Annotated in this window: 50 protein-coding genes (2 of these 50 cut by a window edge); 20 read left to right on the top strand and 30 right to left on the bottom strand. The window is 63.7% G+C overall.

The window, feature by feature from the left end; all coding sequences use genetic code 11:
* Positions 1-881 carry the 3' portion of a LysR substrate-binding domain-containing protein gene (locus IB279_RS04160; protein ID WP_112770497.1) on the top strand. The gene continues 58 nt to the left of window position 1, outside the view, so the window shows 881 of its 939 coding nt (coding positions 59-939); its start codon lies off the left edge, out of view; its stop codon occupies positions 879-881.
* Positions 882-887: 6 nt separating this feature from the next.
* Here IB279_RS04160 and IB279_RS04155 read toward each other — a convergent pair whose 3' ends face one another.
* Both IB279_RS04155 and IB279_RS04150 read right to left on the bottom strand, forming a co-directional pair.
* On the bottom strand, positions 888-2,234 hold the full coding sequence (locus tag IB279_RS04155) for a bifunctional diguanylate cyclase/phosphodiesterase (RefSeq protein WP_051659581.1): 1,347 nt from the start codon (positions 2,232-2,234) through the stop codon (positions 888-890).
* A 263-nt stretch (positions 2,235-2,497) separates the two neighbouring features.
* On the bottom strand, positions 2,498-4,216 hold the full coding sequence (locus tag IB279_RS04150; protein WP_112975948.1) for a response regulator: 1,719 nt from the start codon (positions 4,214-4,216) through the stop codon (positions 2,498-2,500).
* Between the two features lie 381 nt (positions 4,217-4,597).
* Here IB279_RS04150 and mutL point away from each other — a divergent pair, with 381 nt between their 5' ends.
* Positions 4,598-6,415 (top strand): DNA mismatch repair endonuclease MutL, encoded by a 1,818-nt coding sequence (mutL, locus tag IB279_RS04145; RefSeq protein ID WP_113189054.1) that lies wholly within the window; start codon positions 4,598-4,600, stop codon positions 6,413-6,415.
* Positions 6,416-6,505: 90 nt separating this feature from the next.
* Positions 6,506-6,739, top strand: coding sequence for a DUF2093 domain-containing protein (locus IB279_RS04140; protein ID WP_034801006.1), 234 nt, complete (start codon positions 6,506-6,508; stop codon positions 6,737-6,739).
* A 53-nt stretch (positions 6,740-6,792) separates the two neighbouring features.
* Here the strand turns inward: IB279_RS04140 and lpxK are convergent, their stop codons facing one another.
* The 6 genes from lpxK to IB279_RS04110 form a co-directional block, all read right to left on the bottom strand.
* Positions 6,793-7,833 (bottom strand): tetraacyldisaccharide 4'-kinase, encoded by a 1,041-nt coding sequence (lpxK, locus tag IB279_RS04135; RefSeq protein ID WP_113189055.1) that lies wholly within the window; start codon positions 7,831-7,833, stop codon positions 6,793-6,795.
* A gap of 214 nt (positions 7,834-8,047) precedes the next feature.
* On the bottom strand, positions 8,048-8,752 hold the full coding sequence (locus IB279_RS04130; protein WP_112984035.1) for an HAD family hydrolase: 705 nt from the start codon (positions 8,750-8,752) through the stop codon (positions 8,048-8,050).
* 24 nt (positions 8,753-8,776) lie between these two features.
* The gene (gene waaA, locus IB279_RS04125; protein WP_110818509.1) at positions 8,777-10,090 is read right to left on the bottom strand and encodes a lipid IV(A) 3-deoxy-D-manno-octulosonic acid transferase; all 1,314 of its coding nucleotides are present in this window, start codon (positions 10,088-10,090) and stop codon (positions 8,777-8,779) included.
* A gap of 91 nt (positions 10,091-10,181) precedes the next feature.
* Positions 10,182-10,418 carry a DUF4170 domain-containing protein gene (locus tag IB279_RS04120; RefSeq protein WP_043620984.1) on the bottom strand — a complete coding sequence of 79 codons (237 nt, stop codon included), beginning with the start codon at positions 10,416-10,418 and terminating at the stop codon, positions 10,182-10,184.
* Between the two features lie 60 nt (positions 10,419-10,478).
* Positions 10,479-11,294, bottom strand: a complete 816-nt coding sequence (locus IB279_RS04115; protein WP_034800994.1) for a 3'(2'),5'-bisphosphate nucleotidase CysQ — start codon at positions 11,292-11,294, stop codon at positions 10,479-10,481.
* An 84-nt stretch (positions 11,295-11,378) separates the two neighbouring features.
* Positions 11,379-12,725 carry a TldD/PmbA family protein gene (locus IB279_RS04110; protein ID WP_113189057.1) on the bottom strand — a complete coding sequence of 449 codons (1,347 nt, stop codon included), beginning with the start codon at positions 12,723-12,725 and terminating at the stop codon, positions 11,379-11,381.
* 147 nt (positions 12,726-12,872) lie between these two features.
* Here IB279_RS04110 and IB279_RS04105 point away from each other — a divergent pair, with 147 nt between their 5' ends.
* On the top strand, positions 12,873-14,708 hold the full coding sequence (locus tag IB279_RS04105; protein ID WP_034800989.1) for a monovalent cation:proton antiporter-2 (CPA2) family protein: 1,836 nt from the start codon (positions 12,873-12,875) through the stop codon (positions 14,706-14,708).
* A gap of 71 nt (positions 14,709-14,779) precedes the next feature.
* Here IB279_RS04105 and IB279_RS04100 read toward each other — a convergent pair whose 3' ends face one another.
* The 3 genes from IB279_RS04100 to IB279_RS04090 form a co-directional block, all read right to left on the bottom strand.
* Positions 14,780-15,661, bottom strand: coding sequence for a patatin-like phospholipase family protein (locus IB279_RS04100; RefSeq protein ID WP_112770501.1), 882 nt, complete (start codon positions 15,659-15,661; stop codon positions 14,780-14,782).
* A gap of 83 nt (positions 15,662-15,744) precedes the next feature.
* Positions 15,745-16,305 (bottom strand): 16S rRNA (guanine(966)-N(2))-methyltransferase RsmD, encoded by a 561-nt coding sequence (gene rsmD / locus IB279_RS04095; protein ID WP_034800983.1) that lies wholly within the window; start codon positions 16,303-16,305, stop codon positions 15,745-15,747.
* Positions 16,306-16,311: 6 nt separating this feature from the next.
* On the bottom strand, positions 16,312-18,387 hold the full coding sequence (locus IB279_RS04090; protein WP_192339097.1) for a pseudouridine synthase: 2,076 nt from the start codon (positions 18,385-18,387) through the stop codon (positions 16,312-16,314).
* A gap of 73 nt (positions 18,388-18,460) precedes the next feature.
* Between IB279_RS04090 and IB279_RS04085 the strand changes: the two genes are divergently transcribed.
* Positions 18,461-18,910 carry a nucleoside deaminase gene (locus tag IB279_RS04085; protein ID WP_113188761.1) on the top strand — a complete coding sequence of 150 codons (450 nt, stop codon included), beginning with the start codon at positions 18,461-18,463 and terminating at the stop codon, positions 18,908-18,910.
* A gap of 15 nt (positions 18,911-18,925) precedes the next feature.
* Here IB279_RS04085 and IB279_RS04080 read toward each other — a convergent pair whose 3' ends face one another.
* The 5 genes from IB279_RS04080 to IB279_RS04060 form a co-directional block, all read right to left on the bottom strand.
* Positions 18,926-19,405: a GNAT family N-acetyltransferase gene (locus IB279_RS04080; RefSeq protein ID WP_192339095.1), complete on the bottom strand. Its 480-nt coding sequence runs from the start codon at positions 19,403-19,405 to the stop codon at positions 18,926-18,928.
* A gap of 114 nt (positions 19,406-19,519) precedes the next feature.
* Positions 19,520-20,140: a hypothetical protein gene (locus IB279_RS04075; RefSeq protein ID WP_034800975.1), complete on the bottom strand. Its 621-nt coding sequence runs from the start codon at positions 20,138-20,140 to the stop codon at positions 19,520-19,522.
* Positions 20,141-20,267: 127 nt separating this feature from the next.
* Complete coding sequence (gene ileS, locus IB279_RS04070; protein ID WP_113188771.1) at positions 20,268-23,177, bottom strand: isoleucine--tRNA ligase; 2,910 nt, start codon at positions 23,175-23,177, stop codon at positions 20,268-20,270.
* Between the two features lie 244 nt (positions 23,178-23,421).
* On the bottom strand, positions 23,422-24,408 hold the full coding sequence (locus IB279_RS04065) for a bifunctional riboflavin kinase/FAD synthetase (RefSeq protein ID WP_034800973.1): 987 nt from the start codon (positions 24,406-24,408) through the stop codon (positions 23,422-23,424).
* Between the two features lie 13 nt (positions 24,409-24,421).
* Positions 24,422-25,270, bottom strand: coding sequence for a TIGR01459 family HAD-type hydrolase (locus tag IB279_RS04060; protein WP_112975951.1), 849 nt, complete (start codon positions 25,268-25,270; stop codon positions 24,422-24,424).
* Between the two features lie 433 nt (positions 25,271-25,703).
* On the opposite strand from IB279_RS04060, the gene groES reads away from it, so the two are divergent.
* From groES to IB279_RS04045, 3 genes are all read left to right on the top strand, one after another.
* Positions 25,704-26,000, top strand: a complete 297-nt coding sequence (gene groES / locus IB279_RS04055; RefSeq protein ID WP_004675403.1) for a co-chaperone GroES — start codon at positions 25,704-25,706, stop codon at positions 25,998-26,000.
* Between the two features lie 62 nt (positions 26,001-26,062).
* Positions 26,063-27,703, top strand: a complete 1,641-nt coding sequence (gene groL / locus IB279_RS04050) for a chaperonin GroEL (protein WP_034800965.1) — start codon at positions 26,063-26,065, stop codon at positions 27,701-27,703.
* A 631-nt stretch (positions 27,704-28,334) separates the two neighbouring features.
* A complete protein-coding gene (locus IB279_RS04045) occupies positions 28,335-28,784 on the top strand; it encodes a hypothetical protein (RefSeq protein ID WP_034800963.1) in 450 nt (149 codons plus the stop codon).
* A 118-nt stretch (positions 28,785-28,902) separates the two neighbouring features.
* Here the strand turns inward: IB279_RS04045 and IB279_RS04040 are convergent, their stop codons facing one another.
* From IB279_RS04040 to hisS, 6 genes are all read right to left on the bottom strand, one after another.
* Positions 28,903-31,701 (bottom strand): EAL domain-containing protein, encoded by a 2,799-nt coding sequence (locus tag IB279_RS04040; RefSeq protein WP_113188763.1) that lies wholly within the window; start codon positions 31,699-31,701, stop codon positions 28,903-28,905.
* A gap of 216 nt (positions 31,702-31,917) precedes the next feature.
* Complete coding sequence (locus tag IB279_RS04035; RefSeq protein WP_113188764.1) at positions 31,918-33,141, bottom strand: FAD-dependent oxidoreductase; 1,224 nt, start codon at positions 33,139-33,141, stop codon at positions 31,918-31,920.
* 87 nt (positions 33,142-33,228) lie between these two features.
* On the bottom strand, positions 33,229-33,936 hold the full coding sequence (locus IB279_RS04030; protein ID WP_060584061.1) for a glutathione binding-like protein: 708 nt from the start codon (positions 33,934-33,936) through the stop codon (positions 33,229-33,231).
* Between the two features lie 146 nt (positions 33,937-34,082).
* Positions 34,083-34,778: an ATP phosphoribosyltransferase gene (hisG, locus tag IB279_RS04025; RefSeq protein WP_043618363.1), complete on the bottom strand. Its 696-nt coding sequence runs from the start codon at positions 34,776-34,778 to the stop codon at positions 34,083-34,085.
* Complete coding sequence (locus tag IB279_RS04020) at positions 34,775-35,917, bottom strand: ATP phosphoribosyltransferase regulatory subunit (RefSeq protein WP_113188765.1); 1,143 nt, start codon at positions 35,915-35,917, stop codon at positions 34,775-34,777. Before IB279_RS04020 ends, hisG begins: the two co-directional genes overlap by 4 nt.
* A gap of 5 nt (positions 35,918-35,922) precedes the next feature.
* The gene (gene hisS / locus IB279_RS04015) at positions 35,923-37,434 is read right to left on the bottom strand and encodes a histidine--tRNA ligase (protein ID WP_113188766.1); all 1,512 of its coding nucleotides are present in this window, start codon (positions 37,432-37,434) and stop codon (positions 35,923-35,925) included.
* A gap of 440 nt (positions 37,435-37,874) precedes the next feature.
* On the opposite strand from hisS, the gene IB279_RS04010 reads away from it, so the two are divergent.
* Together IB279_RS04010 and IB279_RS04005 are read left to right on the top strand one after the other, a co-directional pair.
* Positions 37,875-38,303, top strand: coding sequence for a hypothetical protein (locus IB279_RS04010; RefSeq protein WP_034801425.1), 429 nt, complete (start codon positions 37,875-37,877; stop codon positions 38,301-38,303).
* Positions 38,304-38,411: 108 nt separating this feature from the next.
* The gene (locus IB279_RS04005; protein WP_113188767.1) at positions 38,412-38,798 is read left to right on the top strand and encodes a DUF305 domain-containing protein; all 387 of its coding nucleotides are present in this window, start codon (positions 38,412-38,414) and stop codon (positions 38,796-38,798) included.
* 60 nt (positions 38,799-38,858) lie between these two features.
* Here IB279_RS04005 and IB279_RS04000 read toward each other — a convergent pair whose 3' ends face one another.
* Complete coding sequence (locus IB279_RS04000) at positions 38,859-39,503, bottom strand: DNA-3-methyladenine glycosylase I (protein ID WP_060602071.1); 645 nt, start codon at positions 39,501-39,503, stop codon at positions 38,859-38,861.
* 256 nt (positions 39,504-39,759) lie between these two features.
* On the opposite strand from IB279_RS04000, the gene IB279_RS03995 reads away from it, so the two are divergent.
* Positions 39,760-40,533 carry a L,D-transpeptidase gene (locus IB279_RS03995; RefSeq protein ID WP_034800946.1) on the top strand — a complete coding sequence of 258 codons (774 nt, stop codon included), beginning with the start codon at positions 39,760-39,762 and terminating at the stop codon, positions 40,531-40,533.
* Between the two features lie 191 nt (positions 40,534-40,724).
* Complete coding sequence (locus tag IB279_RS03990) at positions 40,725-41,420, top strand: L,D-transpeptidase (protein WP_034800943.1); 696 nt, start codon at positions 40,725-40,727, stop codon at positions 41,418-41,420.
* 66 nt (positions 41,421-41,486) lie between these two features.
* Here the strand turns inward: IB279_RS03990 and glcF are convergent, their stop codons facing one another.
* The 4 genes from glcF to IB279_RS03970 all read right to left on the bottom strand — a co-directional run bounded on the left by glcF (position 41,487) and on the right by IB279_RS03970 (position 45,953).
* The gene (gene glcF / locus IB279_RS03985; RefSeq protein WP_113188768.1) at positions 41,487-42,782 is read right to left on the bottom strand and encodes a glycolate oxidase subunit GlcF; all 1,296 of its coding nucleotides are present in this window, start codon (positions 42,780-42,782) and stop codon (positions 41,487-41,489) included.
* A 111-nt stretch (positions 42,783-42,893) separates the two neighbouring features.
* Positions 42,894-43,274 carry a hypothetical protein gene (locus tag IB279_RS03980; protein ID WP_113188769.1) on the bottom strand — a complete coding sequence of 127 codons (381 nt, stop codon included), beginning with the start codon at positions 43,272-43,274 and terminating at the stop codon, positions 42,894-42,896.
* Between the two features lie 31 nt (positions 43,275-43,305).
* Entirely contained in the window at positions 43,306-44,517 is a 1,212-nt protein-coding gene (glcE, locus tag IB279_RS03975) for a glycolate oxidase subunit GlcE (protein ID WP_113188770.1), read from the bottom strand.
* Positions 44,514-45,953, bottom strand: a complete 1,440-nt coding sequence (locus IB279_RS03970; RefSeq protein WP_113188773.1) for an FAD-linked oxidase C-terminal domain-containing protein — start codon at positions 45,951-45,953, stop codon at positions 44,514-44,516. The genes glcE and IB279_RS03970 overlap by 4 nt, the downstream gene beginning before the upstream one ends.
* Positions 45,954-46,059: 106 nt before the next feature.
* Here IB279_RS03970 and IB279_RS03965 point away from each other — a divergent pair, with 106 nt between their 5' ends.
* On the top strand, positions 46,060-46,956 hold the full coding sequence (locus IB279_RS03965; RefSeq protein WP_034800931.1) for a LysR family transcriptional regulator: 897 nt from the start codon (positions 46,060-46,062) through the stop codon (positions 46,954-46,956).
* 72 nt (positions 46,957-47,028) lie between these two features.
* Here IB279_RS03965 and IB279_RS03960 read toward each other — a convergent pair whose 3' ends face one another.
* The gene (locus IB279_RS03960; RefSeq protein ID WP_034800929.1) at positions 47,029-48,303 is read right to left on the bottom strand and encodes a DUF3422 family protein; all 1,275 of its coding nucleotides are present in this window, start codon (positions 48,301-48,303) and stop codon (positions 47,029-47,031) included.
* Positions 48,304-48,589: 286 nt separating this feature from the next.
* On the opposite strand from IB279_RS03960, the gene IB279_RS03955 reads away from it, so the two are divergent.
* The 6 genes from IB279_RS03955 (at position 48,590) to IB279_RS03930 (ending at position 55,165) form a co-directional block, all read left to right on the top strand.
* Entirely contained in the window at positions 48,590-49,378 is a 789-nt protein-coding gene (locus IB279_RS03955) for a FadR/GntR family transcriptional regulator (RefSeq protein ID WP_089044715.1), read from the top strand.
* A 313-nt stretch (positions 49,379-49,691) separates the two neighbouring features.
* On the top strand, positions 49,692-50,198 hold the full coding sequence (locus IB279_RS03950) for an NUDIX hydrolase (protein WP_060516578.1): 507 nt from the start codon (positions 49,692-49,694) through the stop codon (positions 50,196-50,198).
* 137 nt (positions 50,199-50,335) lie between these two features.
* Positions 50,336-51,841, top strand: a complete 1,506-nt coding sequence (locus tag IB279_RS03945; RefSeq protein WP_060584345.1) for an inorganic phosphate transporter — start codon at positions 50,336-50,338, stop codon at positions 51,839-51,841.
* 11 nt (positions 51,842-51,852) lie between these two features.
* Positions 51,853-52,590, top strand: a complete 738-nt coding sequence (locus tag IB279_RS03940; RefSeq protein WP_060516449.1) for a 16S rRNA (uracil(1498)-N(3))-methyltransferase — start codon at positions 51,853-51,855, stop codon at positions 52,588-52,590.
* Positions 52,591-52,834: 244 nt separating this feature from the next.
* Entirely contained in the window at positions 52,835-54,208 is a 1,374-nt protein-coding gene (locus IB279_RS03935) for a glutamate--cysteine ligase (RefSeq protein WP_060516451.1), read from the top strand.
* Between the two features lie 126 nt (positions 54,209-54,334).
* On the top strand, positions 54,335-55,165 hold the full coding sequence (locus tag IB279_RS03930; RefSeq protein WP_060516453.1) for a DUF937 domain-containing protein: 831 nt from the start codon (positions 54,335-54,337) through the stop codon (positions 55,163-55,165).
* A gap of 299 nt (positions 55,166-55,464) precedes the next feature.
* Here the strand turns inward: IB279_RS03930 and IB279_RS03925 are convergent, their stop codons facing one another.
* On the bottom strand, positions 55,465-55,761 hold the full coding sequence (locus IB279_RS03925) for a DUF1127 domain-containing protein (protein WP_113188758.1): 297 nt from the start codon (positions 55,759-55,761) through the stop codon (positions 55,465-55,467).
* Positions 55,762-55,968: 207 nt separating this feature from the next.
* Here IB279_RS03925 and IB279_RS03920 point away from each other — a divergent pair, with 207 nt between their 5' ends.
* Complete coding sequence (locus IB279_RS03920; protein ID WP_034800917.1) at positions 55,969-56,919, top strand: LysR substrate-binding domain-containing protein; 951 nt, start codon at positions 55,969-55,971, stop codon at positions 56,917-56,919.
* Between the two features lie 91 nt (positions 56,920-57,010).
* Here IB279_RS03920 and katA read toward each other — a convergent pair whose 3' ends face one another.
* Positions 57,011-57,315, bottom strand: partial view of a catalase KatA gene (gene katA / locus IB279_RS03915; protein WP_113188757.1) — the 3' portion only. 1,180 nt of this gene lie beyond the right edge of the window; 305 of the gene's 1,485 nt are visible here — the last part of the coding sequence; its start codon lies beyond the right edge, outside the window; it ends in the stop codon at positions 57,011-57,013.

The raw sequence follows: 57,315 nt of genomic DNA, 5'->3' as shown, positions 1-57,315 counted from the left end.
CCGGCCGCCACCAGAACTTCACCCGTGCTGCCAACGAGCTCGGCATGACCCAGGCTGCAGTCTCCTACGCCGTGCGCGGTCTTGAGGAACAGCTGGGCGTGCCGCTGTTTCATCGCGTGCACCGCGCGGTCGAGCTGACGGAAGCGGGCGAGAAGTTTCATGCCGACGTCTCCGTCGGCCTGTCGCGCATCCAGAAGTCGGCCGAAGACATTCGCGCCAAGGGCCGCGAGACCAACGTGACGCTCGCGGCCTCCACCGCCTTTGCCTCGATGTGGATGCTGCCGCGCCTCAACCGCATGCGCGAGGACCTGCCGGAAATCGATCTCCGGATCCAGACCAGCGTGCGCGACCTCGATCTGGAAGAAGAGCCGATCCCGCTCGGCATCCGCGGCGGCGACCCAAGCCATTGGCCGCGTTACCATGCCGCCCTGCTTGCCGACGAGGTGGTCAACGCGGTCGCCACACCCGCCTATATCGAGCGGCACGGCTTGCCGAAGACGGCCGCCGACCTGCCACGGCACAACCTCATCCATCTGGAAGAGCCGGTCCGACGCGCCTGCGACTGGACCGAGTGGTTTGCGAGCGCCGGCCTTGCCTATCCCAAACAGGCCCGTCGGCTTTCGATCAACGACTATGTCCTGGTGATCCAGGCGGTGCTATCCGGCGAAGGCGTGGCGCTCGGATGGGAACACTTGATCTATCCGCAGATCCGCTCGGGCGCGCTGGTTCCGGTCGCCGGACACGTGCTGAAGACGGGCCTTGCCTTCTACGTCGTCTGGCCGCGATCGCGCGAACTGAATGCGCAGGCCAAAAGGGTGCGTGACTGGCTGCTGGATGAGGGGCGGCGCGACCGTGCAGCGATGCCCGGCGCCGAGGACTAACCCGGATCAGGCCTGGGCGGGAAGATCGCGGTAGCGATCGGCGAGATAGCGCATCGTCGCCACCGCATCGGCGGGCTTTCCATAGAAGTAGCCCTGCCCCAGGCCGCAGCCGAGCGCCTTCAGCTTCAGGGCCTCGGAAAAGTCCTCGATGCCTTCGGCGACGACTTCGAGCTCAAGCCCCTCGCACATCGACACAATCGCCTTGATGATGTGCTCCGAGGCACGATCGGCAGAAATGCGCGAGACGAAGGCCCGGTCGATCTTGACCTTGTCGAAGGAGAAGTCGCGCAGCCGGCCAAGGCTCGACTGGCCGGTGCCGAAGTCGTCGAGCGAGACGCGGACGCCGGCGGCGCGCAGTTCCGCAACGATCTTCTGGGCGATATCCGCATCGGCCATGACGGCCGTTTCGGTGATCTCCAGCTCCAGGCGCCGCGGGTCGAGGCCGATCTGGCTGATGATCGACAGCAGGCGCCGGCTGGTGGTCGGATCCGTGAGCTGCGCCGAGGAGAGATTGAAGGAGAGGAAGAGCTCCTTCGGCCAGGAAAGCGCGGCATGGGCTGCCTTGCGCAGCAGGACCTCGGCGAGCGAATCGATGAAACCGCGCTCTTCGGCGAGCGGCACGAACACCGCCGGCGAGACATAGCCGAGATCGGCATCGCACCAGCGCGCCAAGGCCTCGAAGCCGACAACCGCGTCGTTGCGCAGATCGACGATCGGCTGGAAGTGCACGTCAACCTCGTTGGCGATGATGGCGTTGCGCAGCGCTTGCTCAAGCTGCGTCGCGCGCTTCATCTCCTGGGCGATCTCCTGCGAGTAGACGGTGATCTGCCCGCGGCCGCGGCGCTTCGAGCGATAAAGCGCGGTATCGGCGCTTTTCAGGAGGTCCTCGAATACCTCTCCGGCAAAGGGATAAACGGCGAAACCGAAGGAGGCGGAAAGACGAACGTGACGGTCGCCGAGATCGAAGGGGGCCGACAGCACCTCCTTCAGCATCTGTCCGATCTTCTCGGCGCCCTTGCGCTCGAAGATCAGCGGCAACACGAAGGCAAATTCATCGCTGTCGAAACGGATGATCGTGGCACCCTCGGGCGCGCAGGCCTTCAGGCGATAGGCCACCTGGCAGAGGATCTCGTCGCCCGCTTCCGGTCCGAACAGGTCATTGATCGGCTTGAAACCATCGATATTGGCAAGGCCGATGGTGAACGGAGCCGGGTCACTGGCACGCTCCTCGGCGAGATCAAGGACACACTGGCGCAGGCAACGGGCGTTGCCGAGCCCGGTCAGTTGATCGACATCACCCCGGGCCGCAGGCGCCTCGCGGCCAACACGGTGGTAAGGTGTTTCCGCTGTCATCATCGCCGTCCCCCACTCATCTGGCAGGGATGGCGTGCGATCGAGCCCGCCGCCAGCATGCGCCACGACGCAAACCGGCTGTGTCTTTCCGACACGACCGGGGCTTGGGCAACGAGGTGGATGCGAGGCATACGGATGGGGCTCTACACTTTAGCGGCAATTCGGGGCAGACGATCGCAATCGGCGGTTAACAATCCGATATCGTGCCGCTCCAAGATTTGCCATTGGCCTCCCCAATTCTAGCGAGTTGACACGCCTTTTACTCAACCTGCCGTTCGTACTGCCTTCACCGGCATGAATTTTCTCAACACCGCCTCGATCATATCGGGGCTCACCGGCTTCATGATGTGGTCGTCCATGCCGCATGCCTTGCATTGCTGCAGGTCGATATCCAAGGCCTGGGCGGTAACCCCGATGATCGGAGTTTTCTGTGCGCGTCCCTTTTCAGCCGACCGGATTGCGACGGTTGCGTCGAAGCCGTTCATGACCGGCATCGACACATCCATCAGCACAAGGGCCGGTTGCAGTTCGTGCCAGAGTTCGACGGCCTCGCGACCGTTGGCGGCGATCCGATGCGAAACGCCGAGCCCCTCGAGGATCTGGGTGAAGACGAACTGGTTGATCTGATTGTCCTCGGCAACGAGCACGTCGACCTGCGGAGCCGGCGGCGGCGGCGCGATCTCTTCGGCCTCGAACGACAGCGACCATTCCGGTTGCAGCGCGGCACCCGCGCGCTCGGAACAAACACGGAAGACTTCCGCAAGCACCGCCGCCCCGTCCTGATCGGCGGACACCGGAAGGATCGGGCTGTCGCGCCAGCCGGCAGCGATCTTCTGCCGCTCGGGGAAAGCCGCGTCGAGCAGCAGGATGTCGAGTTTCAGCCCCGCCTCGTCGACAGCAGCGCAGAAGGCGTGCAATTCGTCGACATCGCGAACGGCGCAGGCGTCGAGCCCGGAGCCGCGCAGCCGGGCGACAAGCCGCTCCTCCAGCGCTCGGTCGTCGGTCGCCAGAAGCACCCGCAGGCCGCGCGCCGGCAAGGTCTCGATCATCGACCCCGCCTCGACGAGCTGCTGGACATTCAGCGCCCGGAAAGGATCGTAGAAATTCTGCGCCGCGGCAAAAATGCTGTAGTCGCGGATCTGCAGGGCGACCTCGCCCGAGGGCTCCTCGCCGCCCTGATACCAGACGGCAATATCGGTCACGTCGTTCATGCAGGTGACGACGAAATGGCGGCCGGGCATGCCGACGCGGTACTTGCGGGTCAGCACCCAGAGGTCGCTGCCGTCGGCACGCACGATGTGCTCGGCCTGCGAAAACGGCTTGCCGGTTTCAAGCACCATGCGATCGGACTGTTCGAAGCGCTCCGCCAGGTCGCTCTCGACCAGGTCCCAGGCTGAGCGGCCGAGGATGGCGTCCTGCGCCAGGTCATGGATCAGGCAGAAGGCCTTGTTGACTGCGATGTAATTGAGATTGCGGTCCTTGACGCAGATGGGATTGGGCTGCGCGTCGAGGATCTGCTCGGTCAGCTCCACCCGCTCCAGGTCGGTCTGAAGCTGTTCGTCGCGCTTCTTCTGGTCAGAGACGTCGCTGATCGACAGGATGCCCATGCCGCTCGACAGGCGGCGCTTGCGCATCGAAACCCAGCGGGTGCGGCCGGCGCGCTCTACGCTCTCGTAGCGCTCGCGCCAATGCAGCGCCATGTGCTCGGCAATCCATTCCTCGCGGTTGGTGCGTCGGCGGCTGTTTTCCGGGACGGTGCCCGGACGGACACCGGTGTCATAGACGGCACCGAGGAAGTCCCTGAGCCGCGCGCCCGGCATCAGGGCTTCCGCCGGCACCGGGAAAAATTGCAGCATCGTGCGGCTGGCAAAGAGAATGGTATCGTCCCGGCTGCAGACAAGCACAGCGATGCCGAGTGCGTCGCAACTCGACTCAAGAATGACCCTGTTGATGTCCGCGCCGTTCGGCGCCCCATCGCTCATCGCACTGTCCTCACTCGCCTACCGCATGTGTCCCTGGATCGTCAGATCAGGGGGAACAGGCGGCCATCCAAAGTGCCACAACGGCCTGCCGCGTCTTCATAATGACGCGCGGCGCTGCAACGGCGGTTTCATTTCGGGACATGCTGGGGTGGCCTTGGCAGGCGTCTCTTCGAGCGGCGGGAGTGCGGCGTCCAGCTACGCCGCAAGGCTCAAAAGACAAAACCCGTGATCATTCAGGTTGTTGTGGAAAATCGCAGCAGAGTGTTAAGGGCCGATTAAACCCTCGATCATTTTTCAAGGGTGTCGGCACCAAGCGCTCGCGACCGGGGACGAGATACCGTCCCCTCTTCCGTTTCCGCGGCGAATCCCGGAAAATGGGCCATGGCCATCAAGCAGCTTTCAGAAACCCTCATCAACCAGATCGCCGCCGGCGAAGTGATCGAACGTCCGGCCAGCGCCGCCAAGGAGCTGATCGAGAATGCGCTCGACGCCGGCGCGACCCGCATCGAGATCGCGACCGCCGGCGGCGGCAAGACGCTGCTGCGGGTCACCGACAACGGCTCGGGCATGGCACCTGGCGACCTCGAACTTGCGGTCCGAAGGCACTGCACGTCGAAGCTCGACGACAGCCTCTTCGACATCCGCACCCTCGGCTTTCGCGGCGAGGCCCTGCCTTCGATCGGCTCGGTCGCCCGGCTGTCGATCACGACGCGCACGGCCGGCGCCAGCGAAGGCGCGGTCATTGCGGTTACCGGCGGCAAAACCGAGGCGGTCCGCCCGTCGCCCGCCAATACCGGCACCGTCGTCGAAGTGCGCGATCTGTTCTTCGCCACCCCGGCCCGACTGAAGTTCATGAAGACCGAGAAGGCGGAAGCGGCGGCCATTTCGGAAGTGGTGCGCCGCATGGCGATCGCGTTTCCGGCGGTCCGTTTCGTGCTCTCCGGCAGCGACCGCTCGACGCTCGAATTCCCGGCAACCGGCGACGACCGGCTGGCGCGCATGGCGCAAGTGCTCGGCAAGGATTTTCGCGACAATGCGATCGAGATCGATGCGGCACGGGAAGACGTCGAACTGACCGGTTTTGCCGGCGTGCCGACTTACAATCGCGGCAACTCGCTGCAGCAATATGTCTTCGTCAATGGCCGCCCGGTGCAGGACAAGTTGCTGCTGTCGGCGATCCGTGCCGCCTATTCCGAGACGATCCCGAGCGGCCGCTATCCGGTCGCCGTGCTGTCGATCACGCTCGACCCGGCGCTCGTCGACGTCAACGTGCATCCCGCAAAGTCCGACGTGCGCTTCCGCGACCCCGGCCTGATCCGCGGGTTGATCATCGGCGCGATCCGTCAGGCGCTGACGCGCGACGGCGACCGCGCCGCAACGACGGGCGCCCGCGGCATGATGCAGGCCTTCCGCTCCGGCGATTACCGCCCGCAGCCCTGGAGCGCCGAGACCTCACCGTCGCGGCCGACACAATTCGACGCCATGCTGCGCCATCTCGCTGAGCCGCCGCAGGCGAGCTTTGCAGCGTTTTCCGCCCCTTCGGCGCGTGTTGCCACCCCGTTCGATCGGGAGACGCCGGTGCCGGCACCGGAGGCACCGCAACCGGCAGCACCGCAATCCTTCCCGCTCGGCGCCGTGCGCGCGCAGCTGCACGAGAACTACATCGTCGCCCAGACCGATGATGGCCTTGTCATCGTCGACCAGCATGCCGCGCACGAGCGGCTGGTGTTCGAGGCGATGCGCACGGCACTGCATTCACGGCCGGTCGCCGCGCAGGCGCTGCTGATCCCGGAGATCGTCGATCTGCCCGAAGACGACTGCGACCGGTTGATAGCCCATGCGGAGGAGTTCTCCCGCCTGGGCCTTGCGATCGAGCGCTTCGGCCCGGGCGCGATTGCGGTGCGCGAAACGCCGGCCATGCTCGGCGAAATGGATGCCGTCGGTCTCGTGCGCCAGCTCGCCGACGAGCTTGCCGAATGGGATACGGCAAGCGGGCTGACGAGCCGGCTCGAATATCTCGCCGCGACCATGGCCTGCCACGGATCGGTGCGCTCGGGACGGCGCATGCGCATCGAGGAGATGAACGCGCTCTTGAGGCAAATGGAGGCGACACCCGGCTCGGGCCAGTGCAATCACGGCCGGCCGACCTATATCGAACTCAAGCTCTCCGATATCGAACGGCTGTTCGGTCGGAGCTGATCTTCACGCCTGGCGAAATGCGACTGGCATTTTTTCGGACGGCGAGCTAGACCAGAGAACCAATAACGAAGACGGAAACAGGCGCCGAGCATGATGAACCGGTTTGAAGGAAGCGCTTCGCGCGAAGCGAAGATCCGTTATCTCGACGGCGACTTTCAGATCGTGCTTGCGGGTTCGCACGTGGTCTGCGCGATGACCGGCAAGATCATCCCCGTCGACGAACTGCGTTACTGGAGCGTCGCCCGGCAGGAGCCCTATGTCGACGCGGAAGCCTCGCTCGAGGCGGAAAAGCGCGCAGGCGCGCTGCCCAACCAGCGCCGCTAATCAAGCCCGGACACCAACAACGGCACTCCGGCGCCACGACCTACACGGCGCCGTTACTTAGCCGCGCCTTCGCGCAGCTTGCGGGCACGCGCCGCGGCAAGCGCCGTCTCGATGATCTTCTTCGGCGCCATCGGGTCGTCGAAGCGCACATCGATCTCGATCACCCTGCTCGCTGCGGCGAGTTCGGCGGCGCGGCCGTGGCCGGGCTCCAGGCGCACCAGATCCTTGGCGGTGGTAACGAGCTGGCAGCCGAGCGCTGCAGCCTGGTCGAGCAGATCGGCGATTTCGTCCTCGGAGAAATGGTGGTGGTCGGGAAAACTGCGGGTTTCCTCGATGACGGCGCCCGTCTCCCGAACGGTGCGGTAAAACTTCTCCGGATCGGCAATGCCCGCCCAGGCAAGCACCTTGACGCCATTTAGCGATCCGTCGTCGTGCCTTATGACGTCGGCTTCGTAGATCTGCTTGCCGGCGCGGGCGGCGCGACGGATCAGGGCGTCGGCCTCGGTGCCGTCACCGATCTTGAGCAGGGCCGTGGCGTGGCGGAGCTGGTTCGACAGTGGCGCCCGCACCGGGCCCGCCGGCACCAGATAGCCGTTGCCGATGCCGCGGCGGGAATCGATCACCAAAAGCGCGAAGTCGAAGGCCAGCCGCGCGCTCTGGAAACCGTCGTCCATGATGATGATGTCGACGCCTTCCTTCACCAGCCGACGAGCCCCATCGACGCGGCGGCGGCAGACGACGGTCAAGGCCTCCTTCGCCAACAGCAACGGTTCGTCGCCGACGTCGCGGGCGCGATGATGTTCCAGATCGACGACGGTCGTCACGTCGAGCGAGCCGCCATAACCGCGGCTGAGGAATCCGGGCTTCAGCCCCTTTTCGCGGATGACGCGGGCAAGCGCGATGGAGGTCGGCGTCTTGCCGGCGCCGCCGACGGTGAAATTGCCGATGCAGATGACCGGGACCGGCACGGAGGCGCGCTGCGCGCGATCCATGCGCATGCCGGCAATCCGTCCGTAAACCCATGAGAACGGCCACAACGCGCGCGCACGCCAATCCGCCTTGGTCCACCAGAATGGCGGCGCTTCCGATACCATCTTTGTTCCGTGGCCTCCCGGCCGCTCAGGTCCTTCCGTTTCCGGGAGGGACGGTTTGTTCGCCGGTCGAAACCGGCGGATTGCGACAAAAAACGTCAGAACGGGAAAAAACGCAAGCTATGGAGACCGATACGGCCACGGCAGGGGCGCTGAACCGGGCCGATCACGATGCACAACTGAAGGCAATCGCGGCAAGCCGCTGCCGCAACTCGATCTAGAGGACAGCTTCGAGTTCGGTGATGTCCGAGAGGCAATGGTCGGAAGCCGCCGCAAGCGACTGGCGCGAGCCGGTGCCCGTCAAGACGGCGACCGTCATGCCGACGCCGGCGCTGCGGCCCATGTGCATGTCGTGATTGTTGTCACCGACGACAACGACCTGCTGCGGCTCAAGGCCGGTCGCGGCACAAAAACCGAGCACCATGCCCGGCTCCGGCTTGACGCCGTAGCCGCTGTCATAGCCCGCCACATAGTGCAGGTAATCCTCGAAGCCGAAGCGCTTTGCCGTTTCGCGGATCGAACGCTCGTTGTCGCTCGAGGCGACACCGAGGCGGTAGCCCTTGGCGTGCAGCCCGGCGAAGAAAGCGCCGAGATCGGTCACCGGCACGGCATATTCAGCCGAGCGCGCAAACAGGCCGTCAAGCAGGGTCGTCAGTTCGGCAATCGTGAAGGGCGCGCCCGCGCCGACGAAGCCGGTCGCGATCTCGACCGTGTTGCCTGCGGCAAGCAGGCTGTCGGGCAGCACGTGGCCGGTGTCGGCGTCCATGCCGCCGGCTGCAAGCAGCGTGCGGGCCAGGGCCTCATCACCCTTTGCCGCGATCCGCGCCAGTTCGTAGTTCACCGGCACCCAGCTCTTTGCGTAGTCGAGCAGGGTTCCATCCTTGTCGAACAGGATGCCGGCTATGGCTTTGGCTGCGGTCATGACGAGGCTTCGTCTCCTGCTGGATCAGTTGTCGGTCGGCGGGTTGAGACGCGCCTTGACGACGAGCGGATTGATATAGGGCTCAAGTCCCTTCATCGTCGCCGACAGGGCACCGCGCATCTCTTGCACGGTTTCGAGGCCGGCATCGATCATCGAGCGACGCATGTCGTCGTTGGCGAGCAGATAGTTGACGCCCTTGGCCAGCATCTCGACGTCGCGCACGATCTTGGCGCTGCCGTTCTTGGCCAGCGTCTGATAGGTCTCGCGAAAGTTCTGGACGTTGCCGCCGGAAAGGATGGCGCAGCCGAGCATCGCCGGCTCCAGCGGGTTCTGACCACCCTCGGCAAACAGCGACCGGCCGACGAAAGCGACCTCGGTCAGGCGAAGATAGAGGCCCATTTCGCCGATCGTGTCGCCGAGGAAGATATCGACGTCGGGCGTCAGCGGATCGCGGCGCGTGCGCCGGGCGACCTTCAGCCCTTTGGCCGTCAGCGCCGCCTCGATGGCGTCGCTGCGATCGGGATGACGCGGAACGATGATCGTCAGAAGGCCGGTTCGCTCCTTGAGCGCACGGTGCACGACACCGGCGGCCGCCTCCTCGCCGTCGAAGGTCGAGATCGCCGCCCAGGTCTTGCGGGCGCCGATCTGCTGGCGATACTCCTTCAGCGCCTGCGGATCGTGTGGCGGCGCGTCGGTGTCGACCTTGAGATTGCCCGACACCATGACCGGCAGCGCACCGAGCGTGCGGAAGCGCTCCGCATCGACATCGGACTGGGCAATGACGAGCGCGAGATTCTCGAACAGCGCATCGGCGAGCGCCGGCCGACGCTTCCAGCGCGCGAACGTCCGGTCGGACATGCGCCCATTGACCAGAACCTGCGGGATATGGCGGCGGCCGAGTTCCAGGATGGTCATCGGCCAGATCTCGGATTCGGCGATGATCGCCAGATCCGGCTCCCAGTAGTTGAGAAAACGGCTGACGGCCGGCTTGAAATCGAGCGGGACATACTGGTGGATCACCGTCGACCCCAGGCGCTCGGCCACGACACGCGCAGAGGTCATCGTCCCGGTCGTCAGCACGACGTGGATGCCGCGCCGCCTGATTTCCTTGATCATCGGGATGACGGCGTTGGTTTCGCCGACGCTTGCCGCGTGGAACCAGACGAGAGGGCCTTGCGGCCGCGGCTCGCTGGCATGGCCGTAGCGCTCACGGCGGCGCGTCGGATCCTCCTTGCCCTTCGCCGCGCGAATGGCAAGGTAGGACCAGACGAGAGGATAGATGGCCGAGCCGATCCAGCGGTAGCTGGACAGCGCCAGGCGCGCGCGAAAGCTGCTCATGACAGGCCACCTTCCCCGGCCGTTCCGGCCCGGAGAGACTTAAGGGCGACTGGCATGCGGGTAAACACCGCGCATCCCGACCTCATCGGCATCAGCCGTTTTCCGGGTCGAGCAGACGGTGCATGTGGACGATGAAGTAACGCATGTGAGCGTTGTCGACGGTCATCTGCGCCTTGGATTTCCAAGCAGTCAGGGCGCTGTCGTAGTCCGGGTAGATGCCGACGATATCGAGCTTGTCCAGGTCGCGGAAATGTACGTCAGTCAGCGTGGTGAGTTCGCCGCCGAAGACGAGGTGCAGACGTTGTTTTTTCTCGGTGTCGTGAGCCATCGGACTTCCATTTATTCTTGTTGGGTGTGGGCGTTGATTTGAGGCATTCAGCCTCAAAGGTCAATGGGGCTCCATGGACCGCGATGCGGCGATCAGGCCCGGCAAGAGCGGCTTTGCCGCCGCGCAGAGAACCCCGTGAACGACAGTGGATCGATTGTAAGAGAGCGGCTGCGCATCGAGATCGGCCAGCGCGCCGCCGGCGCTCGCTAGAATGAGATCTGCTGCAGCCAGGTCCCAGTCGTGGGAGTTCTTCTTCACCAGAGTGCCGTCGATCCGCCCGTCGGCAACCATGGCCAGCCGATAGGCAAGCGACGGCACATGCGGGATACGGGTAACGGCGCTGCGATAGGGCGCCGGAAGCTTGCCGATCGTGTCCTCGGCAGCCGCCAGATGCAGTGTTTCCCCGGGTTTTGCCTCGCGCACCGAGATTTGGGCACCGTTTTTCAGCGCACTGCCGCCTGCGACCGCCTCGAAGAGTTCATCGAGCGCCGGGGCATAGAGCACGCCGGCAACGGGCTGGCCGCGATGCACGACGGCGACGCTGACGCACCAGAGTTCCTTGCCGGCGATGAAAGCCCGCGTGCCGTCGATCGGATCGACGACGAAGACCGTTTCGCGCGACAGCCGGCTCAGATCGTCGTCCGTCTCCTCCGACAGCCAGCCGTAATCGGGCCGGGCCGCAAGCAAGCGCGTCTTCAGCACATCGTTTGCGGCAAGATCCGCCTCGCTTACCGGCGAGCGGCCTTCGTTCTTCCAGCGGACGTCGGGCGCCTTGCGGAAATAGCCGAGCGCGGTTTCGCCGGCGACAACCGCCGCGGCACGGATCACGTCGAGATCCGGCTTCCAGTCCGCGCCCGGTGGTGCTGTGTCAGACATTCAAAACCCCGTCAGCCCGCCTCTCCCTTGTCCGGAAGGCGGGATCGGCGCGGGCTTCCCGCGCCTGCTTTTCCAGCGGCCTTGTCAGAGGCCGGCGAGCGTCATGCCCTCGATGGCGAGCGTCGGCGCCGCGACGCCGAACTTGCGGTCGATGTCGTCTGCCGGCGTCAGCGCCATGAACATGTCTTTGAGATTGGACGCGATCGTGACTTCCGAGACGGCAAAGGTCAGCTCGCCGTTCTCGATCCAGAAGCCAGAGGCGCCGCGGCTGTATTCGCCGGTCACCATGTTGACGCCCTGGCCGATCAGCTCGGTGACGTAGAACCCGGTGTTAACCCCACGGATGAGATCGTCCCGCGAGATCGATCCCGGCTCGAGCGCCAGATTGGTCGAGGACGGATTGACCGTCGGACCGCCGCGCACGCCGCGGCCGTTGGTCTGAAGCCCGAGTTCGAGCGCTGCCGATGTGGACAGGAACCAGTGGTTCAGCACACCATCTTCGACCATCGCCAGTTTCTCGCCGCTGACCCCTTCGCCGTCAAAGGGACGCGAAGAGGAGCCACGCACGATCAGCGGGTCGTCGGTCACGGAAAGACCCGACTTCAGGATCTGCTTGCCCATCATGTCGCGCAGGAAACTCGTCTTGCGGGCGACAGCCGCGCCATTGATGGCGCCGGCCAGATGGCCGACGAAGCCGCGGGCCATGCGCGGGTCGAAGACGACGGTGACATTCTTGGCGGTCGGCACCTGGCGCGGATTGATGCGGGCGACCGCGCGCTCGCCGGCCAGGCGGCCGATTTCGTCGGCGTCGCGCAGGTCGGCAAAGAAGAGGCGGCTATCATAATCGTAGTCGCGCTCCATCTTGGTGCCCTCGCCGGCAATCGCGCTGACGGAGCGGCCAAAGCGGGTGGCCATGTAGGAGCCGGAAAAGCCATGCGAGGTGACGAGTACCAGCCCGCCCATACCGGCCGATGCGCCAGCGCCGCTGGAATTGGTAACGCCCGAGACCGCAAGTGCCGCCTCTTCGGCGGCAAGCGCTGCCTCGGTCAGGATTTCAGTGGAAACCGCCGTGGCGTCGAAAAGGTCGAGGTCCGGATAGGACTTCGCCAGCCGGTCGGCGTCCGCCAGCGCGGCGAAGGGATCCTCCGGCGAAGCCTTGGCCATGGCAACCGCGCGCTCGGCGAGCAGCTTCAGGTCAAAACCCGGATTGGCCGAAACGCTGGCGACACGCCGTCCGACAAAAACACGGAGCGAAAAGTCGTCGCTTTCGGAGGCTTCCGTCGCTTCGACCTTGCCGAGGCGGACGGAGACGGAGCGGGAGCGCCCGCGCACCACCACCGCGTCCGCCGCATCGGCGCCGGCCTTGCGGGCGAGGTCCACGAGTTCGGATGCGCGTTTTTCGAGGTCGGCAGAATCGATCGTGTCTGACATGGTGTGGCCTTTCATTCCTGCCCCATTTATTGTGCGGCGAAGCAGGCATCAAGGGCATCGACCCGATTCCCGCTCAAACACCGCAAATGAAGCGCTCTCGAATGCTCCGCTTGGGGGCCGGGTTCAGCAACAGTGAAAGCCTGAGGCATGGCAACGACACCGATCATCTATTCCCAGGCCCTGATGCTGCTCGGTGGCGCAGTGATCGCCGCTCCCATCTTCAAGCGGCTCGGGCTCGGCACGATCCTCGGCTACCTTTCGGCCGGCGTGCTGATCGGACCTGTCGCCCAAAGCATCACCGAAGGCGAGCAGATCCTGCACGTCTCGGAACTCGGCGTCGTCTTCCTGCTCTTCATCATCGGGCTCGAACTCAAGCCTTCGCGCCTCTGGCAGATGCGGCGCGACATCTTCGGCCTCGGCACGGCGCAGGTGCTGCTGACAGGCATCCTGCTTTCCTACGCCATCTATGCCCTCGGCCTCCTCGATCATGGCGGCAGCATCATCGCCGGCTTCGGACTGTCCCTCTCGTCGACGGCATTCGCCATGCAGATCCTCGACGAGGGCAACGACCGCAACACGCGCTACGGGCAACGCGCCTTCTCGATCCTGCTGCTGCAGGATCTCGCGATCGTGCCGCTTCTGGCGCTGATCCCGCTGCTGGCGGCACAGGCGCCCGAGGACACCACGCCGCCGCTCGAGGATTTCGCCATCGCCACCACTGCGATCGTCGTGCTCTTCGCTGCCGGGCGCTACCTTGTGAATCCGCTGTTCCAGCTCATCGCTCGCACCGGCGCACGCGATGTCATGATCGCCGCCGCACTGCTTGTGGTCATGGGGGCGGCGACCATGATGCAGCTCGCCGGATTGTCGATGGCCATGGGTGCCTTCCTTGCAGGCGTGTTGCTGGCCGAGTCCTCCTACCGCCATGAACTCGAGGCGGATATCGAGCCGTTTCGCGGTATCCTGCAGGCGCTGTTTTTCATGGCGGTCGGCCTGTCGCTGGAGCTCGGCGTCATCGTCGAGCGGTACCAGCTGATCATCATCGCCGTGCCGCTGCTGATGGCACTGAAGAGCCTGGTTCTCTATTGGCTCTGCCGCTTCACCGGATCACATCACAATGACGCCGTGCGCATCAGCCTGCTTTTGCCGCAGGGCGGCGAGTTCGGCTTCGTGCTGTTCACGGCGGCGGCAAGCGCCGGCGTCTTCTCGGACGGCAACGCCTCGCTGCTGGTCGCGATCGTGACCCTGTCGATGGCGCTGACGCCCCTTGCCTCCATGCTCGCGCCGAAATTGATGCGCGAGCAGGACGAGATGGACGAAGAGATCGAAGAAGACTTCGATGGCGCCAATGCCGATGTGCTGATGATCGGCTTCTCCCGCTTCGGCCAGATCGCCGCCCAGATCCTGCTTGCCGGCGGTCGCGATGTGACGATCATCGATCATTCCGCCGCGCGCGTGCGCCAGGCCGCGACCTTCGGCTTCCGGATCTATTTCGGCGACGGCAACCGCCTCGACGTGCTGCGCGCCGCCGGCATCGAACGGGCCAAGATCGTCGCCGTCTGCACCCAGAAGAAGGAAACGACCGACCACATCATCGATCTCGTGCAATCCGAATATCCGAATGCACGCATCTACGCCCGCTCCTACGATCGTCTGCACACGCTGGAACTGCGCGCCAAGGGTGTCGACTACGAGCTGCGCGAGACCTTCGAGTCCGGCTTGCTCTTCGGCCGCAAGACGCTGGAGGCACTTGGGGTCGGCGACGACGAGGCGATCGCGATCATGGACGACATCCGCAAGCGCGACGAGGCGCGCCTCGTGCTGCAGGAGGCCGAGGGCATCACCGCCGGCCGCGACATGCTGCACTCGCGGCCTGTGCGTCCGGAGCCGCTGGTCAAGCCGAAGCGCGAGGTCGACCATTCGCAAGAGACCGGCGAACGGATCCTCCCGGGCCTTCCCGCGGACGAGCGCGAAAGCGCCTAACCGCTCACGCTGCGACGGCACGCGCCGTCATTGCCAAGGTTGTTCAGGCCCCAAGCTTCAAACACCAAGGTTCAGGTGAGCCTTGGCGCTGTCATCCGCTCTTCGAGTGCGCGCTTGAGTTCGTCCTTGATCGCAGCCGTTGCGTTCAGCACGTCTTGGGCGCGCAGGAAATCCATCACGCGGTAGCGGCCGACATCGGGACGCAACAGGATGTCCGGCGCCCCCTCCTTCAGCTTCATGGCGATGATCGACTGCATCATCAGCTGGCTCGCGCCGAACAGGCTGTCGATCCGGCTCGGGATCGCCTTGCCGTCGCCATCCGGCCCGCCGACGACATCGACCGCAATGACGATATCGGCAAGGCCGCGCAGGTGATCGAAGGGAATGGGATTGTAGATGCCGCCGTCGATCATGACCCGCCCGTCGATCCGGACCGGCGTGAAGATCGCCGGCAGCGCCGCAGACGCAGCCAGGGCCTTGCGGAGGTCGCCCTTCTCGCAGATCTTCTCCGTCTGACCGTAATAGTCGGTGGCGACTACTTTCAGCGGGATTTCGAGGTCGGAGAATTTTTGCGGGATGGCCTCGGGCAGGAAGGCCTTGAGCACCCGCTCGACATTGAACTGGCCGAAGCGGAAGCCGCTCGCCATCGCTTCGGAAAGGCTCGACGGCCGCAATTGCCACAGGCGGTTGACCACTTCGCGCCGGTGGCCGACGGTGGAAAGCGTATGGGCCCGGATCTCTTCGCCGCGCAAACCCGCCGCCATGCCCGCGCCCATGATCGCGCCGATCGACGAGCCCGCGATCGCGACCGGCCGAATGCCGAGTTCATCCAGCGCCTCGATGACATGGATATGCGCAAGACCGCGGGCGCCGCCACCGCCAAGCGCCAGCGCGACGGTGGGCCGCGCCGGGGCTTCCGCCGATCCATGCGTCATCGAAAGATCCTGCTTCATCGGCATGCCTCCGCGCTGGGCGGGTTGAGAAAATGGCGTCGTCCGGCTGAGCCTATCCCGGCAACTCAACCGAAATTACGGCATCAGGCTCCGCGAAACCGATAGAAATGCATGCGCGTGTCGCCGAACACCCTGACGTCAAGGTTTTCGAAGACTGCGACCGGCGCCGGCTGGACATCTGCCCGCTCTTCGAGGATCACCAGGGCGCCGGGCACCAGCCAGTTGCCGATGGCAGCCGACTCCAATGCCTTTTCGCCCAGCCCCTTGGCGTAGGGCGGATCGGCGAAGACGAGATGAAACGGCTCCATCGTACCGACGCCGCCAAGGCTCGTGGCGTCGCGCCGGAAGACCTTGGCCCGGCCCTGCAGGCCGAGCGTCTCGACGTTGGTCTGGATCAGGCCCCTGCCCTCGACGCCCTGCTCGACAAAGAGCGCATGCCGGCATCCGCGCGACAGCGCCTCGAAGCCGACGGCGCCGGTGCCCGCGAAAAGGTCGAGCACACGCGTGCCGTCGAGCGCGTCCGGATAGGAATGGCTCAGAATGTTGAACAGGCTTTCGCGCGTCCGGTCCGTGGTCGGCCGGATATCGTTGGACTTTGGGGTCGCCAGGCTGCGACCCCGAAACTCTCCGCCGACGATCCGCACGACCGCTTAGTTTCCTCTGCCGCGCGGCTTGCCGCCGCCAGCCGGGCGCCCGCCGCCGGAGCGACCAGGACCGCCGGGGCGTCCACCGCCGGGCTTGCCGCCACCAGGCTTACCGCCGCGCGGACCGCCGGAGCGTTCACCGAAGGATTTTCCGCCCGAGGGCTTGCCGCCGAACGACTTGCCGCGAGGCTTGTCGCCAAACGGACGGTCGCCACCTTCGCGACGCGGCGGACGGTCACCGTCAGCGCGTGGAGCCCGCGGCTTGTCGAACCGGCGATCACCGCCGTCGCTGCGAGCCGGACGGTCACTGAACGAACGCTCACCGCCTTCGCGACGCTGCGGACGATCACCGTCGGCGCGTGGCGCCCTCGGCTTGTCGGAATGGCTGCGCGGTCCGCCTTCAGAACGGGGACGGTCGCCGCCGTCACGGCGCGCAGGACGGTCACCGTGATCGCGCGACCTGCGGTCACCCGCGTCGCCCGACTTGCGTCGGCCAAAGCCGCCATCGCGGCCCTCGTCCTTGCCGCGACGGGCAGGCTCGCTGGCGCTGATCCATTCGCCCTCGTCGTCGCGACGCTTGACCGGCGCGGCAGACGCCGGACGATCGGCGCGGTCGAAGTCTCTGTGCGGGCCACCCTTGCGGTCCGGGTCGAACTTGCCGGTCGTCTTCGTCGCCAGACCATCCTTGTTGCGGCCGTAGCGCTTGGACTTCGGCGCGCTTTCCGGACGCTCGCGACGGGCGGACTTCTCGGTGGCATCGCCATCAACGGACTTCGGCTTCTTTTCGGCGAGCGGGCGGGCGCCCGGCGCCATCCAGACATTGGCCGTGCGGGCGCGCTGAGCCGGCGCGCGCTTCGGCCGATCCTCGAACTTGGCGTCGCGGTCTTCGCGCGGGCCACCCTTGCCGCGGGCACCATCCTTGCCACGACCACCACCGTCGCGGCGGTCGTCACGACGGGTGTCCAGACGAGAAAGGGCACGCTCGCGCTTGTCCTCCGGCTTTTCCCAGCGGTTGTTGCGCTCCGGCCTGCGCGTGTCGGCGGCGTCGTCTTCAGCCTCACCGGCAACGGTCGCCGCCTGATCATTGTAAAGCGGCGCGTCGAAGTTCGCCTTGGCGTCCTCGATCAGGCGCGGTCCCAATTGGTCGCGCAGCGTGCGACCGCGAATTTCCTGGACGTGTCCCTCCGGCAGTTCGCCGAGCTGGAACGGGCCGTAGGAGATGCGGATCAGGCGGTTGACGTCGAGGCCGAGCGCGCCGAGCACGTTCTTGATTTCGCGGTTCTTGCCTTCGCGAAGCCCCATCGTGATCCAGACGTTCGAGCCCTGGACGCGGTCGAGCGTCGCTTCGATGGCGCCGTACAGCACGCCGTCGACGGCGATGCCGTCCTTCAGCTTGTCGAGCGCTTCCTGATCGATCTCGCCATGGGCGCGCACGCGGTAACGGCGCAGCCAGCCGGTCGACGGCAGTTCGAGCACGCGGGCAAGGCCGCCGTCATTGGTGAGGAGCAGCAGGCCCTCGGTGTTGATGTCGAGGCGGCCGATCGACAGAACCCGCGGCAGCTCGTCCGGCAGGTTCTCGAATACGGTCGGACGGCCCTCCGGGTCGGCATTGGTGGTCACCAGACCGGCCGGCTTGTGATAGAGCCAGAGGCGCGTGCGCTCGATACCGCGGATCGGCTGGCCATCGACCTCGATCGCATCGGCGAGCGTCGCGTTGACCACGGGCGTGTCGAGGATGACACCATTGAGCCTGATGCGGCCTTCCATGATCATGCGCTCGACGTCGCGACGCGAGGCAACGCCGGCGCGCGCCAGGATCTTCGAGATGCGCTGCGGCTCGTCGGCGGCCGCTGCAGCCGCTGCCGGGCGCTCCCGGGCCGGACGCGAAGCGCCGGCCTTGGGATCAGACGTCTTTGCGTCGAAGCTCCTGCCGGGGCCCTTGGCACCGAAAGACTTCGGGCCGGAAGCCTTGGCTCCTGCAGCCTTTTTCGGCGCAGCGCCCTTCTTGTCGGCGAAATGCGGTTTCTTGTCCCGGCCAGCGGACTTGCCGCCAGGCCGCGTGGGCTTGTCTTTGGATGTCATTTGTGTTGCCTGCCTTTTGCGGCTGTCCTATCAGGTCGCGGCCCGTGGGTTAAGAGAAATTATTGTTTGAGCGATGGCTGAGACGACACGCTTCATGGATGCGGCCCTTGAAGAGGCCCGCAAGGCTGCCGAACGCGGCGAAGTGCCGATCGGCGCCGTGGTGGTTTTCGACGGCCGCATCATCTCGCGCGCCGGCAATCGCACCCGCGAGCTCAACGACGTGACCGCCCATGCGGAGATCGTCGCCATCCGCGAGGCTGCCGCCGTCCTCGAGGACGAAAGGCTGATCGGCGCCGATCTCTACGTCACGCTCGAACCCTGCACCATGTGCGCGGCGGCGATTTCATTCGCCCGCATCCGTCGCCTCTATTACGGCGCAGACGACCCGAAGGGCGGCGCGGTCGACAGCGGTGTGCGCTTCTTCGGCTCGCCCACCTGTCACCATGCGCCCGATGTCTATTCGGGCCTCGCCGAGCGGGAAGCCGCCGATATCCTCAGGGATTTCTTTGCCGGCAAGCGGTGAGACCCCTTAACGTCTTCAGTCGGCAGCGAAGCTCTCGAGCGCGACACCCGAAAGGCGGTAGCGCGTCCACTCGGACATCGGCTCTGCGCCGACCGATTCGTAGACGCGGATCGCCGGCTCGTTCCAGTCGAGAACGCTCCACTCGAAGCGGCCGCAGCCTTCCTCGACGGCAATCCTTGCCAGGTGCTTCAGTAGCATCTTGCCGGCGCCCGAACCGCGGCAATCCGGCGTGACGTATAGATCCTCGAGATAAAGCCCCTTGCGCGCCTGACAGGTGGAATAGTTGTAGAACCACATGGCAAAGCCGGCCGGCTTGCCGTCCTTCTCGCAGATCACGGCGCGGGTGATGGCGCCCGGGCCGAAAAGCGAATCCTGGAGCATCCCGACCGTCGCCTCGACGGCGTCGGGCTCTTTTTCGTAGATGGCAAGTTCCGTGATGAAGCGCAGGATCGTCTCTGCATCTTCCGGGCGGGCGTCGCGAATGCTGATGGTCATGGCTCTGGCGCTGCTTAGGCAATTCCAGAAAACGCGCGAAGTGCTTTCGTCCGGAGCTGCATGGATGCAAAAGGGTGAGGCATTCGCCGTTTCAAATGAAACGGCGAACTGGTCTTAGAAGGGCCAATACCACTTGGTGCCGGAATTCTTGACCTGCGCTTCCTTCTTGCGGCGGCGCTCCTTGTCCTTCTCCGGCTCGCCGAGGTCGGTCTCCGTGCCCTCGGGCAGGCGGCGGTAGTCGAGCGGCGGATCGCTCAAGAAGCGGCGCTTGTCGGAATAGGCGCCCTGCTCGACCTTGCGGGCCTCGCGGTAGGCCTCCTGCTGCTCCTTTGCCGAAAGGCGGCGGCCGTTGGCGCTGGCCTTGGCAAGGGGGGAGACGTAGTTCGGGTTGTTCTTGTTGGCGTCGGCCTCTTCACGCAGGCGGTTGCGCACCTCTTCCGGAGACTCGACCCATTCCGGGTTCCCCTCACGGCTGGCGAGCGACTTCTGCGGCTCGACGAGTGACGCCTGCTGGGTGGACGGCGGCAGCACGAGACCAGGACGCGGCTGGTACTTGACCGGATCCCGCTTCGGCGGACCGAAGCTGGCGACGCTGCCGAGGTCGTCCATGAGCTGTTCGCCGGCGGTCTTGTCCGTGCCGTAGGTCGGGCCGCCGATGCAGCCCGTAAGCACCAGGCCGCTCGTCAAAATGGCGGCCACGCTGGCAAACACTCGCAACTCTCGCGTCATTTCCATGAGATTCCTTCCAGCCGGCCACCAGTCAGCGCGGCCACTCAAGCGCCCATGGCGGAGAAATCCGCCAAATTTCGGGCAGGTTTTACCGGATGAACGCAAGGAGTGCAATTCATCCGGTAACAATGCGTTAAGCCTTGAAAACAAGCTCGCGCAAGGCAGCGGCATCCCGGGCGGACACGTCCGGGTAGAGTGCGTCAGAACCGACATCGGTCGTGATCCGCCAGGAGCGAGCGCATTTCTGGCCTTCGGCAAGCTTCGGCACGACGCTGACCTTGGCCACGTCAGCCAACCGGAACGCGTCGGCCGGACCTTCGGTGGTCTCGACAGTGATCCCCGAGGTGATGCAGATCTCCGCGAAGTCCTGGCCTTCCAGCGCCTTCAACAGCTCCGGATCGGCGACGTGGACGACCGGTGCGGCTTCCAGCGACGAGCCGATGCGCTTGTCCTTGCGTTCGATCTCGAGCGCGCCGGTGACGACGGTGCGGACCGCACGGATCTTCTCCCACTTGGCTTCGAGCGCATCGTTCTTCCATTCCGCCGGGATCGCCGGGAACTGTTCGAGGTGCACCGAGACCGCATCGGGCTTGCGCGACAGCCAGGCCTCTTCGGTCGTAAACGGCAGCATCGGCGCCAGCCACAGCACGAGGCAATCGAAGAGCTTGCGGATGACGGCGAGTGCCGCACGGCGGCGCAGGCTCGACGGCGCGTCGCAGTAGAGCGCATCCTTGCGAACGTCGAAATAGAAGGCCGAGAGTTCGACGTTCGAGAAATCGATCAGCGAACGGGCGATCTTCTTGAAGTCGAAGGCGTCGTAGCCTTCGCGCACGACCTGGTCGAGTTCGGCCAGGCGATGCAGCATCAGCTTTTCGAGTTCCGGCATCTCGGCATAGGCAATTTCCTCGCCCTTGTCGTGGGCGAGCGTGCCGAGCATCCAGCGGATCGTGTTGCGCAGCTTGCGATAGGCGTCGATGTTTGTCTGGATGATCGTCTTGCCGAGGCGCTGATCTTCCCAATAATCCGTCGTCATCACCCACAGGCGCAGGATGTCGGCGCCGGCATCCTTCATCACCTCTTGCGGGGTGACGGTGTTGCCCTTGGACTTCGACATCTTCTCGCCCTTCTCATCCATGGTGAAACCATGGGTGACAACGGCGTTGTAGGGTGCGCGGCCGCGCGTGGCGCAGGCTTCGAGCAGCGAGGAATGGAACCAGCCGCGATGCTGGTCCGAACCTTCGAGATAGACGTCGGCCGGCCACTTCAGGTCCGGACGGTCTTCGAGCGTGAAGGTATGGGTCGAACCGCTGTCGAACCACACGTCGAGGATGTCCATGACCTGATGCCACTTGGCATGATCGTGGTCGTTGCCGAGGAAGCGATCCTTGGCGCCTTCGGTGAACCAGGCATCGGCACCTTCCTGTTCGAAAGCGTCGAGGATGCGAGCGTTGACGGCCTCGTCGATCAGGATCTCGCCCTGATCGTCGGCAAAGATCGCGATCGGAACGCCCCAGGCACGCTGGCGCGAGAGCACCCAGTCCGGACGGCCTTCGATCATCGCACGCAGGCGGTTCTGGCCGGCGCCCGGAACGAAGCGGGTGTCGTCGATGGCAGACAGCGCGCGCGAACGCAGGGTCGTGCCATCACCGAAGGCCTTGTCCATGTAGACGAACCATTGCGGCGTGTTGCGGAAGATTACCGGCTTCTTCGAGCGCCAGGAATGCGGATAGGAATGCTTGAGGCGGCCGCGAGCGAAGAGCGCGTGACGGGCGATCAGCGCCTTGATTACGCGATCGTTGGCGTCGCCCTTCTTGCCCTTGTCATCGATGACGCGGCCCGCGCCACCTTCGGCGTCCGGGCCGAAGCCATGGGCGTCAGCGGTGAAGTAGCCGGCGTCGTCGACCGTGAACGGGATCGCCGAGGAGATGCCGCGGGCTTCGAGCGCGCGGGCATTGTCCATCCAGGCATCAAAGTCCTCGCGGCCGTGGCTCGGGGCCGTGTGCACGAAGCCGGTGCCGGCATCGTCGGTCACGTGGTCGCCGTCGAGCAGCGGCACCTTGAAGGCGTAGCCGCCGCCCAGACCGTGCAGCGGATGGGCGCAGGTCACGGACGACAGTTCATCGGCCTCGAGGTCGCGAACGAAGTTGAAGGTGAGCTTCGCCTTGGCGGCAGACTCATCGGCCAGGCGCTTGGCAAAGATCAGCTTCTCGCCCGGCTGGGGGCCGAAATCGTTCTCGGCGGTCGCCACTTCGTAGAGGCCATAGGCATAACGCGACGAGTAGGCGATGGCGCGGTTGCCGGGGATGGTCCAGGGCGTGGTCGTCCAGATCACAACGAAGGTGCCGGCAAGGCTGTCGGGACCTTCGGTGACCGGGAACTTCACCCAGATCATGTCGCTTTCGACATCGGCGTATTCGACTTCGGCTTCGGCAAGCGCCGTACGCTCGACAACCGACCACATGACAGGCTTCGAGCCGCGATAGAGCTGGCCGAGCTTGGCGATCTTCATCAGCTCACCGGCGATGCGCGCTTCGGCGTGGAAGTTCATCGTCGTGTAGGGATTGTCGAAGTCGCCCTCGATGCCGAGACGCTTGAACTCCTCGGCCTGGACCTGGATCCAGCCGGCGGCGAAATCGCGGCATTCCCGACGGAACTCGTTAACCGGAACCTCGTCCTTGTTCTGGCCCTTCTCGCGGTACTTCTCCTCGATCTTCCACTCGATCGGCAGACCGTGGCAGTCCCAGCCGGGCACGTAGTTGGCGTCGAAACCGCGCATCTGGAACGAGCGGTTGATGACGTCCTTGAGGATCTTGTTCAGCGCGTGGCCGATGTGGATGTTGCCGTTGGCATAGGGCGGGCCGTCGTGCAGCACGAACTTGTCGCGGCCGGCAGCCGATGCGCGCAGCTTCTTGTAGAGGCCCATCTTCTGCCAGCGGGCCACCGTTTCCGGCTCCTTCTGCGGCAGGCCCGCGCGCATCGGAAATTCCGTCTGCGGCAGATAGAGGGTCGAGGAGTAGTCGATCTTTTCAGCGGTGTCGGTCATGGTTTTTGCAATCGCTTCTTCGCGCGAACGGCCGCGCATACGAAATGGGCTCGGTATCGAGAGATGACTGGGGCGTCGGAAACGCCGAAATCCCGGACCTTCCGGCTGATCACAGCACGCGGAAGGCCGGGCCAATAATTCGCTGATCGATGATCAATCGACGGTGCCGGGTCATGGTGGCCGGTTGTTTAAGGCGTTTTCGGCCTTTTGAAAAGGTCCGCCGCCGCGCGAAGACCGAAATCTTTTATCGGGCGAAGTTGAGCTTGCGGTCGATGTCGCCGAGTGGCGTGACGCCGGAAAGCAGCGCGCGGGCCTCGGCCTCGTCCTGCCGGATCTGCGCCACCAGCGGATCGAGGCCATCGAATTTCAATTCGTCGCGCAGGTGACCGAAGAAAGTCACGGCGCAGACTTCGCCATAGAGATCGCCGGAGAAATCGAAGACGAAGGTCTCGAGCAGCGGTTCGCCGTCGCTGTCGACCGTCGGCCGGCGCCCGAAACTGGCGACCCCGTCGTAAAGCGAGCCGTCGGGACGACGGAAGCGCACTGCGTAGATGCCGGGTCGGAGTTCCACCTCGGGTGCAAGCCGCATGTTGGCGGTGGGAAAGCCGAGTTCGCGACCGAGCTTCTTGCCGCCGATCACCTCGGCTTCGACGAGATAACGGTAGCCGAGCATGCCCGCGGCCTGGGCGACATCGCCTTCGCCGAGCAGCGCTCGGACATAGCTCGACGAGATGACGGATGCATTTTCATCACGGAAGGCATCGACCAGCGTCACACCAAACCCGTTGTCGCCGCCTGCCGCCATCAGAAAGGCGGGCCCGCCTTCGCGGCCCTTGCCGAAATGAAAGTCGAAACCGGTCACCACGTGCGAGGCATGCAGCCATTCGAGCAGGATGCGGTGGATGAAATCCGAGGCGGAAAGCTGAGAGAAGGTACGGTCGAAGGGATATTCGATGACGGCGCCGAAGCCCATGCCTTCGAGGATGCGGGCCTTCAGCGGCGCCGGCGTCAGCCGGAAGACTGGAGTGTCCGGGCGAAAAACGGTTCGCGGATGCGGCTCGAAGGTGAGCACGAGCGCCGGCACGCCGCGCGACTTGGCCTCCTCCAGCGCCCGGTTAAGGACCGACTGGTGGCCGCGGTGAACGCCATCGAAATTGCCGATGGCGACGACACCGCCGCGCAAGTGCTCCGGAAGCGGATCACGGGTCTCGTTGCGATGAAAAACCGTCATCTCCGTCTTCCCGTCAGGCGAGCCGTGGCATCCAGTATTTCGGCGAGGCGCCCTCCTTCTTGAGGAAGGCGGCAAGCTTCGCCTCGTCGGTCCGGCTTTCGTTCATGTATTCCTGGGCGTGGATACCGGCGCTGATATAGAGCAGATCCAGGCCCGCGTCCTGCGCGCCCTTGACGTCCGTCGGCATGCCGTCGCCGACGGCGATGACACGGGTCAGGTCAATCGCTCCGCGCGCGGACTTCGCCTCGCCCAGGGCGGCGCGATAGATCGCGATATAGGGTTTGCCGGCGATGCGCGCCTCGCCACCCAGCTCTTCGTAAAGCTTGGCAATCGCACCGGCGCAGGGGATCAGCCGGTGACCACGCTCGACGACGAGATCCGGGTTGGCGCAGATGAACGGGATCTTGCGCTTGGCAAGGCCCGTCAGGGTCGCGCGGTAATGCTCAGGCGTTTCAGTCTCGTCGTCATAGAAGCCGGCGCAGACGACCGTCTCGGCATCTTCCGAGGAAACGATCTGCGTCCCCAGACCCTCGAGCAGGGGCAGGTCGCGCTCGGCGCCGATGAAGAAGATCTTCTTGTCGGCGGCAGCGATCAGCGCCCGGGTCACGTCGCCCGAAGTGACGATCCGGTCATAGGCTTCGTCGGGCACGCCGAGACTGCGGATCTGCACCTTCACCATCGGGCTCGGGCGCGGCGAATTGGTGATGAGTACGACGGTCAGTCCGGCGGCGCGCGCCTCGGCCAATGCTTCACAGGCGGAGGCGAAAGCCTGCACGCCGTTGTGAAGCACGCCCCAGACGTCACATAAAACGACATCGTAGCGCTTGGCGATTTCGCGAAAACTGTTGATCCTTGCGGCCATCCTGGCTTCCTGCAAACACGGTTTCCGGCTTGCATGGCAAGGAAGGCAGGAGATTACAAGTCTCGTCTCCCGAAAAAGGCGCACCCTCCCAAGGATTCCGGCGGTGTCGAGAACCAGGAAAAATGCACTGCAGATGCGGCCCGCCGCGCAGAAGCACATTGTCGTGGTTATCAACCGTCAAAATCCCGCCCATGCCACTCATCGACGCGATCGCCCACATTTCGCCAAGAATGGGGCTAGGCTGCCTGTGCCCGCGCCTGCTGCGCCCGTCCGGGGCACCTGCCGTCAGCAAAAAATCTAGGCGCCGATCCTTGACTCACCCCATACCCAAGCTTATCTCGGCATCGCTAGCACTCGATAAATGAGAGTGCTAACACCCATCCATCGGGTCGATCAGCGATCCGTAATGTCATTTGATCGAGGGATTAGACTAATGGCAAGCACCAACTTCCGCCCGCTGCACGACCGCGTCGTCGTTCGCCGCGTTGAGTCTGAAGAGAAGACCAAGGGCGGCATCATCATTCCGGACACCGCCAAGGAAAAGCCGCAGGAAGGCGAAATCGTCGCCGTCGGTTCGGGCGCCCGTGACGAAAGCGGCAAGGTCGTTGCCCTCGACGTCAAGGCTGGCGACCGCGTTCTGTTCGGCAAGTGGTCGGGCACCGAAGTCAAGATCAACGGCGAAGACCTTCTGATCATGAAGGAAGCCGACATCATGGGCATCATCGGCTGATCAGCCGGCGTCCACCCCTTTTTATGACAACCAATGGGCAATGAGCCCGGGAGTTTTCTCTAATGGCTGCAAAAGAAATCAAGTTCGGCCGCACCGCGCGCGAAAAGATGCTGCGTGGCGTCGACATCCTCGCTGACGCCGTAAAGGTCACGCTCGGCCCGAAGGGTCGTAACGTCATCATCGACAAGTCCTTCGGCGCTCCGCGCATCACCAAGGACGGCGTATCGGTCGCCAAGGAAATCGAACTCGAAGACAAGTTCGAAAACATGGGCGCCCAGATGGTCCGCGAAGTTGCTTCGAAGACCAACGACATCGCCGGCGACGGCACCACGACTGCAACCGTTCTTGCCCAGGCGATCGTTCGCGAAGGCGCAAAGGCTGTTGCTGCCGGCATGAACCCGATGGACCTGAAGCGTGGTATCGACCTCGCTGTCACCGAAGTCGTCAAGGATCTCCAGGCCAAGGCCAAGAAGATCAACACTTCGGAAGAAGTTGCACAGGTCGGCACGATCTCGGCCAACGGCGAGCGTCAGATCGGCCTCGACATCGCTGAAGCGATGCAGAAGGTCGGCAACGAAGGCGTCATCACGGTTGAAGAAGCCAAGACCGCCGAAACGGAACTCGAAGTCGTCGAAGGCATGCAGTTCGACCGCGGCTACCTGTCGCCCTACTTCGTCACCAACCCGGAAAAGATGGTCGCTGACCTCGACGACGTCTTCGTTCTCCTTCACGAGAAGAAGCTCTCGAACCTCCAGGCCATGCTCCCGGTTCTCGAAGCTGTCGTTCAGACCGGCAAGCCGCTCCTCATCATCGCTGAAGACGTCGAAGGCGAAGCTCTTGCAACGCTCGTCGTCAACAAGCTGCGTGGCGGCCTGAAGATCGCTGCCGTCAAGGCTCCGGGCTTCGGCGATCGCCGCAAGGCCATGCTCGAAGACATCGCCATCCTGACGGGCGGCACCGTGATCTCCGAAGACCTCGGCATCAAGCTCGAAAACGTCACGCTCGACATGCTCGGCCGTGCGAAGAAGGTTTCGATCTCCAAGGAAAACACGACAATCGTCGACGGCGCCGGCCAGAAGGCCGACATCGAAGGCCGCGTTGCCCAGATCAAGGCCCAGATCGAAGACACCACCTCCGACTACGACCGCGAGAAGCTGCAGGAACGTCTTGCCAAGCTCGCTGGCGGCGTTGCCGTGATCCGCGTTGGCGGCTCGACGGAAGTCGAAGTGAAGGAAAAGAAGGACCGCATCGACGACGCTCTCAACGCGACGCGCGCTGCTGTTCAGGAAGGCATCGTACCGGGCGGCGGCGTTGCCCTGCTGCGTTCTTCCGTCAAGATCACCGTCAAGGGTGCAAACGACGACCAGGAAGCCGGCATCAACATCGTTCGTCGCGCTCTGCAGGCTCCGGCCCGCCAGATCGCTGAGAACGCTGGTGACGAAGCCTCCATCGTTGTCGGCAAGATCCTCGACAAGGACCAGGACAACTTCGGCTACAACGCCCAGACCGGCGAATACGGCGACATGATCTCGATGGGCATCATCGACCCGGTCAAGGTCGTTCGCACCGCCCTTCAGGACGCTGCTTCGGTTGCCGGCCTCCTCGTCACGACGGAAGCCATGATCGCCGAACTGCCGAAGAAGGACGCCCCGGCTGGCATGCCTGGCGGCATGGGCGGCATGGGCGGCATGGACATGATGTGATAATGGCGACAGCCTTATCGCAGCATCGTCCATAAAGCTTCGCCCATGCACTTAAAGTGGTTCAGCGCGTCAAGCGCACTGAACGGGCGGCATGGACATGATGTGATAATGGCGAAAGCCTTATTGCAAGGATCCATCCGGATCGGAAAGGCGGCCTTCGGGTCGCCTTTCTTGTTTTTTATCAATGCCACTCATCGCCGGTGAAGCATCTTCCGAACAGTCGGCAGGAAAAAACCCATCGGTTGTAGTCAGGCTTCAAAAAACCGTTGAAGTCGAAAAAAAACGAACTATAACAGCGCCCCAAGTGAGCGAAGATTGAGGGGAGACTGGGCGACACACTTAAGGCAGACAGGCAATCGCCGGGGCTTTTTCGTATTCGCTGCCCATCCGGAAAATCTTCGAGACTATACCTAAAGAATAAAAGTATTTAATCGCAAATTAAGCCGACACTCTCCTTCGAAATAAGTTCGCCGGCGAGATCCACTACCATATATAGACCTTTCTACTTGAGAAAACACCCACATCACGTGGCGTGCACTCTCGTATTGGTCATGTCGGGCGCAGTTTGCACATTGGGACGCGTTTCCCTGGAGCGCCAAAGGCAGCTCCGGGAACTCTGCTGGGGTAGACCGTGTTTAAGATCACCAGAGCAAATTCCGCTCCCCTCGGCTCTTCGGGACATCTGCATCCGGGCCTACCGCATCATGAATTCATGGAGCAGTTTTGCGTCTCGGAGGGGTGGTCCGGCGACCTGTCGACGGGCCTGTTCCGGCTCGGCGAGAAGGCGGCCGCGATCCATGGCCTGCGTGACGGCGAGTGCGGCCTTCTGAACTTCGTTCGCTGCTACGATCCGGCCGATCGCAATCACGTGCTCGAACTGTTCGAACAGGCGGCAACGAGCTGCTCGTCTTTCTGCTTTTCGACGACGATCGCGCTCGAGGAGTCCGGCCAGAAGCAGCCGCTATTCTGCATCGGAGAATCCTCCGGCCTCGAACAGCGCTATTCCGGCATGATCACCGGCATCTTTTTCTTTCCACGCTTTCTCGTGGAAGTCGCGGGTCGCGCACTGCTGCGCCAGTAAGCCCGCCCCTGCCCGCGCACGGGCCCGAGTGTAGAGAACCCTCGATCACATATGGCCGCCGCAACCGCCCCATGGGCGATTGCGGTGAAGGTGTGCGGCAGAGATGCGGACGTACGGCTCAGGCTGCCGCCGCGTCGTCCTTGCCCGTGAAGAGCACCGTGATCGGCGCCGGGCGACCGAGCAGATAGCCCTGCGCCTCGTCGCAGCCCTCGGCTTGCAGGATATCGAGCTGCTTCTGCGTTTCGACGCCTTCGGCAAGGACAGGGACGGACAGGCTCTGGCCGAGCGCAAGAATGGCGCGCACGATCGCCTTGGCCTGCGGGCTGCCTTCCACTTCCCACATGAAGCTCCGGTCGAGCTTGATCTTGTCGAAGGGGAAGGACCGCAGCGTCTCGAGCGACGAATAGCCGGTCCCGAAGTCGTCGATCGCGATGGTGACGCCCAGTTCCTTGATCTGGCGCAGCGTCAGCAGCGCCCGCTCCTTGTCGTCGATGATCGTCGATTCCGTGATTTCGAGCTCCAGCCGGTTCGGGTCGAGACCCGTGTCGGCAAGCACGTCCTGAACCAGACTGACGATGTCGCCGTTGGCAAGCTGGACCGGCGAAAGGTTGACGGCAATCTTGTGGCTGCTCTCCCAGCCCGCCGCCTCGCGGCAGGCCTCGCGCAGCACCCATTCGCCGATCGGCAGGATCGCGCCGCATTCCTCGGCAAGCGGGATGAACTCGCTCGGTGGCACCATGCCGCGTTCCGGATGGCTCCAGCGCAGGAGCACCTCGTAGCCGATGACGGCGCCGCTCATCACAGACTTCTGCACCTGGTAGTGCAAGGCAAGCTGCTTCTTCTCGACCGCGTCCCAGAGATCGTTGGCAAGCGCGCGCCGCTGGCGGGCAGCTTCATCCATCGACACCTCGTAGAAGCAGACGGTCTGGTTGAGGGCGGCCTTCGCCCGGTACATCGCAAGGTCTGCATTGTTGATCAGCGTGTCGGCCGTCTCGGCATCCTGCGGATAGATCGCGACACCCATGCTGCCGCCGGACTTGAGCTCGAAATCGCCAAAGCGCATTTCCTCATGCAGGCTCTTTTCGATCCGGCGCAGGAAGTCGTTAAGCTCGGAGAGTTCCTCGAAGCGCTTGACCGCCGCGAACTCGTCGCCGCCGAAGCGTGCCACGAACTCGCCTTCCTGCAGAAGGCCCTTCATGCGCTGGGCGATCGTCACCAGCACGAAGTCTCCGGCGGCGTGACCGTGCAGATCGTTGACTTCCTTGAACTTGTTGAGGTCGATGCCGATGACGGCGACCTTGCGGTTGAACCAGGCGGCCGCGTCCAGCTCCTCTTCGAGATAGCTGCTGAACTGCAGCCGGTTCGGCAGCCCCGTGAGGCTGTCGTGGCGGGCAAGGAAGGTAATCTGCTCCTCGGTGTCGAGCCGCTCGGTGATGTCCTCATAGGTGCTAACCCAGCCGCCATCGGGCAGCGTGCGATGCTTGGTCAGGATCGAGCGGCCGTTGACGAGCTTTTCGACGATATCGCCGCCGCCATTGCCGACCATTTCGATCCGGTGCTTCTGATAGAGCTCCTCGGCCTTGGTCCGGGCCATCTCGGGATCTGTGTAGATGCGGGCAAAGACGATGTCGAGGATCTCGCGGAAGGTCAGCCCCTTGCCGGCGAGTGTCTCGGAGAAGCCGAAGATCTCTCGGCAGCGACGGTTGGAGAGCAACAGCCGGTCGCTGCTGTCGAACAGGCAGATGCCCTGCGACATGTTTTCGAGCGCGACATCGAGATTGTTGCTGACTTCGGCGATACGGTCGGCGTCAAGCTTCGCCTTGGTGATGTCCTTGACGATCTTGATGAAGCCGGCGTGCTTGCCGTCGTCGTCCATGAAGGGGTCGAGCACCACGTGAGCCCAGAACCGGGATCCGTCCTTGCGATAGCGCCAGCCTTCGTTCTCGTACTTACCATCGGCCAGTGCGACCTCGAGCGCCCGCTGCGGTACGCCGTCGCGCTGATCCTCCTGCGAGTAGAAGCAGGCGAAATTCTTGCCGACGATTTCCTCGCTTTTATAGCCCTTGTTGGCCTCGGCGCCGGCGTTCCAGCTGGCGACGCGGCCGTCGGTGTCGAGCATATAGATCGCGTAGTCCTTCACGCTGCGCACGAAGCGGGCGAATTCCCGTTCGGCAGCAGCGGCGGAAAGCTCGGCATGATGGGCGAAGCCGGCGGCGATCAGCACCATCGACAGCAGGAAGAAGGCGGTGCCGGCGATGACGAAGGCAAGCAGATGCGGCTGGATCATGCCCGCATCGGTCGGCGTCAACAGATCGGCCTCGATCGTGACCGCACCCATGGCGGTGAAATGCAACGCGACGATCCCGAGCGTCATCAGCAGGGTGGCAAGGATCTTCGCCTTCAGCGGCTTGCTGACACTGGCGATCGTGCGCAGGGCGGCGATGTCAAAAAGCGAGCCGACGACCACGGAGGCGACGACCAGTGCCGCATTCCAGCGGATGCTGCCCGGCACGTCGAGCGCCGCCATGCCAAGAAAATGCATGCAGGCGACGCCGCCGCCGAGAACGAAGCCGCCAGCAATCCAGCCGAGGCGGTCCTGAACATGGGTCGCGATCAATAGGGCCGTCGTGGTGAGGATGATGGCAACGGCCAGCGACAGGCCGGTGAGATCCATCTGGTAACCGAGGACGACGCCGGGATCATAGGCGAGCATGGCGATGAAGTGGGTCGCCCAGATGCCGAAGCCGCTGGCGATGCCGGCGGCCGTCGCCCAGATCGCTTTCGCCTTGCCCGAGGAGCCGCGGGCGCGCTGCAGCAGCGTTACTGCTCCGTAACTCGCGAGAAAGCACACAAGTGCGGCCAAAACGACCAGTCTGGGATTATGCTCTACCACCAGGCATGTAAGAACCTTGAACATCGCCAATCGCCTAAATCAAATTCTGTCGGGAAACGAGACCTCTCGCCTCCACTTAAGCTGCCTGTGTTGGCGTCAGGTGATTTAAGGAAGTGATAAATCGAGGCTCTGCCGGGCAATTGCCCAGCAAGACAATAGTTTCGTCGTTAACGAATTTTGAAACCACGCCGCCTTCAAGTTGCAGCCTGCCAAAAAGCGCCGCCTGGCGTGGTTCGCCGCCTATGCTTGCGACAGCAGCGCCTTGAGGTCGGATTGGGGATCGGCGATGACGGCTCGGTCAGGATTGATGCCGCTCTCCAGCAGCTTCTTGCCGGTCACATAGGCCTTGGCGTCGTTGATCGCATCGACGGCCACCAGGCGCCCCTGCCGGTAATACCAGACCGACACGCTGCCTTCGCGCTGGCCGGGCCTGACGATGGTTTCGTCGTGGCCGAGCCCGAAGCCGGCGATCTGCAGCTTGACGTCGTACTGGTCCGACCAGAACCAGGGCTTGGGATCGTAAGGGGCATCACTGCCGGCAAGGATCGCCGCGACCGCTTCGGCCTGATCGACGGCATTCTGCACCGACTCCAGCCGGATGCGCAGATCCTCGAAGGGAAGAACGGCGCAATCACCCATCGCGAAGATCGCCGGATCGGAGGTGCGGCCATGCGCGTCGACGACGATGCCGTTTGCGGTTTCGAGCCCGGCGTCGTGGGCCAGGCGATCATTGGCGGTCACGCCGATGCCGACGATGACGACATCGACCGGCAGGGTCGAGCCGTCGGAAAGCTCTGCCGCCGTGACACGGCCGTCGTCTCCGACGAGACGATTGAGGCCAGTGCCTTCGCGGATATCGACGCCGCGGCCACGGTGAATTTCCCGTACAAGGCCCGACGTCGCCGAGGAGGCAACACGTTGCAGGATGCGGTCGGCCATTTCGATGACCGTGACGTCCAGGCCGCAGGTGCGCGCGACGGCTGCCGCTTCAAGACCGATGTAACCACCACCGATGACGAGCGCGCGACGGCCGGGCTTCATCTCCTCGGCAAGGCGATCGGCATCCCTGAAGTCGCGAACGACGAAGACACCCTCGAGATCGCCGCCGACCGAGGCCGGCAGCCGGCGCGGCGTGGCGCCGGTCGCAAAGGCCAGCACTTCATAGTCGAGCGATGTGCCATCGCTGAGCGTCACGTGTTTGCCGGCCCGGTCGAGCCCGATCACGGTCGTTTCGAGGCGCACGTCGACAGCGTGCTCGCCGTACCAGGCTTCCGGCCGGTAGAGCAGGCGGTCGAGGCTCATCTCGCGCAGGAGATACTTTTTGGAGAGCGGCGGGCGCTGATAGGGCAGGCTTGCTTCGGAGGCGACGATGGTGATCGGCCGCTCGTCCTTGAGCGCACGGAGCTTCGCAACCAGAGCAAAGGCGGCCTGACCGCCACCGACAACAACAAGCCTTCCGGACACGCTTCCCACCTGCCTTTATTCATCTGTACAACAAGGCCTAGCCTTCCGCCCGAGCTTCGTCAACTCTGGCACAGGCCACGTCTTTTGCTATTCCTTGCGCGGCACGTCCATGCCCTTTTGAGCCGCCGGGCGCGACAGGCCGCGCTCGACCCAGGCCATCACCTTGGGGAAGCTCTTGTAATCCAGAACCTCGGCACCGCCATAGAATCTGCGCGCGCCTTCGACCCAGGGATAGGTGGCGATGTCGGCGATCGTGTAATCGTCGCCCATCAACCATTGCCGCCCTTCAAGGCGGGTTTCGAGCACGCCGAGCAGCCGCTTGGCTTCGTCACGGTAGCGCTCGACGGGGTAGGAATTGTTGGCGACCTTGTCGGCGGCGAACTTGAAGAAGTGACCGAACTGGCCGAACATCGGACCGACGCCGCCCATCTGGAACATAACCCAGGCGATCGTTTCGTAGCGGCCGGCCGCGTCGGCAGGCAGCAGCTTGCCGGTCTTTTCAGCGAGATAGATGAGGATCGCGCCGGACTCGAACAGCCCGATTGGCTTTCCATCCGGGCCGTTGGGATCGATGATCGCCGGGATGCGGCCGTTGGGGTTGAGCGAGACGAACTCCGGCGACTTCTGGTCATTGGTATCGAAGGCGATGCGGTGCGGTTCGTAGGGCAGGCCCAGCTCTTCGAGCGCGATCGAAACCTTCACGCCGTTCGGCGTCGGCAGCGAATAGAGCTGGATGATATCAGGGTTTTTCGCCGGCCAGCGCTTGGTGATCGGAAAGGCGGACAGATCGGCCATGAAGGTCTCCTGGAACGGAACAGCGGGAAGCGGCAGAAACGCCGCACGCAGACTTACATAGGAGCGGAGGGCGCGCCTTTTGAGGGCCCTACTTTATTTTTGTAACCGGCGGGATCGTCAAGACCGCGCCTGCCCCGTTCGCAGCGTCAAAGGACGCTACGAACGGCCGCGATAATCCGTGCCACCACAGGATCGCCGTCGTGAGCCGCCTTGCGCGCCCGGACCAGGCAAGCTTCGGAACGCAGGATCACGCCATCGGTGAGTATCTTCAGGTGGTTTGCCTTCAACGTCGAACCGGTCGAGGTGATGTCGACGATGATGTCGGCGGAACCAGAGGCCGGCGCGCCTTCGGTCGCCCCGAGGCTTTCGACGATGCGGTAAAGCTGGATGCCGTGGCTGCCCGAGAAATGGTTCTGCGTCAGCCGCCAGTACTTGGTGGCGATCGCCAGACGGCGACCATGGCGGGCACGGAAATCGGCGGCAACGTCGCCAAGGTCGGCCATGGTGTCGACGTCGTACCAGACCTCAGGCACCGCGACGACGACGTCGGCATGACCGAAGCCGAGACGGGCGCAGAACTCGACGCGCGCATCGGCGTTGGCAAGCCCCTCGCGCACCAGGTCTTCGCCGGTTACGCCGAAATCGATTGAGCCGTTGCCGAGCTCTCGCGAGATTTCCGACGCCGAAAGGAACGCAATCTCCACATCATCAGCACCTTCGACGCGGCCGCGATAGGAGCGGTCGTTGCCGACGGCAACGATCTTCAGGCCGGCGCGTTCGAAGATCGCCGAAGCGTCATCCTTCATCCGCCCCTTGGACGGCAAGGCGATAGTGATGGTCATTGGACGCCTCCTTCAGAGGCAATCGCCTTTTCGATGCGGTCGAGCCAGAGCGAGAAGCCGACGGCCGGGATATGCTCGCGGGCGCCGAGCAGAGTCAGCAGCCGATCGAAGCGGCCGCCGCCGGCAAGGACGGCATGCGTTCCGGCAAGCTCAACCTCGAAAACCAGGCCGGTATAATAGTCGAGAGGACGACCAAAGGCCGCTCGATAACGAATGGCGCCGATGTCGGAACCGGTCTTGCCAAGGGCGGCAACGCGGGCATCGAAACGGGCGAGCGCGTCATCGATTTTGAGGCTGGATTTCTGCGCGAAAGCGAAGAGTGCGGCCGGCGCATCGGCAAGCGGCACGTCGAGCGCCAGGAACGCGGCGACCTGATCCAGCGTTCTGCGGTCGAGCCGCGTGTTCGCCAGTTCCATCTTCTCCTTCAGCCGGCGCGCAATATCCTGCGGCGAACGGCTAGCGTTGGTCGAATAGCCGGTCGCTTCCATCGTTACCGCGACATGCGCGACGAGACGGTCCTCGTCTTCGAGCAGGCCGTCCATCGACAGCCGCACGACTTCAGGACCGAAGACGCCGACCGTGCGCGGATGGGCGAGCTCGGTCAGAAGCTTCTGCAGGTGCTTCTGGTCGCCGAAGGCGTGGATCAGCCGCTTCTGCCAGCCGGCCGGCAGGCCACAGGCGCCGACGACGGCTTCAAACACGGCCTGGTCGCCAAGCGTCACGCTGAGAGACCGGCCCGGCACCCGGTTGGCGACGATGCGCATCGCGTCAGAGACGGCGCGCGCGTCGGCTGCCGCCGTATCGGTGTCGCCAAGATCCTCGATGCCGGCCTGGTAGAATTCGTTGCCGCCTTCGCGGCGCTGGCGGAAGACCTCGCCGAGATAGGCATAGCGCTTCGGCGTTCCGGTCACCGCCTCGATATGGCGGAGACAGACGGGAATGGTGAATTCCGGCCGCAGGCACAGGCTCTCGCCGGTCTCGCTCTCGGTCATGAAGATGCGGCGGCGCAGATCCTCGCCGGCCATGGCGAGGAAAGGCTCGGCCGGCTGGATCACCGGAGTGTCGACACGCAGCGCGCCGAGGCTTTCGAAGTCGGCAAGCAGCGCATCGGCAAAGGCTGGCAGATTGATGAGGGCCATAGTCGTCAGCCCCTTGCCCGATCCTCGGCCTGTGCCGCCAGCATCTCGCGCACCTTTTCGACCAGTTCGGCCGTCGGCACGGAAACCTGGGCCACGCGCGCCTCGCGCCAGGCCGCATTGTCCTCGATCTCACCCGACAGGCGCTTGCCCTCGATCAGATCCTTGATCTGCACGACACCGGCGGCGCGCTCGTCGCCACCCTGGATGATGGCGAGCGGCGAGCCACGACGGTCGGCATATTTCAGCTGATCGCCAAAGTTCTTCTTGTTGCCCTGGTACATTTCGGCGCGGATCCCGGCATGGCGGAGCTGCTGGACGAAACGCTGGTAATGGCCCATCGCCTCGATGTCGCGGTCCATGACGCAGACGACAACAGGCGCGAGCACGTCAGATGCACCGAGCTTGCCGAGGTTCTTCAGCGCCGTCATAAGGCGGGAAACGCCGATCGAGAAACCGGTCGCCGGGACCGGCTGACCCATGAAACGTGACACGAGACCGTCGTAGCGACCACCACCGCCGACCGAACCGAAGACGACCTTTTCGCCCTTCTCGTTGGTGACGGCAAACTGCAGCTCGGCCTCGAAGACGGGGCCGGTATAATATTCGAGACCACGCACGACCGAGGGGTCGATCTTGATGCGGTCAGCCTCGTAGCCGGCGCTCAGGACCAGGCTGCGGATGGTGTTGAGTTCCTCGACACCTTCGCCGCCCTTGGCGGTGCCTGAAACGAGCGCTGCCAGTTCGTCGGCACTTTCGGCATAATTCTGGATGCCGACGAAGAACAGGACCTTGTCGATCTGCTCGCCATTGAGGCCCGCACCCTTGGTGAAGTCGCCGCTTTCGTCCTTGCGGCCTTCGCCGAGCAGGAGCCTGACGCCTTGGGGGCCGAACTTGTCGAGCTTGTCGATGGCGCGCAGCACCGTCAGGCGGGCATTGACCTTGTCGTCGCCGCCAAGACCGATCGCCTCCATGACGCCGTCGAGCACCTTGCGGTTGTTGACGCGGATCACGTAGTCGCCGCGCGCAATGCCAAGGGCTTCCATGGTGTCGGCCATCATCATGCACATTTCGGCGTCCGCCTGGACGCCGGCGGCACCGACCGTGTCGGCATCGAACTGCATGAACTGGCGGAAGCGGCCCGGGCCAGGCTTCTCGTTGCGGAAGACGTAGCCGGCGCGATAGGTGCGGAACGGCAGCTGGATCTCGTTGAAGTTCTCGGCGACGTGACGGGCGAGCGGCGCCGTCAGGTCGTAGCGCAGCGACATCCACTGATCGTCGTCATCGGTCAGCGAGAAGACGCCTTCGTTCGGCCGGTCGCTGTCGGGCAGGAACTTACCGAGCGCATCGGTGTATTCGAACAGCGGTGTTTCGACCGGGTCGAAACCATAATGCTCGTAGACCGCCCGGATCTTGCCGATCATTTCGTCCGTCGCGCGGATATCGGCAGCGGAGCGATCGACGAAGCCGCGCGGAAGACGCGCCTTGAGCTTCTGCGGTTTCTTCTGTTTCTCGGTCATGGGAGCATTCCGGACTGTCTCTTGTTGGCTGCTTTCCCTATCGGATCAAGTGGGGGGCGGCAAGGGTTTGCACCGCGCAAAGCGTTCGCCCGGGCCATGCGCCGGCGCTTTGCGTCAAAGCCTGGCACGGGTGAGCTTCGCGTCATCGGGATCGACACGCACCATCGCGACGCGTCGGGGAGGACTTGACCTCAACCACAAGGCGCATTAGACGATATGCAATCACTAAAAGTTTATCGCCTGACGGATCGACGAAGTTCCGGATGCACCGATGATCGTCTATCTTCGCGGCCAAGGGCCGAGTACCTACAAACGAGTTTTCGATGCAATGACTGCATCGGGAAAACACTTCAATGGCAAACAACGCATCGAAGCGCCTTGCGGCAGTGGCGGTCTCCGGTAACGAGACATCACGTCCGCGCGGCGAGAAGAAGGGCATCATGTTGAGGTTCATGACACCTGGCTCGGGAGCCATCCAACCCGGGCACCTCGGGGCGCATTCGGCCTGGATGGACCACCTCGATGAAAGCGACTATTTCGTGGAGACATGGCGCTGCGATCTGGCCAGCGGCGTCTTTCATCTGGGCGAGCGAACCGCCGCCCTGCTTGGCGCTTCCAACCGCTCCTGCGGCATCGTCGATCTGGTGCGTGCCTATGACAGCCGGGATCGCGTGACAGTGCTCAACATCCTCGAGCAGGCAACCGCGTCGCCGTCTTCGTTCTGCTTCACGGCGCTCGTGCGCTTGCCAAGTTTGAAGGCGGCACAGCTTTTCTGCGTCGGCCGGTCGTCGCTCGACGCGTCCACCGGCGAAAACATGCTGCAGGGCATTTTCGCCTTTCCGCGCGAGCGTCCGGCGCTTGACGCCTGAACGGACGGGTTGAATCCGCAGCCAGCCCTTCCCTAGATTGATGGAGTGCCAAGATGCCGGCCACGGCCGGCATCTTGGCACGAGACATCAGATAAGGAAGGAAACACCATGTCGCTGAAACCGCTGATCGCCGCCCTCGCGCTTTCCGCCTGCCTCGGCTTTCCTGCGTTGGCAGAGGAGTCCGGACACGGCAGCATGCACCATGGAGCGACCGAAACCGCGATGCCGAAGGGCGACAATTCGCCTTCGAGCAAAGCCTTCGCCGAAGCCAATGCCCGCATGCACAAGGACATGGACATCACCTACACCGGCAATGCGGACATCAACTTCGTGCGCGGCATGATCGCCCACCATCAGGGCGCGATCGACATGGCGACGGTGGAGCTCGAATACGGTAAGGACGAAACGCTGCGCAAGCTGGCCGAAGAGGTCATCAAGGCGCAGGAAGGCGAGATCAGGACGATGAAGGCGTGGCTCGCCAAGAACGGCGGCTGAACCCGCAGTCTCAACGCCACCGGCAAACACCCGTCGTCAGGCAGACGACGGGCGCACTCATCAGGCGACGCGGGCCTGGGGCCTTGCAAGCTTGCCACGCAACTCCTCGACGACCGTGCGGCAGTGGCAGCCTTCGATGTGATCGTTGACGAGGCCCATGGCCTGCATGAAGGCGTAGATCGTCGTCGGGCCGACGAAGGTCCAGCCGCGCTTCTTCAAATCCTTGGAAATGCGGGTCGAGGTCGGGGTCGTCGGATTGGCGACGATCGCTTCATAGGTCACCACCTGCGGACGCTCGGCTGCCTGCGGCTCATAGGACCAGAAATAGGCCGCCAGCGAACCGAACTCTTGCCTCAGTTCCTGGGCGCGGCGCGCGTTGTTGATCGTCGAGACGATCTTGCCGCGATGACGCACGATGCCTGTATCGGCAAGGCAACGCTCGATTTCCGCGTCGCCGAACTTTGCGACCGCGTCGAAATCGAAACCGGCAAAGGCGGCGCGAAACGCCTCGCGCTTGCGCAGGATCGTCAGCCAGGACAGGCCGGACTGGAAACCTTCCAGGCAGATCTTCTCGAAAAGCCGGCGGTCGTCGGTGACCGGGCGCCCCCATTCCTCGTCATGGTAGCGACGATAATCGTCGAGATTGCCCTGCCAGGCGCAACGCAAAAATCCGTCCTCACCGATCACAATACCCTTGGCCGTCATCGCCCTCTTTGCTCCATCCTGCTCATTTTCCTGCCTTTACCATTTGCAAACCAGATTCCTAAAGCAGCGGATAACCCTACCCAAAGCTTTATCGGCGCCATCGGCTTTTAACGAGGCACCGTTTACCATTCGGTCGCCCTCCAAATGACACGATTGCCCCCATTGCCAAGGCGCAACCCGTCCGTTCGAGCATTCCGCTCACCGGCAGACTGCGCCCCCTTCAGTGATTTTCGGCGAAAGGTAGCGAGTCCGTCCGATGTTGAAAAAGTCTCTTCTTATAGCCGCCTCTCTTCTGACCCTCGTGGCTGGCCCGGCCGGAGCACAGGACCGGTATCAGAACAGGCCGCCCGTCGTCGTCAGTCCCGACCTCACCGCCCCCTGGGTGATGCAGCTCGGCGGACAGCAGGCGCGCACGCGGCAGGTGATCTACCGGCAGCAGATTCCGCAGGCCACCCGAAAACAGTTCTATCAGCAGGGACAGGTCGCGAAACCTCAGGTCAAGCGCCGCGCCGTCAATCCGCTGATCCAGCCGGCCAATGCCATGCGCGCCCAGCGGCCGGTGAAATCGAAATTCGACCCGCAGTACCTGCCGCAGACGGTCGCCTATGAGAGCAAGGAAAAGCCGGGCACGATCGTCATCGATACCAACAACCGCTTCCTCTATCTGGTGACCGGCAACGGTGAGGCACGGCGCTATGGCGTCGGTGTCGGCAAGCCGGGCTTCGAATGGGCCGGCGCCCACAAGGTCACCCGCAAGGCGGAATGGCCGAGCTGGACGCCGCCGCAGGAGATGATCACCCGCGAGGCGGCCAAGGGCCATTACCTTCCGGCCCGCATGGACGGCGGCCCGGAAAATCCGCTCGGCGCACGCGCCATGTATCTCGGCTCGACGCTATACCGCATCCACGGCACCAACGCGCCCTGGACGATCGGCTATGCCGTTTCCTCCGGCTGCATCCGCATGCGCAACGAAGACGTTGTCGATCTTTACGAGCGCGTGAAAGTGGGGACGAAGGTTATCGTCATCTAATTGCAGCACTGCATAGAATATTCCCCTCTCCTCACCCGTGTTGCTGTTGCCTATGCGTGATTTTCAGGCAACAGCAGCGTAAGGACAGGCAAGTTTTGTGATCACGTTTGATCTACCGGATGTATCGCGGGCTTGAACTTCGATGCGTTTTGCATAGCCTGCCTGCAACGAGGGTTTAGAGGGAATCGTAAATGAAGCGTCATGCCAGCAAAGTGGTCGCAATCGCGATTGCGACCAGCACTATTCTTGTGGCCGCCAGCGCCTCGGCTTTCACGCCGGCGCCCGTAGCAGGCCCCAAGATCCAGTCGTCAGACATTGTACTCGTGGCCACTCCGAAGAAGCCGGCAAAACAATACTGGCGCACCAAGGTTCGCTTCCGCACCGACGAAGCCCCCGGCACGATCATCGTCGATACCAACAACAAGTTTCTCTACTACATCGACGGCCCGAACCGCGCGACGCGCTACGGCATCGGCGTCGGCCGTGACGGCTTCGGCTGGTCGGGTGTCGTGAAGGTTGGCCGCAAGGCCGAATGGCCGACCTGGACGCCGCCGGCCGAAATGCGCCGCCGCGAGGCCGCCAAGGGCCGCATCCTGCCGATCACCCAGGAAGGCGGCATCGACAACCCGCTCGGCGCCCGCGCCATGTATCTCTACAAGGGCGGCCGCGACACGATCTTCCGTATCCACGGTACCAACCAGCCCTGGACCATCGGCCAGAACATGTCTTCCGGCTGCATCCGCATGATGAACGAGGACGTGGAGCATCTCTACGACCGCGCTGACGTCGGCACGAAAGTCATCGTCATCGGCCCCGGCAGCAAGGCCGGCGACACCTATTTCGACGATCGCGGCGTCGACATCTTCCGCCAGATCTTTGGCGGCTGAGGACGCCGAAACTTCCACCCACAAAAAAGGCCGGCTCCCGAAAGGTGGCCGGCCTTTTGCTTTGTCTCAGAGCCCCTCAGGCTTTGCCCCGCCATAGGCCCAGTCGAGCAATTCGACCGTATGCAGGATGGGGATTTTGGTGCCGCTGGCGATCTGGGTGATGCAGCCGATATTGCCGGTCGCAATCGCATCCGGCTTCGTCGCCTCGATGTTCTTCACCTTGCGCGCCTTCAGCTTGGCCGAGATTTCCGGCTGCAGGATGTTGTAGGTACCGGCCGAACCGCAGCAGAGATGGCCCTCGGCCGGATCGCGCACGACGAAGCCGGCGCGCTTCAGAAGCTGCTTCGGCGCAAGCGTGATCTTCTGGCCGTGCTGCATCGAACAGGCGGAATGGTAAGCGAGCGTCATGCCGCGCGCCTCCTGTTCCGGCAGGTCGAGGGTCGCCAGATACTCGGTGATGTCCTTGGCCAGCGCCGAGACCCGTGCGGCCTTTTCCGCATAGGCGGGATCGAGCCTGAGCATGTGGCCATAGTCCTTAATCGTCGTTCCGCAACCCGAAGCGGTGATGACGATGGCGTCGAGTCCACCTTCGTCGGCGACCTTGAGCCACGCATCGACGTTGCGGCGCGCGGCTTCGAGCGCCTGGCTCTCCCGACCCATGTGATGCACCAGCGCGCCACAGCAGCCCTCGCCGGCCGAAACGACCACCTCCACACCAAATCGCGTCAGAAGCCGGATCGTCGCCTCGTTGATCTCCGGCTTCAGCACGGGCTGGGCGCAGCCGCTGAGCAGCGCAACGCGGCCCACACGCTTGTCCTTGGGCGCATGAACGCCCGGTGTGGCCGAAGCCGAGGGCTCCGCCACGACGGCGGGCGCCAGATCGAGCATCACGCCAAAGGTTTTCAGGAAGGCGACGCGCTTCATCAGTCCGGCGAGCGGCCGGGCAAGGCCGGCTGCCTTCAGCGACAGGCGGAAGCGGTGCGGATAGGGCAGCACGGCTGCGAGCACGGAACGCGCCAGCCGGTCCTTGAATGGGCGGCGATAGGTGTTTTCGATATGCACGCGGGCATGGTCGACGAGATGCATGTAGTCGACGCCGGAGGGACAGGTGGTGGTACAGGCGAGGCACGACAGACAGCGGTCGATATGGGTGACCGTTTCCTTGTCGGCCGCCCGGTCGTTCTCCAGCATGTCCTTGATGAGATAGATACGCCCACGCGGGCTATCGAGCTCGTCGCCGAGCGTCACATAGGTCGGACAGGTCGCGGTGCAGAAGCCGCAATGCACGCACTTGCGCAGAATGGCCTCGGATTCGGCCACGTGCGGATCGGCGAGCTGCGCGGCGGTAAAATTGGTCTGCAAGTGCGAACTCCACTCTTCGTCCTGCGGAACCGGGCGCTTCGCGCCGCGGTCGATTGCAACATTCTGTTTTCAGCTTCCTTCGACCTTGCCGGTCTCCGGTTGCATACCGGCCTAAACCATCCAGCCCTCGGGATTGGTAATCGGCTCTTCGCGCGCGGCCCTTTGCAGGCCGACGACGCAGCGCACGACGATCCAGACGGCGGTGGCGATGAAGCCGAGGATGCCGACAAGCACCACCGTCAGCAACAGCGAGATCAACAGGAACAGCAGCGATATCCAGAAGGTCCGGATCGCCCAGCCATAGTGCGTCTGGACCCACGGCGCGCCCTTGCCGCGATTGAGATAGGCCATGACGACGCCGATGATCGGCGTGATGCCCACCGCAAACCCGACGAGATAAAGGACATAGATCACCTGCACATTGATCTTGCCCGGCTCCAGCCAGCGATCGGTCTCCCGGGAGAACGGTGTCTGCGGACCCTTATCGCTCATGCTTGTCTCTCCTGTTCCCTTGCGAATGCGCTCAGGAAATCGCGGCCATGCGGCCGGGATTGAAGATCCGGTGCGGGTCGAACTTCGCGCGCACGCGCTCGCTCAACTGTGCCACGGGCAAGGGTTGCGGTTCAAACGATGAAACGGCCTGACGGTAGCTGTCATCGGCCCTGACGAGGGTCGCGTGGCCGCCTCCGAGAACCTTGATGTAACGGCGCACCAGTTCCGCCTCGGGATCGGCCTCCATGCGCAACCATACGAGACCGCCCTGCCAGTCGTAGAAAGCGTCGACGCCGGTCTGCAGCCGCAGTGCTGCTACCAGTTGATGGCCAAGCGACGGGGCGACGGACGCGCGCCAGAGCGGCTTCCTGGTACCGTCGGCATAGGGTTTGACGTCGCGGATCTCCGTCCAAAGCCTTGCTGTTTGAGATGCATCAAGCCGCGTCACCGCGCCGAAGCGGCCGACTGCCTTTGTCAGCTTTTCAGCCCTGATCGCAACGGATGCCTCCAGCCCTTCGAGCCTGAGCACGGTGGCTGCACCATCCGGAAGGTTGCCATCCAGGAACCGTCCGCGCACGCTCTCCGGCAGATGCGCCGCGCCGGAAACCTCAGTTGTCTGCGCCATTGCCTCGGCCATGACCGCCGCCGCCTCGGCATCGTTGAGCCCGGAGACGACGATGGTCTCCGACGCCGGCGGCAGCGGCAGGACGCGGAAGGTGACTTCGGTGAGGATGCCGAGCGTGCCATGCGAGCCAGCCAAAAGCTTGACCAGATCGAGACCGGTGACGTTCTTCATCACACGCCCGCCGGCCTTGATCGCCTCGCCCTCGCCGTTGACGAAACGCACACCGAGCAGGCTGTCGCGGGCGGCACCGGCGACATAGCGCCTGGGGCCGGATACGTTGGCGGCAAAGACCCCGCCGATCGTCGGCTCACCCGAGGAGGCGAAGATCGGCCGGTGATCCATCGGCTCGAAGGCGAGCATTTGCCGGTTTTCGGCCAATGCCTCGCCGATCTCGCGCAGTGGCGTTCCCGCAAGCGCAGTGATCGTCATTTCGGCCGGATTGTAGCTGACGATGCCGGAAAGGCGGCGGGTCGACAGCACCCGATCGGCGCGCACAGGATTGCCGAGGCCGGAGCGCGTGTTGCCGCCGATCACTGCGAGCGACGCCTTGTCCGCCGCCATGGCGCGAACGACGGTCGCAATCCCCTCTTCGCTGGCCGGTTCGAAATGCACGATCATGCGGCGGGACGCCCTTTAAGAGGGAAGACCTTGGACGGGTTCAGGATCCATTGCGGATCGAAGGCAGCGCGCGCCGCCATCTGCTGGTCGAGGTCGATCTGGTTGTACTGATGCAGCATGAGATCCCGTTTTTCGATGCCGACGCCATGCTCGCCGGTGAGGCAGCCACCCGCGTCGACGCAGAGCTTCAGGATATCGTTCCCAGCAGCCTCGGCGCGCGCAGCATCCTCCGGGTCGTTGATGTTGTAGAGAATCAGCGGATGCATGTTGCCGTCGCCGGCGTGGAAGACATTGGCGACGCGCAGGCCGTAGCTCGCGACGATCTCACCGGTGCGGGCAAGCACATGGGAGAGTTGGCTGAGCGGCACGGTGCCGTCCATGCAGATATAGTCGGCGATGCGGCCGGTGGCGCCGAAGGCGGATTTCCGGCCTTTCCAGATCGCGGCCGCTTCTATGGCCGACTGGCATTCCTTGATGGTCGCGACCCCGTGACGGCGCGCGACCGCAACGATGCTCGCGAGCATCGCATCCATCTCCGGCTCGGAGCCTTCGACCTCGACGATCAGTAGCGCTTCGACATCGAGCGGGTAGCCGGCGTGGGCGAAGGCTTCGCAGATCTCGATCGCCGGCTTGTCCATGAACTCGATCGCGACGGGAATGATGCCGGAACCGATGACATCAGCGACGCAGGCGCCGGCCGCCTCCGAGGAGGCAAAGCCGAAGAGCACCGGGCGGGCTCCCTCCGGTTTGGCGATCAACCGCACCGTCGCCTCGGTGACGATACCGAGCTGGCCTTCCGAGCCGCAGACGAGGCCGAGCAGATCATAGCCCGCCGCATCCAGCGCCTTGCCGCCGAGATCGACGACGGTGCCATCGAACAGCACCATCTTCACGCCGAGCAGATTGTTGGTGGTGACGCCGTATTTCAGGCAATGAGCACCGCCGGAATTCATGCCGATGTTGCCGCCGATCGTGCAGGCGAGCTGCGAGCTCGGGTCGGGTGCATAAAAGAAGCCATCGGCGGAAACCGCCTCGGAGATGTTGAGGTTGGTAACGCCCGCCTGAACGGTGGCGGTGCGATTGAAAAGGTCGACATCGAGGATGCGCGACATCTTCGAGAGGCCGATGACGACCGCATCCTCTTGTGGGATGGCACCGCCCGAAAGCGAGGTACCGGCCCCGCGCGGCACGACCGGAACGCCGTAGCGGCTGCAGTATTTCAGGAGCGCGGCCACCTGTTCGGTGGTTTCCGGCAAGGCGACCGCCAGGGGCATGCGGCGATAGGCGATGAAGGCATCGGTCTCGAACGGCTTCAGTCCGCGCTCGTCGCTGATCAGACAGCCCTCGGGCAGGAGGTCCGAGAGGTCGGCGATAATCTCGCGGCGCCGGGCGATAACCTCTGGTTTCGGCTGCAGAAAACCGATTGTCTCCGCCATCAGCTCCTCCCGCCGCATATCGATTGGTTCATTTTCTTTACCACTAGGACAGAGGCCTCGCAAATGCTATTGAGCTTTTCCGTTTTGGAAATAATGGCAACGATTGATGACGAATTTAGGCGATCTTGAGATTTTTGCACGGGTCGTTTCCACCGGCAGTATGTCGGCAGCGGGGCGGGCGCTGGGGTTTTCCCCAGCTGTGATCTCCAAGCGCATCAAGAGACTCGAAGACCGGCTCGGCACGCGCCTCCTTCAACGCACGACGCGCCAGATTTCGCTGACGGAAGCCGGCCAGGGCTTCTACGACCGGGTGCTCGGCATTCTGACCGGCATCGAGGAGGCGGAAGCCTATGCGTCGGGCCGCTCGTCGCATGCGCTCGGGGTGCTGCGGATATCGGCGCCCACCTCCTTCGGCCGCATGCACATCGCGCCGCATCTGACCAAGTTCATGAAGGACCATCCGGATCTGAAACTGCACATCGTGCTGACGGACGAATTCACCGACATCGTCGCGGAAGGCTTCGACATGGCGGTTCGGATCGGCGAACTGGTGGATTCGTCGCTCGTCGCCCGTAAGCTTGCCCCCGTCCGCCGGCTGCTCTGCGCCTCGCCGGACTACATCGCCCGCAACGGCGCACCGAAAGAGATCGGCGACCTCGCCAACCACCTCTGCCTGCCGGCGCATAACAACGACAATTGGAAGCTCGAAGGGCCGGAGGGCGCGCTGGTCTGGCACCCGGAAGGGCCGCTCGTCACCAATTCCTCGGAGATTGTGCGCGCCGCCGTCATCGCCGGCGCCGGCGTTGCACTGCGCTCCACCTGGGATATCGGCCCGGAATTGCGCAGCGGCCAGCTGGTGCAGGTGCTACCGCAATGGGAAGGTTCGAAGCAGCTGACGCTTTCGGCCGTCTACCCAAGCCGCCAGTTCCTCCCGGCCAAGGTGCGCCTCTTCATCGACTATCTCGCCGAACTCTACGGACCGATCCCCTATTGGGAGCAGTAGGCGAACCGGCCTGGCATCTTTGTTTTCCGCAATTCCGGACGCAAAACCGCTGCACACTTTTGCTGGAATTGCTTACTTATGCTCGCTGTCCTCGTGGTGGCGGCGAATGCGGCGCACGATCAGCCAGACCCCGGCAACGGCGAAGGGCACGGCAAGCCCGGTCAAGAGACCGGGATCGATCGGCAGCTCGTGGCTGACCGCCTTGGCGAGATAGCCGAACAGCCCGACCACGTAATAGGAGATGGCGGCGACCGACAGGCCTTCGACGGTCTGCTGCAGGCGCAACTGCAACCTGGCGCGCCGGTCCATCGAGTTCAAAAGCGCGCTGTTCTGCCGTTCAAGCTCGACATCGACCCAGCTTCGAAGCAGCGCCGTGGCGCGGGCGAGCTTGCGCGACAGGTTCGCCTGGCGCTCCTCGACCGACTGGCAGGTGCGCATGGCCGGCGCCAAACGTCGTTCGAGGAAGGTGCCGATGGTCTCGTAGCCTGGCACCGGCGTTTCGGCGAGCGTGCGGATGCGCTCCTGGACGATGCCGTAATAGGCGCGGCTGGCGCCGAAGCGATAGAGGCTGAGCGCGGCACCGGCCTCGAGATCGGCCGCGAGCCGAGTGATCTCGGCCAACATGTCGTCGGCCTCCTCGCGCACGTTTTCCTTCATGCGCTGGGTCACCGCCGTCAACCCGTCCTCCGTCCGGCGGATTTCCGGCGACAGCGACTGCGCAAGCGGCAGGCCCATCATCGCCAGCGTCCGGTAGGTTTCGATATCGAGCAAGCGCTGGACGAGTGCGCCGGTACCGGCTTCCGTCATGCCGCGATCGATCACCAGGATCTGCGTCAGGCCGTCACCGTTCTGGCGGAAGTCGGTGACGATCACCGCCTGGCCGTTCTTGGTCTCGCTGTAACAGAGGCTCGTCGGATCGAAGAGGCCGATGGCCTCGCGGGTCTCGGGCGTATCCGGCCGGATCTCGAGGCGGATGCCGGAGATCAGAGAGCCGGGCGGCGAAAAGCCGTCGCCGAACGGATGGATCGGCACATCGCCGCCGAATTTCTCCGGCGGCGGCGCGTCCCAGAAATAGGTGGAGAATTCGGTATGACGCTCCCAGCGCAGCGTGCCCTGCCCCCAAGGCATCGCGTGATGGTTGGCGTCACGGCCGGGCGGCGCGATGCCGCGGGCCCGCGAAAGCTCCGACAGCACGGCGTGATCGACGATCGAGCCACCATCTGTCAGGAAGGCCAGCTGAAAGATCACCCGCGGCGTGGTCACCAGCGCATAGGGGCGCGAATGAACCTCGCCCAAGGCCAAAGCGCGCATCGGCGCCACCGGAAATGCAAAACTACCCTTTGCCATGAAGCGCCTTGTCCCCCTCACGCGTTCATCACAACTTTCTTATCAACAGAAAGAGCAAAAGAACAAAGGACGCATTGCCGCAGTTTGACTTTTGTCAGTCGCATCCAATCGGACGCACCCAAGTGGACAATCAAATTGACCACTTTGCGCGACCTGCCTAGATTGCGGCGCTGACAGGAAGCGGCGCTGAGCATCGACGCTCCTTTCGCCCTTGCCGCATGCAAACCGACCACATTCGCGATTTCGGGCAAACCCGGCCGAAATCCGCGTGATCTGGAGACCAGACGTGACCGAAGACCAGATCGACCTTTTCGCCCGTATCAGCCATAGCCGCACGGCGGACGAGGTCGTGCAGCAGATCGAGCTTTTGATCCTCGAAGGCGTATTGCGCGACGGCGACCGTCTGCCCGGCGAGCGGGAACTCTCCAAGCGCTTCGACGTGTCGCGGCCGATCCTGCGCGAGGCGCTGAAGGAACTCGAAGGGCGTGGCCTGGTCGAAAGCCGCCACGGCGGTGGCACCTTCGTCGCCGACGTCGTCGGGCAGATCTTCTCCAGGCCGCTGATCGACCTCATTGCGCGCCATCACAAGGCAACCCAGGATTACCTCGAATACCGGCGCGAGCTTGAGGGGCTGACAGCGGAACTCGCCGCCACCCGCGCGACGGATTACGACCGGGACATCCTGACACGGATCATCGAGCGCATGCGCAGAGCGCACGGCGCCGGCGATTTTGACGCCGAACTCGAAGCTGATATCGAACTGCATCAGGCGATCGGCGAAAGCGCCCACAACATCATTCTCTTGCATACGCTGCGCGCCTGCTACCGGCTGCTGCAGCAGGGCATATTCTTCCATCGCAATTCGGTCTTCGATGCGCCGGGGGCGCGCGACCGGCTTCTTGTGCAGCACGAAGCGATCTACGAGGCGATCATGGCAAGGGATCCGGCGAAGGCGAAAGCCGCCTCGCAGAGCCATATCGACTTCGTCGCCGCCGCCACCCGCGAGGCGGAACGCACCGGAGAATGGAACCGCATCGCCCGCCTGCGCATGCAGCAGCGCGACCGCGCGAACTGACAGATCGGGCCCGCGCCCGTCCCCCGGCTCTACCCTGCAGCCGCCTCTCCGGTCGGAATCAATCGCCCTTGCGATCTCGAACCGTTCCACCCCGAAACCAATCGTGATCCGACGACAACGTATGGCTGTCGGTCGGTTTGCAAATATGCCGCGAAAACACCATATCCTGTCGTATCCGGACCACAGTTCTGCGGAAAGCAAACCGCATATCCGGCTGCCGAATGCCCGCGACATTTACACGCTGCAGGACGCTGCCATACTGGCCGGCAAAGCAATTAAAGCCACTGATTCGCCGAGAGGAGCACAGACGACCTTGAACTTCTTGAACAGGCTCGCATCCGATGTCCAATTGATGCTGCGTCGACCGGCGCGCATGCAGTATGCCGCGCTCTGCTATCGGATCCGCAAGAAGACCAAGGCCCTCGAAATCCTCCTGATCACCAGCCGCGATACCGGCCGCTGGGTCATTCCCAAGGGATGGCCGATGCAGGGCAAGCGCGCCCATGAAGTGGCCGAGCGCGAAGCCTACGAGGAAGCCGGCGTCAAGGGGCATGTGCAGAAGGCGACCGCCGGCTACTATCTCTACCAGAAGCGCATGGATCACGGGCTGAAGATTTCGGTCAAGGTGCAGGTGCACGCGTTGGAAGTCGACGATCTCTGCAAGCACTTCCCCGAGGAAGGGCGCCGACAGCTCGAATGGGTCGACTACAAGGAAGCGGCCTCGCGGGTTGCCGAACCGTCTCTGAAAGATCTCATCCTTGCCTTCGGTGAACGCATGGGGAGCGCGTCGAGCCCGATGCCGAAGGCTGTGAACGGCTAGCCTTTTCAAGCATTCCAAGAGCATTCGACGCCGCCAGACGCGGGTTCCCGGCCTGCGCCATACGGATGTCCATCAAATCCACTTGAATGCGTGTCGCTGTGGCCTTAGTGGCCGTCGTGACAATGGAGTTCCAGGTAGTGGCACAGCCGCGCATACGCCTCGCAAAACAAACGATCGACAAAGACCTCGACAAGCTCAGCCTTGCCGAAGAGGCGTCGCAACATGTCAAGCGCAGCCTTGCGGCACCTGCGCTCGCCGGGCTGTTCCTGCTCTTGAGCATGGCCTTCGCCGCGAGCTTCGTGACGAGCTCCGCCAGCGCGCCGATCATCATCGCGGCAGCTGCCATTGCCGGCTACATGGCCATGAACATCGGCGCGAACGACGTGACCAACAACGTTGGCGCCGCAGTCGGCGCCAAGGCGATGTCAATGGCGACGGCGCTCACCATCGCCGCGATATTCGAGATCGCCGGGGCGCTGCTTGCCGGCCGGCAGGTCGCGCTGACGATCGAGGCGGGCATCGTCTATGGCGAAGACGTGCTTGGACCACAGGCAATCGTCTGGATCATGATGTCGGCACTCGCTTCCGCGGCGGCCTGGATCAACATCGCCACCTATTCCGGGGCGCCGGTCTCGACCACGCACTCGATCATCGGCGGCATCGTCGGCGCCGGCATCGCGGCGGCCGGCTTCTCGAGCGTGCAATGGTGGTCGCTCGCCGGCATCACGCTCAGTTGGTCGGTCTCGCCGCTACTCGGCGGCGCCATCGCCGCAGCCCTCCTCGCTTTCCTCAAGGAATTCATCATCTACCGCGAGGACAAGATCGCCGCGGCCAGGCGATGGATGCCGGTCATCCTTGGCGTCACCGCCGGCTGCTTCATGGCCTATCTCGCGGTGATCGCACTGGTTCAGGTGGCCGCGATCACCATGCCCGTGGGTCTTGCTGCCGGCGGCGTCGCTGGTTTTGCGGTCTATCTGCAGGCAAAGCCCTGGATCGCCAGCCAATCGGAAGGGCTCGAAAACCGCAACCAGTCGCTGCGCCGACTCTTCCGCCTGCCGTTGATCGTAGCGGCGGCACTGCTTTCCTTCGCTCACGGCGCCAACGACGTCTCCAACGCCATCGGTCCCTTGGCCGCGATCGTCTCGGCGCTCGACGGCGTCATCACGACGGACAAATCACCGGCGCCCCTGTGGGAACTTGCGATCGGCGCGCTCGGCATCTCGATCGGTCTGTTGCTTTACGGCCCGAAGCTCATCCGAGTCGTCGGCCAGGAGATCACCAAGCTCAATCCGATGCGCGCTTTCTGTGTGGCACTGGCCACCGCGGTCACCGTGCTGCTGGCATCGGCGCTCGGCCTGCCCATCAGCTCGACGCACACGGCCGTCGGCGCCGTCTTCGGCGTCGGCTTCTTCCGCGAATGGTACATCCGCAATTCCAAGCGGCGGCTCGAATATGTCCGGCAAAAAACGGGACAGGCGGATTTCATGGAATCGGCGGAAACCAACTTTGCCGAGGTGCGGCGCCGGCATCTCGTCCGTCGCTCGCATTTCCTCACCATTATCGGCGCCTGGGTTATCACCGTCCCGGCCTCTGCCGCCCTGTCGGCCGTACTTTATTTCATCCTCTCCGGCATTTTCACCTGAAGGCCTCCTCAATGCGCGCCAATTTTCGCATGCAGCGACTGTTCGTCGAACATCCCTTGAGTGCCGGCTCGGCGCACGAAGCGTCCAAGGAACAGTTCAACTACCTGGTGAACGTGCTGCGTTACGAAGAAGGCGCCTCGATCCTCGTCTTCAACGGGCGCGACGGCGAGTGGCGGGCCGAGCTTTCCTTCGCCAGCAAGAAGCGCTTGGTGCTGACGCCCGTCGAGCAGACGCGCCCCCAGCCGGCGCCTTGCGATCTCGTCTATCTCTTTGCCCCGCTCAAGGTCGGGCGGCTCGACTATCTTGTGCAGAAGGCCGTCGAAATGGGCGCCGGCACTTTGCAGCCGGTCATGACGCAACATGTGCAGGGCAAGCTTGGCAACATCGAGCGGGTTCGCGCCAATGTCATCGAGGCGGCCGAACAATGCGGCGTACTCGGCATTCCCGATGTCGAGGAACCGCGCCGGCTCGAAGACCTGCTTGCCACCTGGCAGAGCGACCGGCGCATTATTTTCTGCGACGAAGGCAGCGACAGCCAGAATCCGTTGCCGATCCTCGCCGGCATCAAGGAAAAGAAGCTTGCGCTGTTGATCGGCCCGGAAGGCGGCTTCTCGGAAGCCGAGCGCACGCTGCTGCACAGCCTCGATTTCGTCACCGCCATTCCGCTCGGGCCCCGCATCCTCAGGGCCGACACGGCAGCCGTCGCCGCCATGGCGGTCATCCAGGCAACTGTCGGCGACTGGCGATAGCCGGTCGTTCCCGGGCAAATCGGACACCGCTCGCTCCCCTAGAAGGGGACGATCTCTCCGGCAAGGGCAGGATTGGGTCACCAGTACCCATTTCCGCGGTGCTTGCTCCAGAGCAAGAAGATGTCCTACTTTTTTTGATGAGATCTTGAAAGAAATTGACTTGCACCGCACCTGATTACGGTTCAAGCAGCCTCCATCAACTCCCGCTAACCTGCGGGAGCCGCCCAAACAAAAGAAGACGCTCATGGCCCGAGATACCACCGACCAGACGCCGGTAACCTCTGTCGCTGACCTGACCGCCTACCTGGCAGAAGGTTCGAAACCGGAGGAGCGGTTCCGGATCGGCACGGAGCACGAAAAGTTCGCCTTCTTTAAGGCGGACAACAGCCCCGTCCCCTATTTCGGCGAGGCCAGCATCCAGGCACTTCTGAACGGCATGGCGGCGAAAAGCGGCTGGGAACCGATCATCGACGAAGGCAACATCATCGGCCTTGCCGAACAGTCGGGCAATGGCGCGATCTCGCTGGAACCGGGCGGACAGTTCGAACTTTCCGGCGCGCCGCTCGAAAACCTGCACCAGACCTGCAAGGAATCGAACCAGCATCTGGCGGTGCTGCGCGAAGTCGCCGAGCCGCTCGGCATCCGCTTCCTCGGCATCGGCGGCAGCCCCAAGTGGACCTTTGATGAGACCCCGCGCATGCCGAAATCGCGCTACGGCATCATGAGCCGCTACATGCCGAAGGTCGGCACCCAGGGCCTCGACATGATGTATCGCACCTGCACGATCCAGGTGAACCTGGACTTCTCCTCGGAAGAGGACATGCGCCGCAAGATGCAGGTGTCCTTGAAGCTGCAGCCGCTCTCGACCGCGTTGTTTGCAAGCTCGCCCTTTACCGACGGCAAGCCGAACGGGCTTCTCTCCTGGCGCGGCGACATCTGGCGCGACACCGACAACCAGCGCGCCGGCCTGCTGCCGTCCGCCTTCCGTCCCGATTTCGGTTTTGCCGACTACGTGGAGTGGGCGCTCGACGTGCCGATGTACTTCGTCGTGCGCGACGGCCACTACCACGATTGCACCCACATCACCTTCCGCCAGTTCATGGGCGGCGCACTCAAGGGCGAGGTCGCCGACTGGCAGCCGAATATGGGCGACTGGACCAACCATCTCTCGACGCTGTTCCCCGACGTGCGCCTGAAGCGCTTCCTCGAAATGCGCGGCGCCGATGGCGGCCCGTGGCGGCGGATCTGCGCGCTGCCGGCCTTCTGGGTCGGCCTGCTCTACGACCGCGAGGCGCTCGACGCCGCCGAGGCACTGACGCGCGACTGGACCTTCGAAGAGGTGAGTGCCATGCGCAACGCCGTGCCGGCTCAGGCGCTTGCCGCCAAGTTCCGCACCGGCACGCTTTACGACGTTGCCCGCGAGGTCATCTCCATTTCGCGCGGCGGTCTGAAGCGCCGCAACAGGCTGAACGGCGATGGTATCGACGAAAGCCAGTTCCTGGCGCCGCTCGACGAGGCGCTGGCCAAGAAGGCAACGCTCGCGGAAGACCTTTTGGCGCTCTACAATGGCCGCTGGAACGGCTCCGTAGACCCGGTCTTTGCCGAGTACCAGTATTAAGGCCCGGACAGGGGCGCGGTGCTCGTCGCGGCCCTCTCAAAAAGCGGTTCCCAGTCCCTGATTTCCCGTTATAGTGCAAGGATATGCGTCGCTTAGAGCGCCGCGCGTCCATAAAGGGGAACTGGGATGGCACCGCTTTTCGACATGTTCGCGCAGGCGCAGAACGGCAAGGCCATCGAGCTGATGGCGCAACAGTTCGGCATCGCCCAGGAGCAGATGACGAAGGCGACAGCGGCGCTGCTGCCGGCCTTCTCGGCGGCTTTCAAGCGCAACACCGCCAACCCCTACGACTTCGGCGCCTTGCTGACGGCGCTCGGCAGCGGCAACTACGCCAAATACTTCGAAGACATGAGCCAGGCCTTCACGCCGCAGGGCATGGCCGACGGCAACGGCGTTCTCGGGCAACTGTTCGGCTCGAAGGAAATGTCGCGCGCGATCGCCGCGCAGGCGGCCCAGGTCACCGGCGTCAGCCAGGAGATCTACAAGCAGATGCTGCCCGTGATGGCCGATACGCTGATGGGCGGGCTGTTCAAGCAGACAACCGGGCAATTTGCCGCCGCAAGCGATGCCTTTGCCAACAACCCGATGGCGACCGCGATGCGGCAATGGATGGAAGCGGCCGGTTTCGCCAAGAAGCCGGAACCGCAGCCGAACCCGTTCGACAACCCCTTCACCCAGGCGATGCAGGGCTTCTTCGGCATGGCCCCGAAGAAGGAAGAGAAGCCGAAGACAGCCGACGTCTTTGCCGACAACCCCTTCGTCAAGGCGTTTCAGGACATGATGCAGGCGGGTGCCGCCGGCGCGCAGAAGCCGGCAGCCGACAATCCGGCGCTGGCCCAATTCTCCCAGGTCATGAACAGCATGTTCGACACCGGGCTGGAGATGCAGAAAGAATACCAGAAGAACGTCGAGGCGCTGTTCGACCTTTACAAGACCGGCCCCGGCACGAAGAGCTGAGGCCAAGCCTCCCCGTCAGCACATCCCGCGCCTCCATCGGACGGCAATCGCCTGCAAGTGCGGGCGTCAGCGCGTTGTTTCGAACAGCTTCGGAAAGAAAAAGGCCCGGTGCATGTCTTGGTCATGCACCGGGCCAAGCGGCAGGGTCTATTGGCTCTACCCTGCGGGGAACGTTTGGGCGCGCGACCGTTGAGGTCAGCGGCACCGAATTTCGCAGCATGACCCGCGGCGGCGGCAGGCTTTCGCGGATCATGCTCGACTGGCACATCTCAAGCGGCGGGATGCGCCATTGGGGACGATCAGTCGTGGCGGGCCCCTTTGTAGAAGAGGCTCGCCCGGTTTCGCGACGCGCGTGTCAGGTAACTCGCCGGATTGTCGAAGAAGGGCGAGGTAATCGCCTCACGCACATCTTCGCGTTTCAGCCCCATGTCGAGGAGCTGGCGGTCATCCAGGTCGTTCAGACGGCCGATCGCATAGCGATTTCGGAGGAGCTGCCATACGGACTTTAGCATGCCTGTCACGCCGACGGCGCGGGAGGCATAGGACTGCGTTCCGGCAACGAGGTCGAGATCGAGGGCGTGCTGTGTCGTGCGCATGACAATTTCTCCTTTCAGGCACGAAGAGGCCCATCCCCTGCGGGGAGATCAAACGCAGGGGCGGGCCAAAGAGTTTGGGATTCGCCGGCGAAATTGCCGGCCGGGGATCGATGAATTTGCTTCCGATAGATCGCAAATCCTTATTGATCAGTCCAACGAATGTTTTTAATGATATTCATCAAACAATCTTATGGATGCATTACGGCCATGTCCGCACCCCTTGATATCGATCAGCTCCAGACCTTTGTCGCGATCGCCGACACGGGCAGCTTCACCAAGGCGGCCGACCGGGTCTTCAAGACCCAATCCGCCGTTTCCATGCAGATGCGCCGCCTGGAAGAGCGCATCGGCAAGGCGCTGTTCATGAAGGACGGCCGCGGCAACCGGCTCACGGTCGAAGGCGACCGGCTGCTCAATTTCGCACGCCGGATGATCCGCCTCAACAACGAGGCGATCGCTTCCTTCGACGACAATCGCCTCGAAGGCACGCTCCGGATCGGCACGCCAGACGATTACGCCGACCGCTACATGCCCGAGATCATCATGCGTTTTGCCAAGACGCATCCGAATGTCGAGCTTTACATCATCTGCGAGCCCTCCGTGGACCTCGCCGAGAAGATGGCCAAGGGCGACCTCGACATCGCGCTCGTCACGCACAATCCGCGTGCCCGCGCGTCGGACGTGGTGCGGACCGAACCGCTCTGCTGGGTGAGCTCGATCAACCACCCGCTGCCCGAGAACGCACCGATCCCGCTTGCTGTCGGCCGGCGCGACTGTCTGTGGCGCCAGGCGGCCTGCGCCGCACTCGATGCGACGGGTCGGGAGTACCAGATCCTGTTCACCAGCTGGTCGTCGACGGTCGTCGCCGCCGCGGTGCTGGCCGGCATGGCCGTCTCTGTCCTGCCGGAATCGGCGCTTCGTCCCGGCATGAAGGTGCTGACGCTTGCGGACGGCTTCCCGGCCTTGGCGCCGGTGCAGATCGGCATCATGAAGCGTCCGGGCCTTTCGCCCTCGCTTTCGAACGCGATCAGCAACCACATCACCGCCTGCCTCGACAACATCACGCCGATCAGCGCCAACGACGACCTCGAGGCCGACATCAAGGGCTTCCCGCGTTATCCGCGCCTTCGGCAGAGCCATATGCTGCCGGGCTGGTAAGAGCTGCAGAAAGCGGAAAAGGCCACGCACCAAGCCGGTGCGTGGCCTTTTTTTGTCCAGAGATCAGCACGCGGCCGAACTCGATACCAGTCTATTCGGCTGCCGCGCCGACGGCGTCGGCTTCGTAGCCGTGGGCCGCGTGAAGGGCGGCGCGCACACCGGCCTCATAGTCCGGGTGGACGCGCTTGAAGTGCGCAAGCTGGCGCTCGACGATCGGCCCCGGCACGCCGCCCATCGCCGCGGCGATGTTGGAGAACAGGCGCGCCTTCTGGCCGGCATCGAAGAGGTTGAAGAGTGCACGCGGCTGGACGTAGTCGTCGTTGCCTTCGCGGTGGTCGTAGCGGGCCATGTCGCCGCTGATGCGTAGCGGCGGTTCCATCGCGGAGGGCTGCTCGA

The sequence above is a fragment of the Ensifer sp. ENS06 genome (assembly GCF_014852205.1).
In the GTDB taxonomy this organism is placed as follows: Bacteria; Pseudomonadota; Alphaproteobacteria; order Rhizobiales; family Rhizobiaceae; genus Ensifer; species Ensifer adhaerens.
Note: the sequence above shows the minus strand (reverse complement) of the source record. Positions and strands in the feature narration are given on the sequence as shown.

What these genes read in the sequence shown, in the direction of transcription:
- IB279_RS03970 (WP_113188773.1), bottom strand. Translation starts at nt 45,953, where the DNA reads ATGGCGGAGACAATCGGTTTTCTGCAGCCGAAACCAGAGGTTATCGCC.
- IB279_RS03990 (WP_034800943.1), top strand. Translation starts at nt 40,725, where the DNA reads ATGAAGCGTCATGCCAGCAAAGTGGTCGCAATCGCGATTGCGACCAGC.
- IB279_RS04080 (WP_192339095.1), bottom strand. Translation starts at nt 19,405, where the DNA reads ATGACCATCAGCATTCGCGACGCCCGCCCGGAAGATGCAGAGACGATC.
- IB279_RS04100 (WP_112770501.1), bottom strand. Translation starts at nt 15,661, where the DNA reads ATGAAGCAGGATCTTTCGATGACGCATGGATCGGCGGAAGCCCCGGCG.
- groES (WP_004675403.1), top strand. Translation starts at nt 25,704, where the DNA reads ATGGCAAGCACCAACTTCCGCCCGCTGCACGACCGCGTCGTCGTTCGC.
- hisG (WP_043618363.1), bottom strand. Translation starts at nt 34,778, where the DNA reads ATGACCATCACTATCGCCTTGCCGTCCAAGGGGCGGATGAAGGATGAC.
- IB279_RS04130 (WP_112984035.1), bottom strand. Translation starts at nt 8,752, where the DNA reads ATGACCGCAGCCAAAGCCATAGCCGGCATCCTGTTCGACAAGGATGGA.
- IB279_RS04075 (WP_034800975.1), bottom strand. Translation starts at nt 20,140, where the DNA reads ATGGAAATGACGCGAGAGTTGCGAGTGTTTGCCAGCGTGGCCGCCATT.
- IB279_RS04005 (WP_113188767.1), top strand. Translation starts at nt 38,412, where the DNA reads ATGTCGCTGAAACCGCTGATCGCCGCCCTCGCGCTTTCCGCCTGCCTC.
- IB279_RS04030 (WP_060584061.1), bottom strand. Translation starts at nt 33,936, where the DNA reads ATGGCCGATCTGTCCGCCTTTCCGATCACCAAGCGCTGGCCGGCGAAA.
- IB279_RS04010 (WP_034801425.1), top strand. Translation starts at nt 37,875, where the DNA reads ATGTTGAGGTTCATGACACCTGGCTCGGGAGCCATCCAACCCGGGCAC.
- IB279_RS03920 (WP_034800917.1), top strand. Translation starts at nt 55,969, where the DNA reads ATGTCCGCACCCCTTGATATCGATCAGCTCCAGACCTTTGTCGCGATC.
- IB279_RS04060 (WP_112975951.1), bottom strand. Translation starts at nt 25,270, where the DNA reads ATGGCCGCAAGGATCAACAGTTTTCGCGAAATCGCCAAGCGCTACGAT.
- IB279_RS04120 (WP_043620984.1), bottom strand. Translation starts at nt 10,418, where the DNA reads ATGGCTCACGACACCGAGAAAAAACAACGTCTGCACCTCGTCTTCGGC.
- IB279_RS03935 (WP_060516451.1), top strand. Translation starts at nt 52,835, where the DNA reads ATGGCCCGAGATACCACCGACCAGACGCCGGTAACCTCTGTCGCTGAC.
- IB279_RS03960 (WP_034800929.1), bottom strand. Translation starts at nt 48,303, where the DNA reads ATGGCAAAGGGTAGTTTTGCATTTCCGGTGGCGCCGATGCGCGCTTTG.
- lpxK (WP_113189055.1), bottom strand. Translation starts at nt 7,833, where the DNA reads ATGGTATCGGAAGCGCCGCCATTCTGGTGGACCAAGGCGGATTGGCGT.
- groL (WP_034800965.1), top strand. Translation starts at nt 26,063, where the DNA reads ATGGCTGCAAAAGAAATCAAGTTCGGCCGCACCGCGCGCGAAAAGATG.
- IB279_RS04150 (WP_112975948.1), bottom strand. Translation starts at nt 4,216, where the DNA reads ATGAGCGATGGGGCGCCGAACGGCGCGGACATCAACAGGGTCATTCTT.
- IB279_RS04065 (WP_034800973.1), bottom strand. Translation starts at nt 24,408, where the DNA reads ATGACGGTTTTTCATCGCAACGAGACCCGTGATCCGCTTCCGGAGCAC.
- glcE (WP_113188770.1), bottom strand. Translation starts at nt 44,517, where the DNA reads ATGATCGTGCATTTCGAACCGGCCAGCGAAGAGGGGATTGCGACCGTC.
- IB279_RS04040 (WP_113188763.1), bottom strand. Translation starts at nt 31,701, where the DNA reads ATGTTCAAGGTTCTTACATGCCTGGTGGTAGAGCATAATCCCAGACTG.
- mutL (WP_113189054.1), top strand. Translation starts at nt 4,598, where the DNA reads ATGGCCATCAAGCAGCTTTCAGAAACCCTCATCAACCAGATCGCCGCC.
- hisS (WP_113188766.1), bottom strand. Translation starts at nt 37,434, where the DNA reads ATGACCGAGAAACAGAAGAAACCGCAGAAGCTCAAGGCGCGTCTTCCG.
- IB279_RS04155 (WP_051659581.1), bottom strand. Translation starts at nt 2,234, where the DNA reads ATGACAGCGGAAACACCTTACCACCGTGTTGGCCGCGAGGCGCCTGCG.
- IB279_RS04085 (WP_113188761.1), top strand. Translation starts at nt 18,461, where the DNA reads ATGGCTGAGACGACACGCTTCATGGATGCGGCCCTTGAAGAGGCCCGC.
- IB279_RS03930 (WP_060516453.1), top strand. Translation starts at nt 54,335, where the DNA reads ATGGCACCGCTTTTCGACATGTTCGCGCAGGCGCAGAACGGCAAGGCC.
- IB279_RS03925 (WP_113188758.1), bottom strand. Translation starts at nt 55,761, where the DNA reads ATGCGCACGACACAGCACGCCCTCGATCTCGACCTCGTTGCCGGAACG.
- IB279_RS04115 (WP_034800994.1), bottom strand. Translation starts at nt 11,294, where the DNA reads ATGTCTGACACAGCACCACCGGGCGCGGACTGGAAGCCGGATCTCGAC.
- waaA (WP_110818509.1), bottom strand. Translation starts at nt 10,090, where the DNA reads ATGAGCAGCTTTCGCGCGCGCCTGGCGCTGTCCAGCTACCGCTGGATC.
- IB279_RS04090 (WP_192339097.1), bottom strand. Translation starts at nt 18,387, where the DNA reads ATGACATCCAAAGACAAGCCCACGCGGCCTGGCGGCAAGTCCGCTGGC.
- IB279_RS04000 (WP_060602071.1), bottom strand. Translation starts at nt 39,503, where the DNA reads ATGACGGCCAAGGGTATTGTGATCGGTGAGGACGGATTTTTGCGTTGC.
- IB279_RS03995 (WP_034800946.1), top strand. Translation starts at nt 39,760, where the DNA reads ATGTTGAAAAAGTCTCTTCTTATAGCCGCCTCTCTTCTGACCCTCGTG.
- IB279_RS04105 (WP_034800989.1), top strand. Translation starts at nt 12,873, where the DNA reads ATGGCAACGACACCGATCATCTATTCCCAGGCCCTGATGCTGCTCGGT.
- IB279_RS03980 (WP_113188769.1), bottom strand. Translation starts at nt 43,274, where the DNA reads ATGAGCGATAAGGGTCCGCAGACACCGTTCTCCCGGGAGACCGATCGC.
- IB279_RS03940 (WP_060516449.1), top strand. Translation starts at nt 51,853, where the DNA reads ATGCGCGCCAATTTTCGCATGCAGCGACTGTTCGTCGAACATCCCTTG.
- IB279_RS04020 (WP_113188765.1), bottom strand. Translation starts at nt 35,917, where the DNA reads ATGGCCCTCATCAATCTGCCAGCCTTTGCCGATGCGCTGCTTGCCGAC.
- IB279_RS04140 (WP_034801006.1), top strand. Translation starts at nt 6,506, where the DNA reads ATGATGAACCGGTTTGAAGGAAGCGCTTCGCGCGAAGCGAAGATCCGT.
- IB279_RS04110 (WP_113189057.1), bottom strand. Translation starts at nt 12,725, where the DNA reads ATGTCAGACACGATCGATTCTGCCGACCTCGAAAAACGCGCATCCGAA.
- IB279_RS03965 (WP_034800931.1), top strand. Translation starts at nt 46,060, where the DNA reads ATGACGAATTTAGGCGATCTTGAGATTTTTGCACGGGTCGTTTCCACC.
- ileS (WP_113188771.1), bottom strand. Translation starts at nt 23,177, where the DNA reads ATGACCGACACCGCTGAAAAGATCGACTACTCCTCGACCCTCTATCTG.